This is a genomic window from Sediminibacterium sp. C3 (assembly GCF_000508085.1).
Lineage (GTDB): Bacteria > Bacteroidota > Bacteroidia > Chitinophagales > Chitinophagaceae > Sediminibacterium.
On the sequence record NZ_KI669560.1, the window covers coordinates 1 to 57,671 of the forward strand.

The window sequence follows — 57,671 nt, forward strand, 5'->3', positions numbered from 1 at the left end:
GAGTCACGCAAGGGATTTTCACCCTTACGTTCTCACGGAACCGTGCTTGATAGTCTCCCATCACACGGCTCTTCTTGTTTATAAATCACAAGTTAATTATAACTTACGGATGTGCCACTTGCCAGTGTGGGAATAATTAAGGGTTGAGTTTGTATTGTATTTGCAACCATTTAATTGCTGCTCTTACCCCCAAACCCTTTTCCCATTTAACCCATTTTAATAGTCTCGCATTTAATTGTTTCCAGACATAGTTCATATGACCACTTGAGAACTTATGAAAGTAATTCATGATTCCCCGTATTTGTGGTGTTAAATATTGGGCTAAAGTTACAAGTGGTTTTCGCCGCTTGTGTATATTCCAATCTTTAAACTTTTCCAGTAAACTAGTCCTGGATTTAGTACTTATGAAGATGCTTGGAACAATCAAAACCTTTTCTTTAAACTTTACACAATTGGGGCGTATAGTGAATCCTAAAAAGTCAAAGCTTTTGGGGTATTTCTTTTCTGAATACCCTCTCAGATTGACTATTCTTGTTTTGGTAGGGTGTAAGGTTAGTTTACACTTCTCCATTCTCTGCTTGATTTTGTTAAGCACATATATTGCTTGTTTCTCCGTCTTGCAATGAACTACTATATCGTCTGCATATCGTTCAAATGGCTTTTCTGGATGTTCCTTTGTCATCCACCCATCAAATACTACATGTAGAAAAATATTTGCTAATAACGGACTAATTACTCCACCTTGTGGTGTACCCAACACAGTTCTTGTGGCCTTGCCATCCTGCTCTATTATTCCCGCTTCTAACCATCGCTCTACATACAATTGTACCCATTTGTCTTTGCAGTAATGTGCAACCGCAGTCATTAATAGTTCATGATTAATGGTATCGAAGAAGCCTTGTATGTCGATGTCTATCACAAAATCGTGATTAAAACAATTACTGTTGGCTTTTGCAACAGCATCGTGACAGCTTCGATTGGGTCGATATCCGAATGACCCCTCATGAAAAACGGGTTCCACCTGCATTTCTAAATGTTGCTTGACAACTTGTTGTGCTATGCGGTCCATGATAGTCGGAATGCCTAAACTTCTTATTCCACCATCTTTCTTTGCAATAGCAACTTGGCGAACAGGTGCTGGAAAATATGATCCTGAAGAAAGTCTGTTCCATAGCTTGTATAATAATCTATATGCATTTTTGTCTACATACTCCCATGTCATACCATCTAAGCCAGCACTCCCTTGATTGGCTCTTACTCTCTTGTAAGCCTGCCACACCATTAACTTGGTAATTGGTTGTGATTTTGTCTCAAAATAATCTGTCATCCCATTCCTGGTTGTAAATTGGTTTTGATAACTAAACAAGCTTAATCCTTCGCTCCACTTAGTTTCTTAAGTTTCCTCACTACTATGATTAAGTCTGCCGCCATTGCTTCGCCTCATCCAAAAGCGTTTGTTCCTCTTTCGATTTTACAAAACAACAATGACTTCACTTGTTCCATAAAACAGCCTATAATACAGTCCTGCCAACTTAACCCCGGATGCCGTGTAACCTATAATCTGGTATCCATTACACTCTATTCGTAAACACAAACGTAACTGCTTACTTTCGACATCGCTATTGCCCTTACGAGGCTTCATCATTGGTTCACTTGCGTTCAGCTCTTGTATTACGCACCTACAGAAATCATCGTTCCTGTTTTTCTTTATCGCTCACTACAAAATCGTTTCCAATTATTGCAGCATAAAGTGGTTTGAAAACTACTCCAGAAAGTCGTCTTCGGAAGACCATAATTTCTCGCTATTATCAGAGAAATTCTTCCATCTGTTTTACAGCATTTAAACATTAATCTCAATAATGTTTAATTCAAGTCACACACGTCCGAGGCTTTACGCAGGGTGGGGAATGATAATTCCCGCTGTTGGCTTGGCCACTACTGACGCGATTAGTTAAAGCCAAATTACTGAAGTTGATTAGTATTACCAAAGCTGATGGGCCATTGCTGAAAGCCCAACTTGCGTAAAGCCTTTTGTTAGGCGAGGTCTTTTTGCTTTACGGTTTGTTTCTTTGATGGCTTTGTTCCTTTTCTGATTTTATCCTTCTTAATCCACTCACTTATGCGAGTAAAATCTCGCTCTGTAGGTTGTTTGCCGGTAGTATAAAAGTCAATATTTTTTGGCTCTTTTATCATACATTAAAGTTACATTTATTTAGGGAAATAAAGTTCTATAAGTTTTGCTGCAGATTTAGAATCAATTGCCATAAAATTTCCGAAAAGCAAGTGCGCCTTAAGCTCTTTTTTATAGTGCGCTATTAAATTAGTCTTACTCTCAAATGAAACATAGCCGCTATAACCTTTGTCAAAAGAAATCTTACATGCAAAAGCTACAAGATTGCCTGGAACACCTAAGTAAATCTTTTTATTTCCACGATTGAATTTATTGCTTTCGATAAGTGTCATAAAAATGTGGTCTTTACGATCCTGCAAACTTATGAGCCCTTGAATAATAGTAGGATTATCGATAATTACAAGCTTGTATACCTTTCGGTCTTTCAACTTGGCTTCTGACTCCCAATTAAATAACCAATCTTTCTTTCTTAATTTTTTAAAATCTGCTGAAGTCAGTTCTAGCACTTCCGTTTTAAAACTGTCACCAGAAATAGCATTTTCTATTGAGCGAGTAAGCTTGTCAATTTCTATCGTGAATGGTCGGTGTTTGGTCATAATTAGGTACTAAAATTGTTCATTCCAAAAATCGGATCGCCAGAATAAATCTCGCCTAACGGCCGAGGCTTTACGCAGGGTGGGGAAGGATAATTCCCGCTGCTGGCTTGGCCACTACTGACGCGATTAGTTAAAGCCAAATTACTGAAGCTCATTTGAAATACCAAAGCTGATGGGCTATTGCTGAAAGCCCAACTTGCGCAAAGCCTATTGTTGTACGCATACCTATTTGTCATGATGCATCTAATAAATCATTTAGACCTACATTCTCAAACAGAAGTTGTCCAACTTTTAGGTCTGACCATCCTTCTTTGACTTGATAATTAAATAGGGGTGTGCTATTTTCAATTACACAGTCAACATAATAAGTTTCAACCTCTTTTCTTTGCACTTCTTCAATCTGCTTTATTTGATGTAGATGTGAAGAGATAAAGAAAAATGATTTCTTGAATTTTGTTAGTCCCTTAATAGTGGTAGAACTAATTTGAACTGCATCATCAATACTTGTACCCTTAAATAGTTCATCAAAAATGGCAAAACAGCTTTTATTCTCCGAAGCGTCAACAACAACCTGTTTTAGTCTGATTATTTCATTCATAAATTGGCTATATCCATTTGAAATGTCATCATTATGATTAATAGAGATGGATACACGCTCAAAAAAAGGTAATTCCATTTTCTTTGCTGGTACAGCTACACCGAGTAGAGCAAGGTGAATGCAAAGACCAATAGATTTTAAAAGTGTTGACTTTCCTGACATGTTTGGTCCTGTGAGAAGAATCACATTTTTGTCTATTGTAAAGCTATTTTTTACTGGGTTCTTTATTAGAGGGTGGTAAACGTTTTCAAATAAAAGATGGAATTTGGAAAAGGATGGAAAACAAAAATGATATTTTATGATACATTTGCTAATTGAAATATATGCTTCAAATTGGAAAAACATTTTATAAAATACATCAAATTCTCCCTTTAACTTTTTGCCAGTAATAATTTTTGCAATTTCTAATAAATGCTTTATCTTAAATTTGCCTTCTCTTACCAACTCATCGTAGTACCTTAGGTTTAAAGATGTAACAAAGTTGTCTAATGAAACAAGTTCCTTTTTATAGTCATCTGGAAAGGAACTGACATTGATTCTTTTTAAATAGGTGAAATGGAGCTTATGAAAAAGTAAAATAAATTGAATAAATCTTGCTCTAGTCTGATGTCTTTCGTTTTCTAAAAATAGAAGCCTCATTTTTGAAGCTTGTATAATTTTTTGATATGAAGTGTCATTTAAAAAATTATATACTTCGTGAAAGTCCAATCTGGAATAAGAATAATTAGTGAATATTTCAGCGTTAGCAATAAAGCCTTTAAATATCTCTTGTCTTTTCTCGATATCGGCTAGTGTAGAAAGTGGCTCTTGGAATATTTGATAAAGTGTTTCTTTAGCAAAGTCATTAAGAGTGTAGTCGAACAATGGTAATATTTCTGTCTGTAGGTTTAAATCATTAATGTTGTTCATTCGGTCACTCTTTGCATTGTTGGAATAATCATGTGAGTTGCGTACAACGAGCAGGGCTTTATGCAGGTTGGGAATTAGTATTCCGTCCGCCGACAACCGCTGCTCATTAAAAATATAAAGTTGAATTTAAGAACTAAAGTTGAGATTTATTCGTCCAGCCCGAACCACAGCTTGGATTTGCAATTTGCTGATGTTTGCTGGTCATGCCCAACTTGCATAAAACCCAATGTTACCAGCTGCCCTTACCTGTTTAAATACTTGTCAATGTGGCTAAATATTACCTTAACGTCGTCGAAGTCATAATGTTTATAATCGTTGATGTGTAAGCAAATCCTGAGAGTTTTACAGAATGTCTGCTGCTTTGAAATTAGAAAAAAACTATGAGCAATTTCTCTAAGTATAAAATCTCTTGTATATGAAGCAGGAAGCCTATTTATGCCAGTGCCGATTACTGGGATATTAACTGTGTCATAATAAACACCATGATTTGGTATAAAGTTCCATAAAGCTGACAGGAATTGATTTATAAAATGTGGCTGGATGTCAACATTGCCAGTGTCCTTCATAAATGTAAGGGCAGATAGATAGAAATATTTGTTGTGGGTTTGAACAGGGCAAGTTGTTCCAATATCGTATCTGTCTTTCTTCCCTTTGAGTGTTGGTTCGTTAGAAATTGGTTGAACTCCAATACTTGAAAGTGTGTGAGTGATTTCTAGATTTAACGCAGGAATGTTGTTTGGGTAATATTTACTTAAGAATTGGCCATGAACTGTTCTTGGATTTACAAGATTGTTTGTAGTGTCCATGTCAAAAGTGTCCATTACTGGTATTACGATAGCTCCTTTTTGGTTGAACAGGTCACAAAATTCCACAGTTAAAGTAAGGTCAGTGTTCGTAAAAGTTTGGCTTAACTTAATACGCTTCCGCTTCATGTAAATGCTTACCAATAGAATTAAGGTGCCGATTAGTTTCAAGTGGTCATTAATAAAATCTCTTAACTGGTCAGGTAATGAGGGCTTAGTGTTTTGGAAGAGCCAGGAAAAGCACTCAATCAATGTCCAAAGGAAACCGACAATGCCAAAAAAAATAAAGAGAATGCTGAATATCCTTTCTTTGTTGTATCCATGAAAGAATGCGTATCGTAGTCTTGTCCAAAATCTTTTTAGTGGTTCAAAGTCCATAACGTTTATAAGTTTCGTCATTATAATATCTGGCTGACTTTTCGTTGTTCTGTTTTAGTTTTTCATATTCTGACGGCCAGTTGTCAATTGCATGTTGAATTATTTTATGATTAAAGGAAACATGAACCACTAATTCGTCTCTCAATACATTCGGGCATCTGAAATTATCTCTATCTCTTTTTCCGTTTAAGTTAACTGCTATGATTGGCATATTGTTTCGTAAAGCGTAGTCTATCTCCCATGGAACAAACTTTCTCAAGTATTTCGTGTTTTCTCCAATCAAAAGAATAAAAACCTTTGAACTCTGAAGTCGAACCCTTAACTGAGCCTTTATACTCTGTTCTTGACTTGTGTCTCTGGAATAATTAATGTCGTGTGCATCATTTATTTCAAAGTCAAATTTCTCGTTATTAGTCCATGCCTTCATTAAATAATAATAATGAATATCAGTGTCGCCGTCAAACGCAACATATATTTTTGTTCTGTAGGCCATATTTAAAAGTTTGTTTTAGTAGTCGTGAGCTGTCAATAGGGTTGCTGGTAACGTTTATGAAAGTATCCGACTAGCCCTTTAAAATTAGCCCTTTGATATTGATCATTGGGCTTGTCGGTATACTTTGTGTTGACCGACATTGTTCTATTAGGTGTAAAGTATTTCTTTTGTTTACTTTTTTACAGTGATCTGGATACTTTTTTTAAGTTGTTTTATTTTATCATAATCAATTTAGCTAATTTCTGTTGTTTTTGGTTGAGTTAACTCATAGAACTGCTTTGCCAACATATTTTTATTAGCTAAAAGGTATTATCCATAAGCATTTAAACCTTATCCATAATGTCCATGCTTATAATACGACGCTATTTGAATGAGCGTTTCTTTATGACAATTCGGACAACAATTAATTGATTTACCAACTTCCAATAGCAGTCTAGTTTGCCAACTAATTTTCACTCTTATTGGATGAGCAGGGATGTTCATCATTTTCGTAATCTCTTTAATTCTCTCCGTCCTGCCTCTATTGGCTAAATAACCATAGCTCCGTATTCTGGTAAATCTTTTTGGTAAAATATGCTGTTTAAATCTCGTAACAAAGTCACTTGCATTTACCTCCATCAATTTCTCATTACTATTATCCGCATAATCTTTGTACTTAAATTGAACGCGATTATTATCAGAATCAAATTTTACAATTCTGCTATTGGTAATAGCTGTTTTGTGAGTGTACCTACCTAAATAACTAATAACTTGTTGTGGGCCACCAAATGGTCTTTTGGCATAAACAACCCATTCTTTTTTGTAAAGCTCTTTCAGTAAAACATTTAAATCTGATTTAGGGCTTACCCTTAAATGATTATTTTCTAAAAGTACTTTTATTCCCATCAAATATTTAGCTCTAAATACTTTGGCTAATGCTTTAACTGGAAAAAATAAATTGGTTACTGTTTCGAACAGCATTTCTCCAGCATTGTTTCCCTCCAGTAATATCAATACCCCCACTGCTTATAATACAGTGAACATGTGGATGAAAACTTAACTGCTGACCCCACGTGTGTAATAAACTTAAAATACCGGGCGTAGCTCCCAAGTAATTCTTGTCTTTACTAAAAGTTAATAATGTTTGAGCAGAACTATCAAAAAGTAATTTCAACAATAATTTCCTATTGCCAAGAATACAACCATTTAATTCATGTGGTAATGTGAAAACAACATGAAAATAATTGGTAGGTAGTAACTCATTCATCCTATCTTCTATCCATTGCTGCTTTTGAAAACCACCGCATTGAGGACAATGACGATTACGACAACTATGATATCGATAATGATATTTCCTACATTGACTATCAGTGCATTGGTATAAATGATACCCTAACGAAGCTGTTCTACACTGTTTTATCTGCTCAATTACATTATTTACATGTAAGTTGATTTCAGGTTTATGCCAATGCTGTAATATGTTTTGCAGCGTATTAGCATTTTTCATTGGTTGACTTTTGCATGATTACATCATATGGATTAACTATACTCTGTAACCGTTTTGTCGAGAGATGCAAATACTGAACTGTTTGATTGATACTGTTATGACCCATCAATTGTTGTATTGCTTGCAAATCAGCACCATGGTCTAGTAAATGTGTTGCAAAACTGTGCCTTATACTATGTATACTGTAATTTTTATTGGATAGTCCTGCCTTGGCTAAGGCCGTTTGCATGATATGTTGAATGGTTCTAGCTGCATATCTTTTTCCTTTGCCAGCGACCATTAAACAAATAAATTTCTGGTCTATACTCAATAAAATAATAGCGTAATTCTTCAAGCAGTAGTGGGGATAATAAAACATACCTATCTTTTTTACCCTTGCCAGATGTTATTTTAATACGCATTTGATTACTTTCAATATCGGTTATCTTAATTCTGGCAATCTCCATTAATCGTATCCCAGTACTATACATAAGAGAAAGTAACATCCTGTGCTTATTATTAATTATACTGTTTAATACGCTCCGCATTTCTTCCTGTGATAATACAGCAGGTAATTTATGCTCATGTGCAGGAAATAATACAGCTGGAGTTGAATATGGCTTGTTCAAAGCATGTTTGAAAAAGAAGGCAAAGCTTTGTGCCGCCATTTTACATTTAACCCTACTACAACCCATTGTCTTGACCAAATAAACTAAATAGTTTACAGTCATTTCATAAGTAATCTCTGATGGTCTGATGTCAGAATAATACTGAAATAAAAATCGCAACTCTTTTAGATAATTGATACGAGTTGAATCACTGTAGTGACCTAGAGCCATTAAATCTGAACACTTTTGAAGTGCATTAATGGCATACTGTGTTACTGTTTTTTTTCCATAATTTATGATTTAGTAACACAAGGTAGAAAATCTCAAAAAACTCATTGCTGAAAGCAATGTTGGTTCAACGTTGAAGCATTGATCCTGTCGGCTAAAGTTAGTTAATTGTTTACTGTAGGCTTCGCCGATAGTATCAATGCAATGTTGGGCGAAGGTCTAACAGGTCTTTGAATTTAATCCATCTAAACTGACGACCGGAGTTCGTCAGCTGAATTACTGTTCTATATCTGCTAGTACTACTAAAGCAATGACATAAAAGAAATTTATGTTGTTGCTTTAGTAGATAGGTTACATTGAATAGCATTGGGTGATAAAACATTTATGTTACGTAGTTTCCGACACCCAACATCAGCGATTTGAGAAAATTTATTCTTTAGCTTCATGCAAGCCTTTTGCCTTCGGCGTTTCACAAGCAAGCTTGAGGCGCCTTCGCCTAAAGGCTTGCTAGTATAGGTCTTCTAAAATCATTCTTTAAAAATTAACCAATAAAAAGCAACTATTATTCGTTACAATTTTAATCAGCTGACGAATTTCGCCTCAACACTTAAATATACGCTACTCCCAAAAGAGAACAAAGGAAATAAGCCTTAAGTGTCATTGTTTTAATGTTATAGTTTTTGTATTGTTATTACGTAAATACACTAATACATTTATTATTGTCGGCAAATTCGCAATTAATTATACAAAAGCAATTGTCAGTAAATCTGAAGACTACCATTCTATCTGCCGCTTCTTAAATAAGTCATCTAAAGGGCTTCCAATATTTACCAATTGCTTTTTGCTAACATGCAAATAACGCTCTGTGGTTCTTATGTCAAAATGCCCTAGCAAATCTTTTATAAATCGAATATCTGTCCCTTTATCCAACAAATGTGTGGCAAAACTATGTCTCAAGCTATGAATACCCACCTCTTTGCTAATACCTGCAGCCCGCTTTGCATTACTGAAAATCTGTTGAACCGTTCTTGTTGAGTAAGCATCTCCTGTCTGTTCTGATTCAAAGAGATATAATTTAGGTCTGGGTGTGTATTGTTTAAAATATTCCCTTAGTATATCTAGAAGCACCGGACTTAAATTCACATAGCGATCTTTCTTTCCCTTTGCATTTTCAATAAAAATCTGCATCCGCTCACTATCGATATCTTTTAATTTCAATTGAACAATTTCGCTTACCCTCAAACCTGCACTATAAGCCGTAAAAAGCATGGCTTTGTGCTTTTTATTAGAAAGTGCATTAAACAATCTGCAAAGTTCTTCTTCGTTTAATAGTTTAGGCAGCTGTAAAGGTTTTTTGGGCCTTGGAATTTCCCAGAAAAACCGATCCCGCCGCAAAACTTGCTCATAATAGAATTTCAATGCATTAATTCTACTATGCAAGGTATTCTCTGAAAGCCTTAATTTCTCAAAACAAAAGACCAGGTATTTTTTCAGATGCTGTGGCTGCAAGTCATCAGCTGGAATAGTACCAAGTCTAAATAAGAACTGGTGCATTTCATTTAAATAGGTCTTAATAGTGCTTTTACTATAAGCCTTTAGTATTAAATGATCTCTCATCAATTCAATTACGTGTAGATTGATTGGATCAACCCTAGGAATACCTTCAATTGCGGTTTCCACTTGCCCTAAATGCTTTAGGGGCTTTAAATGTAATTCTTGCATAACAACAGTTGAATTAATGGAACTAATATTTTTAAGCAACAAATTGGGATACCTGAATATATTAATTATAAATAACATAAAAATATAGTTGATAAAATATTTTCAAATTTTACTGAATTAGTAATCTGTATTCTTGATTTCAACTCCATTTATATAATTAGAAATTCGTTTAACTGTATAACTACCATCTCGCAATTGCTTAAAAAAAATATAAAATCCTTGGATTAGCATCCTCCCGCTAATAGTGTACCAGCCCTTTAATTATTAGAGAAAAAGGAAAATTGAAAATCTACCTCACACTAACAAAAAATACTTCAAAGTTGATTTAGAGATGTCAATTGAATGTGGTAAAGCAACGAATGATTAAGTACACTACTTTATCAAAGAAGAATTTATTGGATTCTGGTTTTTGTAGAACGATAACGCATGTTATTTTTGCGAGAATACTTTGGTGTAATTAAACTATTTGAATTCAAACTTATTAAACCTTCATTGTGAAATTGATAATATCTAATAAATTGCCTAGGATAACCATAAACTGACTTATCAAATCTAGTTATAATAATTAATGTGTCATTTTGAACTTTAAGCTCAGAATTCACAAAGTTACTATCATTTCTTTTGCCAGAAGATTGATATGCAAAAGCAACTAATTTTGTTTTATGAAAACAAACAGTATTGAATGTTGTTAAGAGATTTTGTTCATCTAAGTACTCATCATCTTTATATACATCATATTTTTTATTCCAAATAGTAATGACTTCATGCGGAGAATAACAGCCTTCAGTTACTAATAGAATAATAGAAATTACTACCATATATTTTAATCGAGTTCCCATATTTCAATTTTTTCAATTAATGATAAATCTGCAGGAATATTATACCCTCCAACACATATGCCATGCAATAATAAATCAACATGCCCTGTATAACTTCCTCCTTTTGTAACCAAAGAAAATATTCCATGTATATTATTTGTTCGTAAATTTTTAAGAAAGGTATTTAATATTACTCTATTCGAATTTATATCAGTACCTAGTATTTGTTTAGTAGGAGCACCAAATTTTGTATTCATATAAGAATTAAATGCTTTAGCAGATAAAATATAAGATAAGTCATTAGCGCCCTTCTCAGTGTTACCGACTCCATTTGGAATTCGAAATGGATATTGATTGAATATTTTTATTTGGTTAAATGCCCAAGAAGCACGTATTGCACATGCATTTTTATAATTAGGTTGACCATATTTATCGCCAAGTACTCCTCCGACTAAAGCATAAACGGAATCACTTCTCATTGGCTCAATATTTCCAGTAGAATTAATTATTTTAGGAAAATATTCGAGGAACTGATGTAATGTTGGCAAAGGAATTTTCTGAAAAATTAGATTTGGGTCATTCCAATAGAATGAATCAAATAATCCATCTTCGGGTTCAGGAATTGTAAGAAAATATTTTAAATCATCCGGTGTTGCAGAAGGGTCAGAAATAATCCATTCAATAAGTTCATTAATTAAAGAGTAACTATTTAAATTTCCATTCTCAATAATGAAGTCATAAACTACATTTACTAAATCATCGGAATTATCTAAATAGAACTGTTTTGTGTAATTAAGATTTAAAACTTGTATTAAATAATCTTTTTTTTGTTGCAAATTAACTTGTAATCCATTTTGATTTGAAGGATAAGACACTGCACCTCCTCCACCCAGATATGCATCCCAATTCATACTTAAATCAGGAATTGGGTTTGGAATATAGGAGCCTGGTGGATTAAGTATTAAGAACCAACTAGTCCAATCAATACCACCGCCACCTCCATCTAAATCGTTACTTGGAATATCTACTTCTTCAGGGTCAGAACTACCCCCACCAAGCCCGTAACATTGCCATTCTCCAAGAATATTACGTCTAGGAATTGCAAAAATATGGCTAACTAAACATCGAAGAAAAGCACCAAGCCAAGTCTCAGTTGATTTAACTGTAGATGTATTTTGTATTAAATCAACATTTGCATTCTCCTTTTTTACTTCTGCTTGCCTTACACCCTGCTTAAATATGACTTTTTTATACGTATACAAATTCATATCAATAAACTCATAATAACCCGTAAACGGTTTATTAACCTGATCTTCATAAGAAACTATGCGAATGAACTGAACATAAAGTTTATCTGTTTTTGTAAAGTATAAATTACCACCACCACTACTCAGTGGCATTTTAAGAATCATTTGACCTTTATAATATGTTTTAAGGGCTTGCTCCAGAATTGGTTTAGGCCCATCTGGCATTAACTTTTGGTATTTGTTAATCCAAAGCAGTAATTCTTGTTTTGAAATATTTTCGGGTAAATCTTTCTTTATTAAATCTCCAGTTTTTTTACAACCAGTGAAAATAAAACTAGTAACTAAAAACAATAGTAAAGTGTGAAAATATGAGGGGGGGGGGGGGAGAATTTAAATAGATGCATAAATGATTGCTGGTTTAAATAATATTAACCAATACTAATCATTAAATTGATAGAGAATTCATACTACAAAAAATACCGTGAAAACACGGTGTTGATTAGGACCGAAATAACTCCAACGACTTCCCCTCCCACTTGGGAAACAAAACGCCGTTATTATTAATGCCTAAATGTTTGTTTGCCACCCCACTAAATACAGATCTGAAATCGGTGGTTACGGGCAGGTCGCGTTGGTCTTCTAACTGGTCTTTTGCCAGTGATCCTATTTGATGATATACTTTTCCGCCTTGTACTGCATTGCCTAAAATAAATGAACAGCTGGCTCTTCCGTGGTCGGTTCCTCCGGTTCCGTTCTGGGCTACGGTTCTGCCAAACTCTGTCATGGTCATCAGCGTTACATCGTCCTGGTAAGCGCTCATATCATTCCAGAATGCCGCGATGCTATCACTAAAGTCACGAACATTGCGAGCGAACACTCCATTCAGGGTGCCCTGATTAAAATGCGTATCCCATCCCCCGTTCTCTGCAAATGCTACTTCTAATCCAATATTCATTTTGATCAGCATGGCAATCTGTTTTAAAGAATTGCCCAAGGGACTATTGGGATATGCAACACCTGCAAGAGGCTTGTAATTTTTAATATCGTTCGGGTTCAGCATTTTCATGGCTTCAAAACTTTCCTTGCCCGCCCGGTTCAACAAACGATTGCTGGTCTGTTCATATAGTTCTTCAAATGAACCTGCAGTCAAATTCGCTGTCATCGGATTCCCCTTGGTTTGCAAGGCAAAATCTTGCAGGTTGCTAATGGCTAATGCTTCCTCGTTTCCATACAAGCTTCTTGGCAATGCACCCGTAATACTAACCGCTCTGAAAGGACTGGCGTCATGCCCCATCAATCCAACCGCTCTGTTAAGCCATCCACTGTAAGTGCTTTTACTGAATGGAGTTCCCGATTCCATATAGTCCTGCGCATCAAAATGACTGCGGGTATTATTCGGACTGCCTACCCCATGAGCGATGGCCAATCTTTTATCTGCAAAAAAAGGCTGCATAGATGCAAAGCCTGGATGCAAACCAAATTGTCCGTCTAAATCAAATAATTTTCCAGCACCATTCGTAGGATCCATGAACAATGTAGGCCTTGCTTTTTTCAATTCCATATCGGTAAACGGTGTAACTGCCATCAGGCCATCCATCGCTCCTCTTTGAAAAATACAGACCAGCACTTTATTTCTTTTGTAAGTTGCAGGAGGAAGGGCTGCTGCAGCAGCACGGGTAATAAAGGCAGGAATCCCTCCCGCAATGCCAGTGGCAAATAGGGCCATGGCTCCTGATCGCATAAATGCTCTTCTACTGCTCATATTATTTTCTTTGAAATTCTGGTGAACCAATAATAATACCTACTACTTGCGACAATGAATTTTGCGAACCCTGAATGGAGGGCGTAATTCTCTTAATATTCGCACTATGATCGCGTTGCGGCAATAATAGATTGCTATATACTGTTAATGCTTCCATAGCACTCTCCGGTTCATGATAATTATTCAACGCTGCTAAATCCATTCGCACACCAGGAATTTTCTGTGCGGCAAAAGCCAATCCAAAATTCATCCGGTTCAACAAGGATCCGGTATTAATCCAATAAGAAGCCCTATCTGGAAATCCGGTGGGTGCTTGGTAATAATAAAAACGTTGTCCCATTTTAGTGCACCAGGTAAACAATTGAAAAGGCTGAACAATCTGTGCATTGGTGGTTCTAACTGCACTAATCACCAACTCAAAAGGCGATTTTACTTTTTCATGTGGTGCCGATTTTTTCCAAAAAGAAGGATCATGCACCATGGTGCGCAATACCTCCTTTATATTTCCGCCAGTTGACTGAAAAGTTTTTACCATATTCTTAATCAAAGAAGCGGAAGGTGTATCACTCACAAATCGGGTGGCCAGTTTGGTACAAATGAATTGCGCCGTGGAGGGATGTTCTGCCAACATCGTTAACACATCTATCCCTTCCTGGTAGCCACCATTCGCAGGAAAAATTCTATTTAAAATAGTCTTGGCTTCATTGTCGTGCATGCGGGGCCGGAAAAGAAAATTGCCCTGCATTACACTCCAACCCGTCAACGCCCTTGCAATTGCGGTAACATCCGCCTGTGTATATCCACCATCTACCCCAAGGGTATGTAATTCCATTACTTCACGGGCATAGTTTTCATTCAGTCCTCTGGCATTTCTCGGTGCATTGTTATTCATCCTGGGTGCATTGCGTACACTCACACTGCTGGCATTGTCTAAATATTCCAGCATAGCCGGATGCTTGGCCGTTGCCAATAACAAGTCTTTGAAACTGCCCAATACATTGGGTCTTATCGCATCTCTTTCGTAAGTATAAATAAATTGCTGACACTGGTTCTTGGTAGCAGATACATTAAAATGATTAAACCAGAAATCGGTTAATACTTCCTGCAATTGATTGTTGCTGTATGCCGCTCTCAATACTTTTTGTACTACCAGTTCGCGATGCAATTCCTGTATGGGCAAATAACCTTGTTGCTCCATTAACTGTCTTACCTGCGCACGGTAAGCGGCCTGATCGGCCTGTATGGAATCTCTGTTAAGCAATCCGTTGCGTGTAGCCAATCGGATTACCTGTCCTGCATTTAAATAGCGATTCACAATAGAATCATTATTCAATTGCAGGGATTTAAAATTAGCCAATCGCTTGTCCAGAGCTGCATTGGGTTGGTTGCCTTCGAGTTGCTGTTCAAACCAGTTGTCTATACCCATTGCCACCACAGCCGCTACCTGCCCGGGTTTGGCGCCAAAACTAAATCGGTCTAATAGTCGGGCTGCTGCCTGCGCAGGGGTATAGCCATATTTTTTGTAGGGGATTGAATCCGTCGCTTTTGCAGAGATTGCCAACAGAAAAAACAAACCCAACCAACCACAGAACGACTTCGCAAATTTCATAGCCTGAATTTGCAGTAAGATAGAAAATCAAACCAAAGGTTTAATGCCGGTTCTGTTATTTTTTGGTAGCTACTTTGTATAGAATGCCCGCCATTGCCGTAAAGAATATTGTTCCTAAAACGAAATAGCCGCCCTCTGAAAGCATTTGTACCAGATTGTGCTCCTGACTTACGGCAGCAAGGAATTTTTCTCCTCCGGAAGAACCCGCAATAAAGGCAATTACCACACCAGCTACTGCACCGCCTGCCACTAACCCTGTTGCAAACAAATTGCCCTTGCCCAGTTCCTCTTCTTCTGCACTTATCTGAACATTTTCTTTCTTCTGTTTCATTTCCACAATGCCTCTGATAGCACCTCCCAAAAAGATAGGCAAAGTAGTGGCCAGCGGCAGGTATGCTCCCACCGCAAAACTCAAGGACTTAATGCCACAGAGTTCCATGGTTACGGCAAGAAATACACCTGCAAAAACATATTGCCAATCCAAGTTCTGAGAGAGAATACCTTTAATTAAAGTAGCCATTAGTGTAGCTTGTGGCGCTGGATATTTTTCTGTTCCAATAGCATGATTAATGCCCTGGCTCAGCATTTCCGTGCTGGGTTTATCTAAAAACTTAACGGTTAATCCTATCACAATAGAAGATACAATGGCCCCAACAAACAAAGCAATCTGCTGATTGCGTGGAGTAGCACCTACAATGTATCCGCTTTTTAAATCCTGCGAAGTGGCTCCTGCATTGGCTGCTGCAATACAAATCATACCGCCAACCACCAATACCAGTGGTTCAAAACTTTGACCAGTCCAGCCTACGCTTAAGAAAATCAAACTGGTTCCCATCACCGTTGCAATGGTCATACCACTAATAGGGTTATTGGAAGAACCAATCAATCCAACAATTCTGGAAGATACGGTTACGAAAAGCGCACCAAATAAAATCACCAACACGCCAATCAATAATTTCTGTAAAATACTATCGCCCGGCACTTGTGGCAATACAGTAATTAACAAGATTAATCCTACTGCTCCCAATCCTACTATTTTCAAACTCAAATCTCTTTCGGTTCTTGCAATTGTGCCTGCGTTGCCGCCGCTCTCTGCTTTTAAAGATGCTACAGAACCTTTCACCGATTTTACAATCGTAGGAATCGTTTTTATTAAGGTAATGATACCACCTGCTGCCACCGTACCGGCTCCAATCTGTCTGATATAAGCATAATAAATGGCAGAAGAATAATCGGCAAATGTATGTGCTACCGGATCCCATCCCCCTTTACCACCTGCTACTGCCATATCTGCTAGATAGCCCAGTTTTACCAACTGTGCGGCAATCACATCTGGTGGAACCAAAGTAGAAAACAAAGGAATAAATACCAGCCAGCTCAACACGCCACCTGCTACCAATACGCCCCCGATTTTTGGACCAATGATATAACCCACCCCTAAGTACTCAGGAGTAATTTCACCACTCACTTTAGCAGAAGGAAAAAATTTATTGATCTGCTGCGTAGCATAATAAGGGGTCTCTGCAATTACATGCAATACTTTTTGCAAAAGCGCATATACAAATGCAACTCCCAGTCCCCAGAAAGCGGTCTTGGCAAAATCACCTCCCTTCTCTCCTGCTTTCAATACATCGCCGCAAGCCGTTCCTTCAGGGTAAGGCAGGTTATCGTGTTCGTTTACTATTAAAGCTTTGCGTAAAGGCACCATCAATAAGGTTCCCAATAATCCCCCTACAATCGAAAGAATCAGAATAGTGAGATAATTAAAATAAGAAGCACTATCCGGTGCGGATAAAAATAAAAATCCAGGTAGGGTAAATGCCACACCCGCTGCAATGCTTTCCCCTGCAGAGCCTGTAGTCTGAATGATATTATTTTCTAAAATGGTAGTTTTAAAAACTTCTTCCCAGGGTGATTGCAATCACCGCTATAGGTATAGACGCCGATACGGTTAAGCCTGCTTTCAAAGCCAGGTACACCGTGGCTGCACCAAAAATTACACCAAATAAACTACCTACTAATATGGACTTAACGGTTAGCTCCGGCATATTGGATTCAGGAGCCACAAAGGGTTTGAATTGCTTGGTTGGTTGCGACATAATTGGGGGTATTTAAAATTAATCCATCATTTTTTTCAACTTGCTGGCAATGATAAACAGGATCAACGAAGCCGTTCCTGCCATTACCACAAACATCATGAAGTAGTCGTATAAATTGGTGATGGCAAAGCCTAATACATAAGTTGTCTTTCCATCCGGATACAAGGCACTCAATACACCGGCCAGTTTATTGGCAAATGCATTGGCCGTAAACCAAACCGCCATTAACAGTGAAGCAAACTTGATAGGAGCCAGCTTATTTACCAATGACAATCCTATGGGTGACAAACAAAGCTCACCGCTGGTATGCATAAAGTACATGCCTGTCAGCCACATCATACTCACTTTCACTCCTGGCTGCACATCCTTCACACCAAAAGCAATCCACAAATAGCCAACTGCCAGTAAAAACAGACCCAACGCCATTTTCATAGGAGAAGAAGGTTCTTTCTTACCCATTTTTAACCACAGGAAGGCAAAAACAGGAGCGAGAATCACTACAAACGTGGAGTTCAATGATTGAAAGAAACTGGCCGGAATTACAAAGAATCCCAGGTCACGGTTGGTTTGCTCTTCTGCAAAAAAAGTAAGGGATGCACCTGCCTGCTCAAAAGCACTCCAGAAGAAAATCACAAAGAAGGAAACAGTAAAAATTACCGCTACTTTTTTCTTTTCCAGTGCCGTCAGGGTTTTATCGGAGAATACAATAAAAGCAATCAGCAGAATACTCACAATTAACAGATAGAATAAGTAACTGAATATTTTTACGTCGGCATAAATCAAGCCAATACAAATCAATGAAAAGACCAGGAGGGAACCCACAATAAATGCAGGTTTCAAAAACTTAGCAGGAGCATTTTCAGGGGTCAATCCTAAAATTTTTCCCTGCGGATCCAATACGTATTTATTGTGCAGAAACTGCAGGGTGGCTACTCCCAAGAGCATTCCAATCCCCCCGGCTAAAAATGCCCATTTAAAATCGGCGGGATTGCCCGTATCGCCTACCAGTCCACAGACAAAAGGCCCCAATGCCCCACCCACATTGATTCCCATGTAGAATATGGTATAGGCTGAATCGGTTCTGCTATCTCCTTTTGCATACAACTGACCTACCAGTGAAGAAATATTGGGTTTAAAAAATCCATTTCCCGCAATCATGAAACCCAGGCCCGAAAAGAAAAGCCAGGCAGATGCATCCGGATTGGAATTGTATAGTGCACCACAAAAAAACAAGATGAATTCTCCAATCGCCATTAAAATACCCCCCATTAAAATGGAGCGCTTATTGCCCCAGTAACGATCGGCCACATAACCTCCCACCAAAGGTGTCAGGTAAATCAGTCCGGTATAACTGCCATATAAATTAGAGGCAAATACTTTATCGAACATCAGCGCCTTGGTCATGAACAATACCAGGATGGCGCGCATGCCATAGTAGTTAAACCGTTCCCACATTTCAGTAGCGAACAAAACATAGAGTCCTTTCGGATGGCCAATGGATTTGGTCTTCTCAGTCATAGCAAACATTTTCGTTATTGGCTCAAAATAGTAATAAAAATGAAAGGGATAGGTTATTTTCGCAACCAATTTAGTCTACATGAATATTCTTTTATTAGGGAGCGGAGGACGCGAACATGCATTGGCCTGGAAAATGGCCCAGAGTCATCACTGTGATCAATTGTATATAGCGCCCGGAAATGCTGGCACGGCAGGGTTTGGAACGAATCTCAATATTTCGGTTACCGATTTTGAGGCCATCAAAAAAACCTGCATAGAAAAAGAAATTCATATGCTGGTGGTTGGGCCAGAAGAACCACTGGTAAAAGGCATCTACGACTTCTGCAAGAACGATGAAGCCTTACAACATATCATTGTAGTTGGCCCCTCCAAAGCCGCTGCGCAATTAGAGGGCAGCAAAGCTTTCAGTAAGAAATTCATGGAAAGACAGGGCATCCCTACGGCCAGTTATGCGGAGTTTACGGCTGATAATTTTGAAGCAGGGAAAGCCTATATTCAGCAGCATTCCCTACCCGTGGTGTTAAAAGCAGACGGACTGGCTGCAGGAAAAGGGGTAGTAATTGCCAATTCTACCCAGGAAGCACTGGACTGTTTCAGCGAAATGATTTTGCAGAAACAATTCGGGGCTGCCAGCGAAAAAGTGGTGATTGAATCCTTCCTGAAAGGAATTGAAGTAAGTGTTTTTGTATTAACCAACGGCTCGGCTTACCATATTATCGGACATGCCAAAGATTATAAGCGCATTGGCGAAGGCGATACCGGATTAAATACCGGTGGCATGGGCTGTGTTAGCCCGGTGCCCTTTATGGACGCGGCTTTCATGCAAAAAACCGAAGACAGAATCATACGTCCAACCGTGGAAGGCCTTGCCAAAGAAGGACTGGAATACCATGGCTTTATCTTCTTTGGCTTAATGAATGTAGGCGGAGAGCCCTTTGTAATTGAGTACAATTGCCGCCTGGGCGATCCTGAAACCGAAGTGGTATTGCCCAGACTGCAGACCGACCTGGTGGCTTTATTCGCGGCCATGGACAATGGCACCCTGGAAGATGCCAATATCAGTTTTGATCCACGCAGTGCCGCCACTATTATGGCCGTTAGCGGGGGGTATCCGGGTAATTATGCAAAGGGAAAAACCATTGAACTGCCCGCTACTGCTGAGATTCCGAAAGATACCCTTGTATTTCATGCAGGAACTATTTCCAGCGGAGATCAGGTTTTAACAAATGGTGGCAGGGTTTTAGCTGTTACTGCCTATGGAGAAAATATCGGAGATGCCGTTGCCAAATCTAAGCAGACCCTTGAAAAAATCAGTTTCGAGGGAATGTACTACAGAAATGATATTGGCTTTGAATTCCCTTGTTAATTCCACTATTTTCAAGCACCTTTGTACACATTGCAATTCTAATTTTTAAGAACCGAACCATACAATGGGATTATTTAATTTTTTTACACAGGAAATAGCCATGGATCTGGGTACTGCCAATACCCTGATTATTCATAACGACGATGTGGTGGTGAACGAGCCCTCTATTGTGGCATTGAACCGAAACAACATGAAAGAAGTGTTGGCGGTGGGCAAGAAGGCATTGATGATGCACGAAAAAACACACGAAAGTATTCGTACCATTCGTCCATTAAAAGACGGCGTTATTGCCGACTTCAACGCAGCGGAGTTAATGATCCGCGAGTTGATGAAAATGATTTATCCAAAGAAACCATTGTTTCCTCCAAGCTGGAGAATGGTAATTTGTATTCCATCTTCTATCACCGAAGTAGAAAAGCGTGCCGTTAGAGACAGTGCTGAACAGGCGGGTGCAAAAGAAGTATACATGATTCACGAACCCATGGCTGCTGCCTTGGGTATTGGTATTGACGTAGAAGAGCCGGTTGGTAATATGATTATTGATATTGGTGGTGGTACAACGGGTATAACGGTAATTGCCTTGGCAGGTATTGTATGCGATCAGAGTATTCGTATTGCAGGAGATGAATTTACTGCAGACATCATGGAAGCATTAAGAAGATACCATAGCTTATTAATTGGTGAGCGTACTGCAGAGCAAATTAAAATTAATGTGGGCGCTGCAATGAAAGATTTAGATAATCCGCCGGATGATATGCCGGTAAATGGTCGTGACCTTGTAACCGGTATTCCTAAGCAAATCATGGTAAGCTACCAGGAAATTGCTGAAGCATTGGATAAAAGTATTTTCAAAATAGAAGAAGCCATTTTAAAAGCATTGGAAACAACGCCTCCTGAGTTGGCTGCAGATATTTACCGTAGGGGATTATACCTGACGGGTGGCGGAGCTCTCTTACGTGGTCTGGACAAGCGTTTGAGCGCGAAAATCAAATTGCCTGTTCATGTTGCCGACGATCCATTGAAAAGTGTGGTGAGAGGTACAGGACTGGCTTTGAAAAATTACCAGCGTTTTCCATTTATCATGAGATAGAACTGCGAATAGGCATTGAAAAATATTTACCTGTTCATACGGCAATACTTTAATTTCCTCAGCTTTCTGCTGCTGCAAATTCTTTGTATTGTGATGCTGAGCAATTCCAGCAAAACGCACGAGACTTATTTCTCCGGAATTACTTTTGAAGTAACGGGTTATTTCAATAAGCATTATGCCAACCTGCAACAATACTTTCAATTAAAAGAAACCAATCAGCGACTGGCTGCCGAAAATTCCCGATTAAGAAATGCATTAACGAGCAATTTCGTTTCACCCGATACTACTGCGCTTCAGATTACTGATACTTCTTACCGGGATACATTGGGCAGAAACAGAAAATTCATTTATCTGCCTGCCAAAGTAATTGGCAACTCTTACACTTTACAGAACAATTATCTGATGCTCGAGAGAGGAGAAAACCAGGGCATTAAAAAAGGAATGGCCGTTGTAGGACCAGATGGAATTGTGGGTGTGGTAGTAGATGTGTCGGCCAATCTGAGTAAAGTAATGAGTCTGTTGCACAGAAACAGCAAGGTTTCAGCCATGTTGAAAAAAGACAATACCACCGGTAGCATAGAGTGGGACGGAGCAGATCCTTCCTTGCTGATTTTAAGAAACGTATCTAAAAGTGCCAAAGTGGTAAAAGGAGATACGGTTTTAACCAGCACCTATTCTGCCAACTTCCCTTCGCATTTAATGATTGGAAGAGTGGCTTCCATAACCGAAGATCCGGCTACCAATTACTATACACTGAAAATTAAAACCGCTACGAATTTCTTTACCGTTCAAGACGTAGATGTTATTTACAATACCCGATACAACGAACAAATAGAACTGGAAAATCGCAATAAGAATCAATGAGTAATTTGTTAACCAATATATTCAGATTTGCCTTTTTTATTCTGTTACAGGAATTTGTACTGAATAAGATTCCTGCATTGCATCAGTTCATTGTGCCTTCCTTGTATTTTTTATTCATTCTTTGGCTGCCTTTTAAAATGGGCAGATGGGGTGTATTGGTACTATCATTCCTGTTTGGTCTTACCATGGATTTTTTTACAGGAACCATGGGTTTACATGCCGCTGCCTGTACTTTAATTGGCTATATCCGTCCCTTTCTGTTGAGCTTATTGATTCCTCAGGAAACAACCGAACAGAGCTATGTAGAACCCAGCATCAAAAGCATGGGTTGGGCGCCTTTCGGCCTTTATGTAGGCCTGCTTACTTTTGTACACCACTTTTACCTGGTGCTTTTAGAATGGCTGCAGTTCGGCAGTTTTGGGTATTTCCTGGGAAAAGTAGCAGGAACTACCGGCATCAGTTTGCTGCTGATTTTTTTAACAGAGCTTTTATTTAACAGAAAAGCCAAGTACAGAACCAATAGCTAAAATTATTCCCGCAAACAACCCTGCAGATTGCTTAATTTCACGCTGTCAAAACCATTGACAGTTTCCTGCATATGTCCGTATTTAATCAAAGCCGTGGAAGGGTTATCCAAATTATTATCGGGGCTGTATTTATAGTTATTACCGCTCAGCTCATTAACCTGCAGATTTTTTCTTCTCAATACAAACTGGCTGCAGAAAACAATGCCATTTATCGGAAAATTATTTACCCCGACAGAGGCATTATTTTCGATCGTAAAAAAAGAGCATTACTCGAAAACACGATTAGCTTTGATTTAGTAGTTACCCCAGCTGAATCTAAAGGCACTGACACAGCTACGCTCTGCGCCATTCTGGGTATTGATACTGCAGAATACAAAAAGAGAATGCTCGACGCCATCTTTAAAAACACAAGGGTACGTCCCAGTATTTTCGAGCCCTTGTTAACGCCGGATCTCTATGCAAAGCTTACAGAAAACATGTATAAGTTTCCGGGCTTTGTGTTGAGTGAACGTTCTGTAAGAACTTATCCCTTTAATACAGCTGCACAACTGCTGGGCTATATTGCGGAAGTAGATACCGCTTACTTAAGAAAGAATAAACACCTGGGATACGAAATGGGCGACTATGCAGGAATGAGTGGACTGGAGAAAACCTATGAGTCGGTACTGATGGGGCAAAGAGGAATTAAAAGATTTATCAGAGACAATAAAAGCCGCATACAGGGCCCTTATGAAAATGGCATTTTTGATACCATACCTGTTGCTGGCAGAAACCTGTACACCAGCATTGATGTAGAAGTACAACAACTGGCAGAACAATTATTACAGAATAAAATTGGAAGTGCAGTGGCCATCAATCCGCAAACAGGAGGCATTATCAGCATGGTTTCGAGCCCTACTTATAATCCGAATGTGCTTACTGGAAATGCCCGAAGAAAGAACTGGGGAAGAATGGTAATGGATACCGCCAAACCCATGTACAATCGCGCCATCAAAGGACAGTATCCTCCGGGTTCAACTTTTAAACCACTGGGCGCCTTGGTGGCACTAGATCAAGGATTAATTACTTCTGATTATGGTATTGGTTGCTCGGGCGGTTATGGGGCATGTGGTGGCGTATACGTAAGATGTGAACATAGCAATGCAGGGCATGCTGCCAATTTAAGACTGGCATTGGCCAATTCCTGCAACTCTTATTTTTCTGATGTTTTTAGAAAAGCATTGGATAATAAAAAATGGGGCAACCCCAATCAGGGCTATTTAAAATGGAAAGAATACATGAATGCTTTTGGTTTGGGTAGAAGACTAGAAGTAGACTTGCCTAGTGAAGACAAAGCCAATATTCCAGATACCAGTGTGTACAATCGCTTTTTTGGCGGAGCCAGAAGATGGAACAGTTGCAGTGTGCTTACCCTTGGTATTGGACAGGATAAAATGACGGCTACTCCCTTACAAATGGCCAACCTGATGTGCATCATTGCCAACAAGGGATATTATTATCCTCCCCATTTTGTGGACAGCATTGAAAATGAAAGAATAGAAGATACTTCCTTTTTAAATAAATACCGAACCAAACATACCGTAACCAATATTTCCGATAGAGACTATCAGGCGGTAAACGATGGCATGCATGATGTAACCGTATATGGTACGGCATCTCATATTAAAATTCCAGGGGTTGAATACTGTGCCAAAACAGGAACAGCCCAAAACCCACACGGAAAAAACCACTCTTTGTTCGTAGCATTTGCGCCCAAAGACAATCCTAAAATTGCTGTAGCTGTAGTAGTGGAAAATGGAGGGTATGGATCAGTAGCTGCAGGACCCATTGCGGGATTAATCATGGAGAAATTCCTGAATGACACTTTAAGTACAGCAGGTAAAGCAACTGCGGAAAGAATCACCAATATGGATCTGGTTCCACAGGCTATTAAAAACTGGTACACACGAAAAGATGCAGAGAGAGCAGCCCGCCTGGCTAAACTGGCATTGGAAGAAGCTGCTGAAAAAGAAGAAGCAGAGCCCAACAGGGAAGCGCCTAAAAACAATACGGAAGCAATTCTGGAACAAGGAAGTAAGCCGGTTGGTAACAAAAAAGACAGTACGGAAAAATATAAAATCAAAGCTGCTCTGTTGATTTCTGAATCTAAAAAGAAAAAAATGGAGGGCAGAAGACAATGACAAAGAATAAAAGCATTTCACAGGGGATAGACTATCCGGTTATCTGGCTTTATGCTTCATTGGTAGCCATTGGCATCCTCTGCATTTTCATGGTAGAATACAGAGAAGGGGTAAATGTTTTTAGTTCCTTTATTGGAGGTAAAACCAATTACAGCAAGCAATTGTTTTTTGCAGGCTTCTGCGTGCTGGTTGCAACTTTCATCCTCTTAACAGACAGTAAACTCTTTACCGCTTTTGCCAATCTGATGTATGTATTTGGCTTGTTGCTAATGGTGGCCACTTTTGTGATTGGTAAAAATATCAATGGATCTAAAAGCTGGATTCCTTTGGCAGGAGGCTTTAACCTACAGCCTGCAGAACTCTGTAAAATATTTACTGCCCTGGCTTTGGCCAAATTTTTATCGAGACAGGAAATTGATTTCAGCAAACTGAAATACCAGTTAATCGGCGGTGCCATTACTTTGGCGCCCGCAGTGCTTTCTATTTTACAACACGAATTAGGACTTGCCCTGGTATATACTTCTTTCTTAATTGCCATGTACAGGGAGGGATTGCCTGCTCAAATTCTGATTATCGGATCTTCTTTTGGCGCACTGGTGATTGCCTCTTTAATCATTGAACCCAATACCCTGTTGATTGCTTTAAGTGTAATTGCCGTTTTTCTTATTTACATCGCCAGAAGACAGGCAAAAAGAAATAAAGGAGTCATCACTATCATTTTCATCGCCTGGTTAATCAGTGCAGGGACTCAAAGATTTGTTATCCCCTATATTTTCAACAATGTGCTGGAGTGCTACCAGAGTACCCGGATCTACAGCATGGTGGGCAAGGATTACAATTGCGCAGACAATGTAAAGTCGATGAAGAAACAACAGACGGGAAATGAAAAAGCACCCAGAAAACCAGACGACTATAATGTTCGCCAAAGTAAAATTGCCATTGGCTCCGGAGGCTTTACCGGGAAGGGTTTCCTGAAAGGCACTCAAACCCGTGGAAAATATGTACCCGAACAACATACCGATTTTATCTTCACTTCACTGGGAGAAGCATTCGGATTTTTAGGTTGCTTCTTCTTCCTGATTTTATACATCGCACTCTTATTCAGAATTGTACGAATTGCTGAAAGACAGCGAAGTACTTTCAGCAGGGTTTATGCATACAGTGTAGTTAGTATTTTCTTTTTCCATATAGCAGTAAATGTGAGTATGACCATTGGGTTGTTTCCGATTGTAGGTATTCCCTTGCCGTTGATTAGTTACGGAGGTTCTTCCTTACTCACTTTTACCATTTTGATTTTTATTTTATTAAGACTGGATGCAGACCGCCAGATGGTGCTGCGCTAATTGAATATTATGACCATAATCCCCTTATCTGAAGGAAGTTTTACCATTGATAAAACCAAGGTTTTTGTTCCTTTCGACACTACGAAAGAAGAATTGAACAGCAGACCCATTGGAAGTTTGCTGGTGGAGATACAACCCTTTTTAATCATCACTGCTAAAGACGTAATATTAATTGATACAGGTCTGGGATACAATATGTCCAACGGTGTTCCTCAGATTTATTATAACCTGGAAAAGGCTGGATACAATCCTTCACAGATTACGAAAGTATTGATGAGTCATTTGCACAAAGACCATGCAGGGGGAATTACTACCAGAAACTATAATACCGGAGAACAATTCATTGCTTTCCCCTATGCCAGTTATTATGTACAGAGAAGAGAATTTGAATTTGCCATGGGAATTGGTTCTGCCTCTTATGTACAGGAAGACATTGCCATTCTGGAGGAATTTAGTAAAGTGGTTTGGCTAAATGAAGACCAGGGTATTATTGATGGCTATATTCAATACCAGTTAACAGGTGCACACTCCAAATACCACCAGGTATTTACCATTACAGAAGGAAATGAAACCGTATTCTTTGGCGGAGATGACGCACCGCAATTACAGCAAATGAAAAGCAGGTTTGTAGCCAAGTACGATTTCGATGGAAAGAAATGCATGGAGCTTCGCAAACAATGGTGGGAAGAGGGAAAAGAAAAAGGCTGGAAATACCTGTTTTACCATGATATCTCCAGCCCTGTGTTTAATCATTCAACGTAAATAGTCTAAAGACTTACAATATACTTTCCGCCTAATTTTTCCTTAGGGTTGTATCCCGCTGATTGCGCTCCATGATTCTCTTACGCATGGCAGGTCTGTCTGGTTTTTGATCCGGACCTTGTGGGGGCATTCCACGACGCATCATTTCCTGGCGCATCATGTCGTTGAAGTTTCGGTCTAACTTAAAAACAGTATTTACTCTTTCTTCGCTGTTCAATACTTTTTTGAAGTCGTTATTGTACTTCTTTCTAATAGAAAGCGCTTGTTCTTCAAAAGCCAGTTCTGCATCCTTATTAGCTTCTCTGGCTTTTTTGAGTTCCGCCATATAGCTATTATGAACGGGCCAGAATTTCTGTGCTTCTTCGGCTGTTAAATTGAGTTTCTGGGTTATAAAAGCCACTTTCAAGGCTTCTACATGCGGTGGTCTGGGTCCTCTGGGTTCACCAGGTGCACCTGGCATTCTATCCATTTTACCAGGAGGAGGGGGTTCCTGTGCATGTGCAGCAACGGCCACACTCATTACCATCAAGAAAAGAATCTTTTTCATTTTACTTTTTTTTAAAATTTTCATTTAATCATTCAGATAAAGCTGCAGTTCCTCATCTGATATCTCATCCACAGTTGTTCCGGTTACCCCATCTACCGTGTAGTGGTGTAAACTATTCTCCGACCCTGCCAATGCATTGGCAGATTGCAGGTATTCATCTATTGATTCATTGGGCATTTGTTGCACCCAGTCTGTAACATTCAGAGAAGTCAATTCCGCATAATTCATACCCACTTCGCTTTCCAGTGGCTTTTGTGATGCGTTCATCAGTTGCAATCCCCCAAAACCAAAATAGCGGTAACAACAGCTGCTGCTGCCCAACGATACCAGCTTGTCGCTTTTTTCATGCTCACCACAGGTGCTGCGGTTAAAGGCTTTTGAAAATTCAACTGCTCAAAATAGCCCGCAGGTACTGTTTGAACAGGCTTCTTATTGATCCTGTTCAAGAGAGGAGCAATCTCCTCCAGTTCATGTGCTATGTCTTTTTTATTTTCCATGTTCTTTATATATGACCAATTGCCGGGCAACTGGTTTAATTTGTTTTAATAAATTCTTCAATTTTTTTAGCCGCATGATGATAACTGGCTTTTAGCGCTCCTTCACTTGTATCAAGGATCTTACTCATTTGCTCATAGCTCATTTCATCGAAATATCTTAGTCCGAATACCAGTTTTTGTTTCTCTGGAAGTTGCTGAATGGCCAGTTGCAATTTCCACTCTAACTGATTGGCATCAAAGTTGGGATCCGCTTTAACCTGGTTACTATAGGTTTCTGAAATATCATCAAAAGAGTCTGCCTGTTTTCTATTTTTTTGTGCCAGAAAGCTAAGGCTTTCGTTGGTTGCAATTCTATATAACCAGGTATACAACTGACTGTCTTCTCTGAAATTATCAAGGGCATTCCACACCTTAATAAAACTGTTCTGCAATACATCGTTCACATCATCATGATCTACCACAATGCGGCGGATATGCCAATATAATTTTTCCTGGTATTTCTTTACCAACTCCGTGAATGCCGAATCTTTTTCAGAAGGGATTTTTAACCGCTTCACCAACGCTGTATCCTGGTTCAAACTTTTACAATTGTATTTTAAGTTAGATAAAAATTGGCGGCATGGGTTTAATGGGCTGAAAAAAATTTGTATATTCAGTTGAATCAATATGAACTCAAAAAAAGCCATACAGTCTTTCAGACAGAATGTTACAGACAAATACACTATCTATAATAGCTTGTTTGCAGCCCTTCCCTTTTCAGGAATCGCCAATGTAGGGGCCTTACTTCCCATTTTATTGCAAGCCTGTGTAGATGGTTACCAGCAAGGGAAAAGCCCCATGGCTATTATAGATCAGTTCTTTGAACGGCATGCTATGGCAGACGATGAAAAGGATAAAATAGGGCGACTTTTTAAATTTGTTCAATACATAGAAAGGCAGGTGGTACTTTTTGACGCAATTGAAGATGCAGCATTCGATTCAGTGAATCAGCTGAACGGAACAGGCAGCCTGAAAGCATTGTACAATGAAGCCTATTTTAAAGGAAAGTTGCCGCTCTTAAAAGAAAAACTACGATCATTTAAGGTTAGGGTTGTTTTAACTGCCCATCCCACACAGTTTTATCCGGGCAATGTACTGGGTATTATTCATGATTTAGGGGAAGCCATTGCCAGGAATGATTTTGAAACCATTAATCTGTATATACAACAGCTGGGGATCACTCCTTTTTTCAATAAGAAACAACCCACTCCATTTGATGAAGCCGTCAACCTGATGTGGTATCTGGAGAATATTCTTTACAAGTCTATCGGGAATATCTACAATTTTATTCATGAAGAAATTCTGAACGAAGAAAACAATAACCCATTTATTGAATTGGGATTCTGGCCGGGTGGCGACAGAGACGGAAATCCGTTTGTGAATGCGGCCACTACTTTACAGGTAGCTGAATCTCTTAGAAGTGCCATCATCGTTTGTTATTACAGAGATATCCGATTACTCAAAAGAAGATTAACATTTGCCGGAGTTGATCAACTGGTAGCACAGCTGGAAGCTCAACTCTACGAAAATGTATTTCGCCCGGAAGAAAGCAGAAGAGTGCAGCAGAAAGAATTACTGGAAAAACTGAATGCCATTAAAGCAATGGTAATTGCTGATCACCACGGACTTTACCTGAACAGAATCAACAGCCTGATTAACAAAGTCACCATTTTCGGAACCTGGTTTGCTTCACTGGATATAAGACAGGACAGCAGAATTCATACAGCTGTTATTGCAGATATTGATGAATCCCTGAAGAAGCAACAGAAAAAGGGAATTCTTCCTGATGATTATACTTTACTAAGCGAAGAAGAAAAAATCAAGGCACTTTTGTCTATTGACAAAGTGATTGAAACAACAGATACCACCAGCACCATTGCAAAGGACACTATTGAAAGCATATTTGCCATTCACTCCATCCAGCAACTGAATGGTGAACAGGGCTGTCATCGATATATTATCAGCAATTGCCAGTCGGCACTGAATATGATAGAAGTGTATACGCTATTCAAATTATGCGGATGGAATATACAACAGCTATCTATAGATATTGTTCCTTTATTTGAGACCATCGACGATTTAAAAAATGCCGAAGGTATCATGACCTGGCTTTATGAACTGCCCGTTTATCAATCGCATTTAAAAGCAAGAAACCAGGCACAGACCATTATGCTGGGTTTTAGTGACGGCACCAAAGACGGAGGTTATTTACAGGCCAACTGGAGTATTTATCAGGCTAAGGAGAACTTAACCGGCATCTCCCGTAAATATGGCATTAAGGTTAAATTCTTTGATGGCAGAGGTGGCCCCCCTTCCAGAGGGGGTGGCAAAACCAATAAGTTCTATGCATCCCTAGGGAATGCCATTGAAAACGAAGAAATACAACTCACCATTCAGGGACAAACCATCACTTCCAATTTCGGAACATTGAAATCTGCCCAATACAATCTGGAACAATTACTGAGTGCGGGCATCAGCAATACGGTCTTCTCGGAAAACAGAAAAGATATCAGGGCAGAAAACAAAAGCTTACTGGAAGAGCTTGGAAAAATTAGTCATGAAGTTTACCAGTCCTTCAAAAAACACCCTCAGTTTTTACCCTATATGCAACAATTCAGTCCACTGAATTATTACAGTAAATCCAATATTGCCAGCAGGCCAGGTAAAAGGGGAAGCTCCAATCAGTTGGTTTTTGAAGATCTCCGGGCCATCCCTTTTGTGGGAAGCTGGAGTCAGTTAAAACAAAATGTTCCCGGATATTTTGGCGTTGGTACGGCAATGCAAAAAATGAAGGATACAGGAAGATGGGAAGAAGTGAAAACCCTTTTTAATGAAGTAGCTTTTTTCAGAACCCTGATAGACAACAGCATGATGAGTATGTTAAAATCATTCTTCCCGTTAACAGCCTATATTCAGGAAGATGAAACCTATGGACCAATCTGGAAGCTGATTAAAGAAGAGTATGATTTAACCCAGGCATTGGTGCTTGAATTATCCGGCAGTCAAATGCTGATGGAAGAAGATGCAACTGGCAGGGCTTCTATTTTAATGCGTGATAAAATTGTACTCCCATTGCTAACCATACAACAATATGCGCTGAATCAATTAAAAAAGGAATCCATTTCTGAAGAAGAAAAAAGCAACTACGAAAAATTGGTGACCCGATCCATGTTCGGCATTATCAATGCAGCCAGAAATTCTGCCTGATCAACTGTCTTTCCATCTCCACAAATGCATACAGGCATAGGTTTGGTAAGGAGCCCATTTCTCTGAAATGTTCTTCATGGTTGTTTTCATGGTCTTTTTATCTGCCGGGTCTATCTGATAGATATTGCACATAGCCTGCTGAATGCCCAAATCATCCACAGCAAAAACATCTTCACGGCCCAAAGTAAACATCAATAACATTTCTACCGTCCATCTACCTACCCCCTTAATCTGTACCAGCAAATCAATAATGGCTTCGTTTTCCATTTTGGCCAATGTTTTATCTGTAATACCATGTTCCAGACAAAAGGCAGCTACATTTTTTACATAACTCACTTTCGCGTTACTTAAACCAATGGCACGTAATTTTTCATCCGGCGTCTTCAGCACTTTTGATAATTCCGGATCGGTTCCATTGTACAAATCCAGAAATCGCTGATAAATAACAGCCGCCACTTTAGTGCTCAATTGCTGACTCATGATGCTGGCCATCAACCGAACGGGGACATTTTTTCGTTTCGATATTTTTAATGGCCCCGATTGTAAAAGCGGCTTCAGTTTTTTATCCTTTTGTAAATGTTTCAGATACTCCATTCAAGAAAGTTACTTAATTTACTACTGACTAAATTAGCAAAATGATAAAGAAACTGCTCTTGCTCAATCTTCTTCTATTGAGTATATCTATTGTTTGTTTTTCACAGACAGGTCCGGAAAAACAAATCAGAAAAATCCTGACAGAGCAGACTGCCGCATGGAACCGCGGAGACATTGAAGCTTTCATGAAAGGATACTGGAAAAGCGACAGTCTATTATTTGTTGGCAAAAACGGACCTACTTATGGATTTGCCAATACCCTAAACAATTATAAAAAAAGCTATCCCAACAAAGACTATATGGGTACGCTCCAATTTACTTTACTCGAAGTAAAGCCATTGGCCAAACAACTATGGATGGTTTTAGGAAAATGGGAATTAACACGCAATGCAGGTAATGTAAGCGGCCACTATACCATCTTATTTAAAAAGATAAACGGAGAATGGGTGATCATTATGGATCATAGCAGTTAGAACAAAGTATATAGAATCAAAGTGCTCAAATTTTTATTCCGCCATACTTTTAGTATATCAACTTCGTCTACCGCTCAAAATGAATGGGCTTACTCCAAAGTTTGATTAACCAACGCATCAGGAAGAAAAAGCTGATCAAAAACCAGCAATAGAAAACAATATTACCTGTAGTGATCTTATCGTGAAAAAAAGCATGGTCATACATAATGCCAGCTGTAGAATTGATAGCCAGCCATAGCAGCCCTACAGAAATGGTATTTACAATGCGTAACAGATATTCTCTTACCCCTGGTTCCAAAATGTTTTTATTGTATTACAACTGATTAAGGATTTTGTTCTTCCTAGTCAAAGGTTTGGTTGCTGGCAGCAGCTAATTTCAGAATGCGATCAAATTGAGCTGGTGTTAAATCGTTATAGAAGAAGTAAATAGGGTCTAATTGTGTACCATTTTTATGTACTTCATAGTGTAAGTGCGGTCCCGTACTCTTTCCGGTTGAACCCACATATCCAATTACTTCCCCTCTTTTTACCCGGGCTCCTACTCTGGCTTTAATGCGGACCATATGCGCATACAGGGTCTCATAGCCAAAGCCATGATTTACCACAACCCTGTTTCCGTAACCGCCGGTATTAAACCCGGCATCTTTAATCACCCCGTCCGCTGCTGCATAAATGGGCGTACCGATTGGTGCCGTAAAGTCGAGACCTGCATGGAGTCTTCTGTCTTTATAAATCGGGTCAATACGGTAACCAAAACCAGAAGCTACCCTATTTAAGTTTCGGTTACTGATTGGCTGAATAGAAGGAATGGCTGCAATTAATTTTTCCTTGTTCTTTACCATATTTTCTATGGCATTGAACGATTTTAACTGATACGCCATTCGTAAACTCAGATTGTTCAGCTGGGCCGCCATACTGGTTACCAATTCTGTTTCACCCATGCTCTGCACCAATTGCACTTCTTTCTTTTTCTCCATCTCCTTTACCCTGGCACTGTCTGGTATCGGGTTGGATTCAAATATGGAGCGGTAGACATAATTATCCCGGTTGGCAATTTCATCCATCTGCAACTGCAATTGCTTGATTCTCTCCTCCATTACCTTGTAATTCTGCCTTAAGTCGTCGTTTTGCTGCCTTAATAGCTTCTCTTTTGGAGAATCAATGTAGCGGAAAGTGATGGCGAAAATGAGAATTCCGGTAACAATAGATGCTGCTATATATCCAAATACCTGAAGCAACCTGACCCTGAGTGGGGTGGTTAGCTTCTCAAAGCGCATATTATGCGTATTATAGTAGTATTTTACCTTTTTCATGATCGGTTTTCAGCCCCTTAAATCCGTACCTTTGCCCCTTTAAATAATAACAAATATAGTTTCTACAGCCTGAATGGCATATAAAAAGTAATTCAACATGACGAGTGCCGAAATTCGCCAGCAATTCCTGGATTTTTTTGCTTCCAAACAGCATCAGATTGTACCCTCTGCTCCTATTGTGGTAAAGAACGACCCTACCCTCTTGTTTACCAATGCGGGAATGAATCAGTTTAAGGATTATTTTCTGGGAAACAGCCAACCCAGCAGTCCCAGAATTGCAGACACACAAAAATGTTTGCGGGTAAGCGGCAAGCACAACGATCTGGAAGAAGTGGGGGTGGATACCTATCACCATACCATGTTCGAAATGCTGGGCAACTGGAGTTTTGGAGATTATTTTAAAGCAGAAGCCATTGCCTGGAGCTGGGAACTATTAACTGAAGTATATAAACTACCCAAAGACCGTTTATATGTTACCGTTTTTGAGGGAGATGCTGCAGAAGGAATTCCTGCATCTACTATCGCATTGGCAGAGTGGCAGAAATTAGTGGCACCTGATCATATTGTTTACGGAAATAAAAAAGACAATTTCTGGGAAATGGGTGATACAGGTCCCTGTGGCCCTTGTTCTGAAATACATGTAGACTGCAGATCAGAAGAAGAGATTGCTAAAATCCCGGGCAGAGAACTGGTAAATAAGGACCATCCTCAGGTGATTGAAATCTGGAACAATGTATTTATTCAGTACAACCGTCTAAAAGATGGTTCTCTTATTGAACTACCTGCCAAACACGTAGATACAGGCATGGGCTTTGAAAGATTGGTAAGAGTGATTCAGGGCAAACAGAGCAACTACGATACTGATGTTTTCACCGGAACATTCAGAGCCATTGAAAAAATAACCGGAAATACTTACGACCAGTCCGATTCTAAGGAAGCCATTGCTTTCAGGGTGATTGCCGATCATATTCGTGCCATTGGTTTTACCATTGCCGATGGACAGCTGCCTTCTAACACCGGAGCTGGTTATGTAATCAGAAGAATTTTAAGAAGAGCTGTAAGGTATTATTATTCTTATCTGAATTACAAACAGCCCTTATTATTTCAATTGATTCCAGTTATTGCAGAACAGTTTAAAAATGTATTCCCGGAATTGCATCAGCAACTTGACTTTGTTTGCAAAGTAGTGAAGGAAGAAGAAGATGCTTTTCTTAAGACACTAGATAAAGGGCTGAAGAGAATGGATGATATTATAAAAAACAGCGGATCCGTAATTGACGGCAAAGCTGCTTTTGAATTGTTTGATACATTTGGTTTCCCGATTGACCTTACCCGATTGATTGCTACAGAAAACAATAAGTCAATTGACGAGCAAGGTTTTGAAAAAGAAATGCAGGAGCAAAAAAACAGAAGCCGTGCAGCAACAACTTTGGATACAGAAGATTGGATTGAAATAGCAACCGAAAAAGGACAAGGCTTTGTTGGATACAATGAATTGAGCACAAGCAGCAAAATAACCCGATACAGAAAGATCAGTGCTAAAGGGAAAACTCAATTCCAATTGGTTTTAAATACCACTCCTTTTTATGCAGAAAGTGGTGGTCAGGTAGGTGATACAGGAAAACTGATTTTCAGTAATGATACCATCGCTGTAACCAATACTAAAAAAGAGAATGACCTGATTGTACACTTTGTAGATCAATTGCCTTCTAATCCTGCTGCAGAATTTACTGCTGAAGTAGATGCAGAGAAAAGATTGTTTACCTGCTATAACCACACAGCTACCCACCTGTTACATGCTGCATTAAGACAGGTATTGGGAACACATGTGGCTCAGAAAGGTTCTTTGGTAAATCAGGACAATCTTCGCTTCGACTTTTCTCATTTTGCCAGATTAACAGAGGAAGAAATCATCGCAGTTGAAAACATAGTAAATGTCAAAATCAGAGAAAATATTCCTGTAGTAATAAAAGAAATGTCTAAGGACGAAGCTTTGCAATTGGGCGCTATGGCATTGTTTGGAGAAAAATATGGTGATAGAGTAAGAGTAGTGATTGCAGACCCATCTTATTCAGTAGAGCTTTGCGGAGGCACACACGTAGCTTCTACCGGCATGATTGGACTCATGAAGATAACAGCAGAATCTGCAGTGGCGGCTGGTGTTAGAAGAATTGAGGCATTAACCGGAAAAGCTGCTTTTGATTATTTGTCTAATCAAAACGAAACAATCAAACAGATTGGCAACGTGCTGAAGTCGCAGGATGTATTGAAGTCAATTGAAAAACTGGCAGCAGAAAAACAGGAACTTGAAAAAAAGATAGAGAGCCTGGAAGCAAAACAGTTGCAATCCCTCAGAACCGAATTAATACATAAGATAAAAATCTATCCTTCTGGTAATGGTCAGTTTATTGGAGAAGTATTACAAGTAAGCAGCCCTGATCATCTAAAGAAAATCTGCTTCGATTTAAAAGCTGAACTGGGGGATGATTATGTAGTTGTATTGTGCGCCAATATTGCGGGTAAAGCAGCTGTTTGTATTTTATTAAGTGATAGTGTTGTTGCACAAAAAGGATTAGAAGCACCTCAGTTAATAAAACAATACGCAACCCCTTTAATTAAAGGCGGTGGCGGTGGTCAGAAAACCCTGGCAACTGCTGGTGGTCAGGATGCATCTAATCTGTCAACATTGATACAACAAATCTATTCTCTGCTATAATGGATTACCAAGAGAAATACCAGGCAGTCATCGGACTTGAGATTCATGCACAACTGGCAACTAAATCCAAGTTGTTCAGCGGAGACAGCACTGCGTTTGGCAATACACCCAATACCCAGGTGAGTCCTATTTCACTTGCATTTCCAGGTAGCCTACCCAAATTGAACAAGGAAGCAGTTGAAATGGCAGTCAAAATGGGATTAGCTTGTAACTGTACTATTGCAGAAGAAAGTTTTTTTGCAAGGAAAAATTATTTTTATCCGGATCTTCCTAAAGGCTATCAAATTTCACAACATACACATCCCATCTGCATCGGGGGAAAAGTTCTCATCAAAACAAGTGAAGGGCAAAGAAACGTACAATTGAATCGTATTCATCTGGAAGAAGATGCAGGCAAAAGTATTCATGATATACTGGCTTCCCATTCCTGTATCGATTTAAACCGTGCCGGCACACCTTTAATTGAAATTGTTACAGAGCCGGATTTATATTCTGCAGAAGAAGCCTGGCAATACGTAACAGAAATCAGAAAACTGGTCAGATGGATTGGCGTTTGTGACGGGAATATGGAAGAAGGAAGCTTAAGATGCGATGCCAATATTTCCGTAAAACTAAAAGGTGCCGAACAACTGGGAACTAAAGTAGAAGTCAAGAACCTGAATTCTATTCGAAATATAAAAAAAGCTATTGAATTCGAAATTACCAGAATCATTCAGGAACTAGAAGCAGGTAATAAAATTGTACAGGAGACAAGAAGCTACGATGCAGACAAGGATATCACTTTCAGCATGCGGGAAAAGGAAGAAGCCAACGACTACAGGTATTTTCCAGATCCGGATTTACCCCCTATAATACTAACGAAAGAAAAGATTTTATCCATTAAAAACAGCTTGCCTTTATTTCCCAATGAATGGTTTGAGATTTTTCAGAATAAATACCAACTAAACGAGTACGACGCTACTCAGTTATGCGAAGAAAAATCAATAGCTGAATTTTTTGAAGTAACTGCCCTGTATTGTCAGCAATACAAAATGATTGCAAACTGGATATTAGGACCTGTAAAGCAATTGGTAAACGAACAACAGAAAAGTATTAATGAATTAGGATTGAGCGCAAAAAGTTTGGCTGATACCATTCAATTAATAGAATCAGGGAAAATTAATTTCTCCGCTGCAGCATCCAAACTATTGCCAGCATTGTTGAATAACGAAAAAGACCCAGTGGAACTGGCCACAACACTGAATATTCTTCAAACCAGCGATAGCGGAGAATTAGAAGAATGGGTAAACAAAGCCATTGAAATGATGCCAGATAAAGTACAGGCTTATCAAAAAGGCAAAAAAGGATTGATCGGTTTGTTTGTTGGTGAGGTAAAAAAAATGAGCAAAGGAAAAGCTGATCCGAAAATCGTTACAGAACTACTCGAACAAAAATTAAACGCATAAAATACCATCATGAAAAAATCTATTTACCTCTTTTTGGGGGCCGGACTACTGCTGAATGCCTGTAGCCAGGAAAAAAAATACGGTGAATTTACCGTTAAGGGCACTATTAAAAACGCCATTACGCCTAAAGTGTATTTACAAGAACTTCCCTATGGAGGTGATCAACCTGTAATTCTGGATTCCGCCAGCCTGCCTGCAAATGGCAAATTCAGTTTAAAAGGAATGGCTAAAGAAGAAGGTTTGTACAGACTGGTATTGGAGAATGGCCCCGATGTATTGATAGTAAACGACAACAATGAAATTGAAGTAGACCTGGATGTAACCAGATACAGAGTTTATGAAGTAAAGAATTCCCCTGCTTCAGCGGCTATGCATACTTTATTTGAAGATTACAGAAAGAAAGATTCAGCATTGTATGCTGTATTCATGGAACTGGATTCCCTGCAAGCTCAACCCAATTCAGATTCACTGGTAAAAGTGTTGCAAACCAACAGAGATGGCAAAGTGAAGGAAATGAACGGTATGGTAAGAAAGTTCATCAATGAAAGTGAAAGTCCTGCGGCCAGATATTATGCATTGGGAATGGCTTCCAGAACCATGACACCGGATGAATTAAAAGCATTGGTTAATGAATCAGCTGAAAAGTATAAATCGCATTCAGGCTTGAATAAAATCAAAGCGCTGCTAGATGCAAGTACCAAACAGCAACCAGCAGCACCTCCTGCTTATGCTTTATTGGGCAAACAAGCACCAGAAATCACTTTGCCAGATCTAGATGGAAAACCTTTTTCATTAAGTAGTCTGAAAGGTAAATACGTACTGGTTGATTTCTGGGCCAGCTGGTGTGGCCCTTGCAGAAAGGAAAACCCAAATGTAGTAGCCGCTTATAATCAGTTTAAGAATAAAAACTTTACCATACTCGGCGTTTCACTGGACAATGATAAACAGGCCTGGTTGGATGCCATTAAAATGGACAAGTTGAACTGGAAGCACATAAGTGACCTGAAACAATGGGAAAGCGAGATGCCCAATCTCTATCAGTTTAATGCGATTCCATTTAATGTATTAATTAATCCTGAAGGAAAAATCATCGCATCAGATTTAAGAGGCAACCAGTTGTTTAAAACTTTGGAGGAGTTATTAAAATAATCAGCATATTAGACTTAAAACAAAGAGGCCCCGAAAATTTCGGGGCCTCTTTTATCATAACTAATTAAGAATTAGTTGGTATATCCTGGATTTTGCTGAATCAAAGGATTCGCGTTGATCTCAGGATTTGGAATTGGTAACAAGAAACGGAAATTACCAGCTGGTAAAGTCTGTGCATTTGCATTTGGCGCATCAGCTAATAAACGAGAAACTGGTAAGTTTCTTCTCTTTAAATCCCAGAAACGATGTCCCTCAAATGGCAATTCTTTAAAACGCTCTTCCAAAATCGCAGTGATAGCCGCATCTTTGGTAGCAAGCGTAACATTGGTATAACCATTGATACGGGCAGCACGCAATGTATTTAAATCGTTGGTTGCTGCTACTAAATTGTTCAATTCAGCATTTGCTTCTGCACGAATCAAATACATTTCTCCAGTTCTGAACACTTTTGCATCTGCTACGTGTTCACCTGGAGTTCCATAAGTGGTACCGCGGTACTTTCCAACCAACTGAGAAGGACGACCAGCAGCAGCCAATAATGGCTCGGTTCTGAAATAAGAAGTAAAACGTACATCATTAGCTTGATCGTATGAATTCCAAAGTTTGCTGGAAGGAACCCAGGCAGTCTGAGAAATCGCACCTGAGTTTGCAGAAGTACCTTGGAACAAGGAACCGATTCTTCCACCCAATGAAGGAGTACGGCTCAATTTAAATGCCAACTCGCTATTGTTTGCATCAGTCCAGATTGCAGGGAAGTTTGCTCTTGTAGCCAAAGGAAGTGCTGTAATGTATTCTGTTGAGAATGTAACCGCATCACTATACTCTTTTAGATACAAAGCAATTCTAGCTTGTAATGCAGAAGCAGCTGGGCGAGTAGCACGATAAATATCAGTAACACCGGCTGGCAATAATGGCTTTGCAGCGGTAATATCTGCCTTTAATTTAGCAAAATAAGGAGCTACCTGAATTCTGGCAGTAGAAGCCAAAGAAGGGGTTTCCATATAAGCCATTGCTAAATCAGTACCTACAGCTGAATTACTATAGTATCTGTACAATTCAAAATGGCAAAATGCGCGCAAAAACAATGCTTCACCGCGTAAACGATCTTTTAAAGCCGCTTCAGTTGCATTCGCAGCTACCGCATTTGGCAAAGCCACCAACACACGGTTCACACGGTCGATGATCCTGTAATACAAATTAAATGCAGTGTAGTTATCACGCAATCCCACGTCCTGAGAGCCATATTGCCACTCATGGGTTGTAGCTGCATTGTAGAATTCACCTGGTTTTACTTCATCCGTAAAAGTTGCATTCAAAAGAATGCCCATTTCTACGTTCATAGCCGAATAAGCACCAATAATTCCTGATTCATTGTTGGCTACCGTTTTTAAAGCAATATCTCCACCAATGAAATCGGTTTCTTTTACATCAATCACTTTCTGGCAAGCTCCTAAAGAAGCTGCCATAAAAGCAAGGATGACTAATTTATTTTTTTTCATTTGATTCTTTTTTTCTTTCAAGAAAATTCAATTGTATCTATTAGAAGTTGATGTCTAAACCAACAACGAAAGCTCTTGGATTTGGATATTCGTTCAAGCTGATGTTGTTGTTATCTTCTGGATCAACACCTTTCCAAGGGCTCCAGATAGCAAGGTTTTGACCTTGAACATACAATCTTGCACTCTTAACAATTGTTGTACCGCTTGCAGTTTTGATTGTAGGGATTGCATATGACACAATCAAATTTCTGAAACGTAAAAATTTAGCATCCTTAACATCAGATGAGTTAAATCCTCTGTCATATGCAGAGCTTTGGTAAAGTTTAACATCACCTGGTTTTTGCCACTGATTGTCAATCAACTCTCTGGAAGCTCTAACCGCCTGATGGTAACCCAAAGTACCTCTGGTAATCCAGTTACCAGTATTGTCGTAACGGGTAACGTCAAACTGATAAGAGAATAATGCAGAAACAGTGATGGCTTTGAAACGTACATCTAAATTGAAACCACCCTGGTGCTTTGGCAAGTATGTACCGAATTTAGCAAAACGACCAGCTTGTGCTTCAGAATAAACAGTGGCTCCTGTTGGACCTTCGTACATTGGACGACCAGTTGCAGGATCTGCACCTAAATAGTTAGTCGTGTAATGAGAACCGTATGGTAAACCTCTTCTAATGATGAAAGTACCTACTACATATTCATTTACAAGACCCAAATCTTCAATGTTGTTTTTATTAATAGAGTGGTTAACACCTAAAGTGAAACCGAAATCTCTTTTCTTAATAACGTCAACATTCGCTGTTGCTTCAATACCCTGGTTGGTCATAACACCTGCATTGATAGCTAATGTTCCAAAACCGGTTGTACCAGACAAAGGTTGGTTAACGAACAAGTCAATGGTTTTGTTTTTGTAAACATCAACAGTAAATCTTGCACGGTTTTGCCAAACTGCAAAGTCGATACCAATATTTGTCTTTTGAATTTTCTCAATCTTCAAGTCTGGATTACCTGGGTTATTAGGGACTATACCTACAACAGCAGAACCTGCGTAAGCAGCTGTACCGAAAGTAGGCACCTGAGGACCCTGATAGTTAGGTACTCCATTCAATGGAACTCCATAAGAACCAGTTGTGATGGATCCAATGTTAGGAATGATACCATAGCTTGCACGAACTTTCAAATCAGTGAAAATTCTTTGGTTAGCTAAAAATTTCTCTTTTAGCGCATTCCATGTAAAACCGGCAGACCAGGTTGTGATTTCACGGTTGGAAACGTTTACAATTCTGGAAGTACCGTCTCTTCTGATATTTGCATTGATAGAATATTTACCATCATAGGTATATCTGGCGGTTGCAAAATAAGAACGGATACCAAATCCGGATTTCGCAGAAGAAGAGTTCTGGGGATATGTCGCAGCACCGTTAGTAGGCAATGCACCAGCACCCTGACCAGTTTCCGTTAAACGAGGATCTAAGTTAAATAGAGTAAGACCCATCGCTTTAGACCAGCTGCGAACTACTTCAAAATAAGCTCCTGCTTCTACTTCATGAACATTGGCAATACGCTTAGCAAATACCAAGCTGCTGGTGTTGATGATTTGAGAGGTTAATCTGTAACCTTCCTGAGCTAAACCGCTCTGGAACTGTTGTAAAGAACCGATATAAGAAGCTGGGTTGATATAGCGAGAGTTTTGGTCGCTTGATACATCAATACCAAATGTATTCTGAATAGTCAAACTTGGCAATAATTTATAAGCTACAGTTAAACCAGAATTGATTTTTATTTGGTTAGTAGTTCTTCTAGAGTTTTGAATACCTTCTAATAAGTTACCTACCTGACGCAATGCCAATGGAGTCGACGCCCCAAAAATGATTGAACCATCTGCTCTAAAAGGATTCTCATAAGTCTTAGCACGGTAAGTCATCTGGAAAGGGTTTCTTGGGCTATTTCCCAATTGCTCCCCTTCAGAGAATCTAGAGATTGAGTAACCTACCTGATTATTGAAACGTACACTTAACTTGTCAGCAGTATGATCTACATTCAGACGTACTGTATAACGAGTCAAGCTAGAGCCTAAGTCTATACCCTGCTGATCAAAAATACCAGCTGACATAAAGAACTTGGTTTTTTCATTACCTCCAGACATATTCAATTCGTGTGTTTTGGAAACACCGGTTCTGTATAAAATGTCTGGCCAGTAAGAATCAATTGCTTTTATACTATCATACAGAAACTGCTTTCTCGCTGCAGTCATACCAGCAGGAATAGCTGGGTTATTTGGAGAGTAAGTCCAACCTGGTGTATTTACAAAACGCTGTCTTTCTTCATAAGCGAACATTTCAGCAGTGTTCATCAAATTCAAACGGCTGAAATCTGGTGCCTGAGTAAAACCGTACTGATTTCTGAAAGTAAAATTGGTTGGACCACTTTTACCTTTTTTAGTTGTGATTACAATTACACCTGTACCACCTCTTGCACCATACAAAGCTGCAGAGTTTGCATCTTTCAATACCGTAATAGATTCGAAATCGTTAGGGTTGATTGACTGCATGTCAAACGCAGGCAAAGGAACCCCATCAATTACATACAATGGCTGTGCACCCGCACCTGCAATAGACTGAATACCACGGATGGTAACTGATGCAGATGAACCTGGTTGACCAGATCCTGAGTTAACCAACATACCGGGAACACGTCCCTGTAATGCCTGGTCAAACGCACCAACTGGGACAGTTTCAACTACTTTACCGCTTAATACAGCGGCAGCACCAGCAAACTGGGTTTTCTTTTCTCTGGAATAACCAGTTACAACCACTTCGTCTAAGTTTTCAACCGTAGAACTAAGTGATACATTTACTGTATTACCCTTACCCAATTTAATTTCTTTGGGAGAAAGGTTTAAACCAGAAACTACCAAAGCGGTAGCGGTAGAAGGAACAGAAATAGAATACGTTCCATTCTCTTTTGTTAGTGTACCTGTACTAGTGCCTTTCACCAATACAGAAGCCCCTGAAACAGGCTTTCCACTCTCGTCTGTTACTGTTCCTGTGATGGTTCTGTTTTGAGCCTGCAATTGAAACAAGCTGATCAACAGACACAGGAATACTGTGACTAGTTTTCTCATGATTAAGTGTTTAAGTTTTGGACAGCTAATATAGTTAAAGAAAGCTTAAAAGCCAAGGTTTGTTGAAGTTAGAATTGATAAACGGCTTTGAAATTTATAATAAATTTTTTTTAATTTTAATAAATTGATAAACATATAATTAAATTGAATTAAAATATTAATTAATATAAAATTTTCAACCTGAATACTGAAATTTTAAAACATTTTTGATTGTTCTTCGTAACATTTAGGAAACTTTCAAAAAAAGGGCCCGACAATTGTCGAGCCCTTTAAAAAAATGGGATCAATTAATTAGCTATATAACCCAATTAGTTGTCTACACAAAGTGGATTTAATAACAATTCACTTGAAGAAATAGGCCAGATGTATTGCTGAGCATTTGCTGCAATAGATCCAACCCCTGGTTTAGCTGGTAATGGTAAACCCAATCTAGTTAAATCGGTACCGGCCAAACCTTCTCCTAAAAGTTCAATTCTTCTTTCAGTTAAAATAGCATCAGCAAGTGCATCAGCGTTGGCAAAATCACCAGCAGCAAATACGGTTGAAGCGTCTGAACGGCCGCGAACTGCATTTAACAAAGCAATCGCTTGTGCGTCAACAGTATTAGTAGAACGTGCCCTAGCTTCTGCAAGATTTAACAAAACCTCAGCATAACGGATTACAGGAGCATAATCGGTAAAGATAGAAGGTACACTATACTTGGTTAAATAGCTCTTGCCACCAAATACACCCACCATTGCCCTTCTTCTGTCAGTAGATTTCCATCCTGGATTTGAAACAATCCCTGTTGATAAAAGTGAGTATTCACCATTTCCTCCATTAAACGCAGCAGGTCCATAGTAATATCCTAACTGATTTTGACCACCTGGTGTTTCATTGGAAGCGAATGGCATCGACATAATGGATTCAGTTGTAGTATAAGGTGCTTTGAATACATTGGTAATATCTGCCTGTAAAGCATGTGCCACGCCAGAAGTTGCAGTGAAAGGTGCTGTTGCACTTACAATCTTATTAGCCTCTGTAATTACATCAGCATAACGACGCATACTCAAATAAACTCTTGTCTTCAATGCAATAGCAGTGTTTCTGTGTGCACGAATCGTATTATTTAATGCACTACCATTATTGGATGGCAGATTGGTTTCAGCAAAATTTAAATCAGCTAAAATCTGTGTATACACTTCTGCAACCGTTGCTCTTGCCAGTGCATAGTTATCAGAACCTGTGTTTCCTTTTAAACGCAAAGGAACACCCGGCTTAGAGCCATTCCCATCCCAGAAAGGACGAGCATATAATTGCAGCAAAGAATAATAACTCATCGCTCTTAATAAACGAGCTTCTGCTTGAAAATTGTTTGAAAGTGTAGCACCTACTACTGAAGTCCCTTTAGCAGCCATTCCATCCAGAAATACGTTAGTAAGGTTAATTACATAGTAAGCTCTGGACCAATGGTTTTGAACAGAGTTGGTAGAACTGTTGGAAGGCGTATAGTTCCACACATCAAAACCCGTTACTACGTTGGTTCTGTCGTTCTGAAAATCTCCACCCCGGATATCGTTAAAAATCTGGTAACGACCACCGTACATGCCGGCATTTTTAATAGATGTGTATATGGCTCTTACCTGCCCTTCAATTCTGTCCTTGCTGTCAAATGCAGTAAGATCAGAAATGACATTGGTAGGAACCGGATTCACAAAATTATCTTTGGCGCAAGAAGTCAGTTGAACCAACCCTGCAGCCATTACAATATATAATAGGTTCTTTTTCATTTTTCTGAATTAATAGTTTAACAATTAGAATCCAACATTTAAGCCAATAGTAATCGTACGTTGGTTAGCTACTGTATTTCTGTCAATACCAAAGTTGGTAGTACCGTTACCGTTTGAAGAAACTTCAGGATCCGGACCAGGATACTTGGTAATGATTAACAAGTTGTTTCCAGATACATAGAAACGGGCATTAGAAATTTTAGCTTTGTCTAATAAAGACTTAGGGATATTATATCCAATGGTTAAAGTTCTTAACTTAATGAAATCACCTTTGAATACGTTGATATCAAGTGGGAAAGATGAACCATTTGAAACGTTGTCTCCAAATACTGGCTTAGGAAACTCAGTTACATCACCAGGTTTTTGCCATCTGTTCAAAACCCCTACTTCATTGTTCCAGAAACGCTGATCTCTCAAGCCAGCCTGGGTACCATAATACAGGTAGTTACCCATCTGATAGGTAAACAATGCATTCAATTCAAAATTCTTAAAACGAATATTGTTTTCCCAACCGCCGAAAATTTTGGCATGTGTATTCTTGTAAACAATTGCATCAGCACTACTTACTGTTGGTGCAACAGAACCGTCAGCGTACATAAAGCGAGACTGACCTGCAGGAGCTACGTGTTGAAAAAAGACCTGACGACCTTGATTATTAATGAAAATTCTGCGACCAGTAGCCGGATCAACTCCTGCAGTTCTGGTAACAAATAACATACCAATTGGATAACCAGGTAATGTAATACTAGGATTTTCCAATCCACTTGTTGATGCTACAATATTATTAATTCCTGGTGCAAGAGATAAGACTTTGTTATCATTAGTAGAAAGATTAAATGAAGTAGTCCAGCTGAAATCTTTCTTCTGAATTACATTGTATTTAACATCAAATTCGAATCCTCTGTTATACATAGAACCAATATTGGTTGGAATGCTGGAAGGTAACCCTGCAGAAGGAGGTTGAGGAACAAATAACAATAACCCGTCGTTATTACTATTGTAGTAACCAATTTCAGCAGTCAAACGATCGTTAAACAAACCAAAGTTTAAACCAATATCTGTTTTCTTACTGGTTTCCCATGTTAAGTTAGGGTTACCTGCCTGGCTATACGCAACAGTTGCACCACCACCATATAAACCAGAACCATAAGTAGATAAAGATGCAAAGTTTCCTAGTCCACCAATATTGCCCACTTTACCATAGCTGGCTCTCAATCTCAAGCTGCTGAAGACCTGATCTAGCTTCATGTTTTGGATGAACTTTTCAGTCAAGACATCCCAGCTTGCAGAAACGCCCCAGAAAGTACCATACTTACTATTGGCACCTAATTGAGATGCACCATCTCTACGAATATTTGCTGTTACAAAATACTTTCTGTTATAGTTGTATTGTGCACGGGCAAATTCAGAATACAAATAATTTTCTCCGATTCCCAACCCAGTGATATTAGGCGTTGCCCAACCACCCTGAATATTGGTAAATGCGGGATCAGAAACAGTTACACGATTTAGACCATAGCTATTGTTGTCTGACTTTTGGTGTTCAATACCTGCTAATAATCCAACAGTATGTTTTTCAGCAAATACTTTATCAAATTGAGCGGTAGTAGTCCAAACCCATCGCTTATTTTTATTAAAAATAGCACTAACAGATCCATTAGTAGAAAAACCTTCTCCAGATATAGGATGCGAAAAAAAGTCATTATCTACCATCAGATAATCAATACCATATTGTGTTCTCAAAGCCAACCAATTAACAGGTTTAAATTGCGCATATACATTACTAATTAAATGCTCTCCGTAACTGTTTGACCTGTTTAGGTCTAATGAGATCTGAGGATTATAAAACCCTACTTGACCTAATTTGTTACCCATGACACCTATTAAATTGTTTACTCTGTTGTAGCTTCCATCCGCCAAATAAGGACCAACATTTGGGGCAGTAATTAAAGCTACACGACCCAACCCAGCTGTATTAAAAGCCTCTCCAGCTAAAGATCCTGAACTAGCAGCAGCAGTATTCTTATCACTGGTGTATTGAATTTTACCACCCATGGTAAAGAACTTACCAGCTTTGTGATCAACATTCATCAACAAGCTTAGTCGCTTGAAATCATTTCTTCTGATAATACCCTCTTGTTCAGTATAACCTGCAGAAAAATAATAGCTTGTATTTTCATTCGCACCAGAAAGACTTATCGTATTGCTGTGCTGAATACCCTGGCGATAAATAATATCAGCCCAATTGGTATTAATGATATTACCATCAGGTCCAACAGTTGTAGCAAAGGCATTGGTAGCTGCATTAAATGTTCCTGCGTTTCTAAGCGCTTCATTCTTGTAATCGGTATACTGCTGAGCGTCTAATACTTTTTGCAAACGCTGTGGATTACTAATACCTACCCAACTATCAATTGTAACTTTGGAACGACCAGGCTTGCCTTTTTTAGTAGTTATGAACAACACCCCATTGGCAGCACGGCTACCATAAATAGCTGTTGCAGCAGCGTCTTTGGCAACGTCTACACTTTCAATGTCATTCGGGTTGATGGAAGACAATACGTTACCAGCAGCGTTTGTAGAGCTACCATCACCAGTGAATACGGCCACTCCGTCAACTACAATCAATGGATAAGAAGAAAGAGAGATCGAGTTGGCACCTCTGATTCTTAAGACTGGAGGCGCGTTTAATACACCATTTGGTATTACCACTTGAACACCCGCAGCTCTACCACCCAAAGCCTGTTCAAAGCTCTGAGTTGGCTTGTTCGCTAAAGCTTCGCCTTTAACACTGGCAATACTTCCTGTTAAATCTTTTTTCTTTTGTGTACCATAACCAACTACAACCACTTCACTTAGTGATTTGTCTTCTTGATCAAGTTTTACACTAACAGAAGAAAGTCCATTGATATTAACATCTTTGGAATCATAACCCACATAACTAATGCGAAGGGTTCTAACTTTCTCAGTTACTTGAATGGAAAAATTTCCGGCATTATCCGTTAGTGCATTTTTATTTGCACCAACAGCACTTACAGTGACACCACCTAACGGTGCACCTTTTTCATCAGTTACTTTACCGGTAACTGTTCGAGCAGTTTGAGCGTATGCATTGGCTATAAATAGCAAAGCACACGTCAAAAAAACGGCTAGTTTTCTCATGCGAATTTAGTTTTAGTTTAAGATTTGTTAAATTTAGGCAGTTTTTAAATACAAAACGCTGCAACAAAACCAAACTTTTATCCGCTTATCCTAGAAATTTGCCTTTTATACTGATTTTGGGGCCTGAAATTGTTAAAATTATAACGGGTAATAATACCAGATTCGTTATAGTGCCCACCACCAAAGTCAGTGAAGTCAGCCATCCTAGCGCCTTGGTTCCTCCAAAATCGCTAAAACTAAAAATGATAAATCCGGCAATCAAAACCAAGGAAGTATAAATAATACTAATGCCAGTGTGGCGGATAGTGGCAATTAAAGTAGGATTAACTTGGTTTTTGTGAGCGGGTAGTTCCTGTTTATAATTAATTAAAAAACGAATGGTAACATCAATAACAATACCTAGCGCTACGCTGAAAACAAGCACAGTAGAAGGTTTTAGCGCAATCCCCATCCAGCCCATTACACCGGCTGTTACAATCAGAGGAATTAAATTGGGTATCAGGGAGCTGATTAAAATCCGGAAAGATTTAAACAGGTAAAGCATGCAGAGGGCTATTAATAAAAACGCCCAGAAGATACTCTCTTTCAAGCCATTGATAATAAAGCTGGACCCTTCTAAAAAGCTTACACTACTTCCCGTAAAACTTACTTTATATGCAGTAGTATCAAAAATTTCATTAGCACGGGATTCAAAATTTGATAACAATGCAGGCAATTTCGCACTGCCAACATCTTTCATGTTCACACTAATTCTGGCTTTCTGTTTATTGGTGTCAATAAAATTATTGACCAATTTGTTAAAAGCATTGGGCGATTCCGTTTTAACAGTGTCTTTTTTGCTTTTTAAATAAGGACCTATAAAAGCCAAATCACTTTCATAGGGAATGGCATAGCTCATGGTATCGCCATCATAAAATGCTTGTTTTGCAAATTTCAGGCCTTCCACAAAAGACAATGGCCTTGCTGTGTACTCAGAAGAATCCAGATAGGCTGAAAATTCGTCAATAGCTGCAATGGGTTTAACCGAACGAACCAGGCCATTTTTCTTTTTGGTGTCTATTATAATTTCCAGTGGCATAACCCCACCAAAATTTTCTTCGAACCACTTCAGATCTGTATAAATTTTATCTGCTTTGGGTAAATCATCCACAATAAAACCCTCGCTCTTGATTCTGAATATTCCGATAATCGAAACAATAGTAACTAAAGCAGTAATTAGGTAAACCATTTTTGCGTGATGGAAAGTCCATCTTTCAATACGCACCAAAATAGCTGCCAAAAATGCATTGTCCAGGTATTTGGTATGCTTGGCTTTGGGAGGGGGTAAAAAGCTAAGCACAGGCGGAATGAAAAACAAAGAGATAAAAAACAATAGCAAAATATTAATGCCTGCCACTGCCCCAAATTCTTTCAGAAGCTGACTCTTGGTAAGCGCGAATACTGCAAATCCAATGGCCGCAGCAATATTGCAGAACAATGTTACAATACCCATTCTGCCAACCATGGTAATCAATGCTTCTTCCTTATTTAACTTTTCTCTGTAAGCAGTATGGTATTTGTTTAAAAAGTAAATACAATTAGGAATACCAATCACTACCACCAACGGTGGGATCAAAGCTGTTAGCAAAGTGATCTTGTAGCCAAAAAGCACCAGCGTTCCTACGCTCCAGATAACGCCCATGCCAACAACCAGCAAACTCATAATGGTAGCACTTATCGATCGGAAAAACAGAAATAGCGTAACGGCCGACAACAGCAATGACCCAATCAGAAACCAGTTCATTTCATCCTTGATACGATCACCTATAATGGTTCTAATAAACGGAAGTCCACTGATGCGCAATTCCGTTTTGGTATTCGATTCAAAAATTTTGGTTTCCTTTAAAATATCATTGATTAGTACCGATCTGTACTTACTATTGATAGAATCTTTGCTTACCGTTACGCCCAACAAATAAGCATTTTTCTCCGGCACATGTAACAAGGTTTTATAAAAAGGAAGACTATTGAACAGCAAACGTGCTGAATCTAGCTCTAATTGATTGGAATAGGGTGGATTAAAAATTCGGGAAGGAACCAGCTGCTGATTAACTTCGTCGTTCAAAAGATTCATGGCATCCGGAACGCTAAGCACTCCATTAACCCCGGCCACTTTTTTCAGCCTTTGACTCAATGCAAAAACTTCATTGAAATATTCTTTTTGAAAAAACTGATCGGCTTGCAAACCAATGACTACAGTATTTCCATCGGTACCAAACTCTTTTAAAAAAGCCTGGTATTCTACAAACTTTTTATTGTCGGTTGGGAGAGCCCTGGTAAAGTCATAACTCAATTGAACTTTAGAAGCCTGCCAGGCCATGAATCCTGTAACTATTAATAATACAAAAAGTAGGCTAACCCTGAACCGTAGAATTGCTTTTCCTGCCTTATACCACATGAAATTAAGTTGGATAAGCTGCAAAGAAACAAAAAATCGCCCAATGCCTTGATATTACATCACGAAGTAGTATGCCAGCAGTTGACTCAGTACACCGGCAGCCAATCCTGTATAGATTTCTTTTGCATTGTGCTCATTCAATAAAAGTCTGGCAGTTGTAACACAGCCAGCTATTAGCAATGAAGCAGCAATCGCAATACCATCCATATTCTGATAATAAAGGGTCGTTAACACAACGGCAGTTACCAATCCCCCGGCACCCATGGCATGCATACTTATTTTAAATTGGTTATTGGCCAGCAGCCCCATTACAGAACAGATAAAAATTCCGGTATAGAAAAACTGAAGAACAATGGGCTGATCCGGAAAATTGCGGCTTAAATAATGCATCCACCAGTAAAAAAACATAGTGATGATATAAGGTACAATTCTTTCTTTCTGTGTTCTTAAATAAATACCATCACTGAACTTTAGTCGCCACAATAGGAAAACGGCAAAGGCAGGAAAAAATGCGGTCATCCAGAAAACACCAAATACACGCAATTTCAATTGCCAATCGGTAATGCCTGCAAACTCATAAGGGTAGGCCTGCATTAAGTATAAAAAGAAATAAGTAGGTACAAATAAAGGATGAAACAGAAACGACAAAGTTTTAGCCATTACCTGTAAAGGCCATGGTCTTTTCACAACAGCTTCAACGGGAATGGAATTAGTTTCTGTTAAATTAGACATGATAGATAATTAAAGTTCTTTGCGCAACCTCGCCACCGGCACATTCAACTGCTCTCTGTATTTTGCTACCGTTCTTCTGGCAATATTATATCCTTTTTCCTGCAACATCTCGGTTAATACTTCATCGCTGAAAGGTCTGTGCTTGTCTTCGGAGGCAATCATATCACTCAGAATTTTTTTCACTTCTCTCGTACTCACTTCCTCTCCGCTTTCTGTACTTAATGATTCACTGAAGAAAAACTTTAAGCGATAAGTACCGAATTCAGTCTGAACAAATTTGCTATTGGCAACCCGGCTGACTGTTGAAATATCCAACCCTGTTACTTCAGCAATATCTTTTAAAATCATTGGACGCAAGGTGGTTTCGTCTCCTGTCAGGAAAAAATCCTGCTGGTATTTCATAATTGCCCCCATTGTTCCAATCAGTGTATCCTGTCGCTGCTTGATCATGTCTATAAACCACTTGGCTGCATCAATTTTTTGTTTGATAAAGAGTACAGCTTCTTTTTGACGTTTGTCTTTTTTACTACCTTTCTCATACTCTTTCAACATGTCTCTGTATCCTTCACTTACTCTTAAATCAGGTGCGTTTTTGGCATTCAAAGAAAGTTCCAGGGAACCATTATTATTGATGACAAAAAAATCGGGCACAATATAGGTTTCCGCCTTATTCATTTCACCCACATTCCCGCCAGGTTTGGGATTCAGTTTAATGATCTGGGCAATCACTTCTTTAAGCTGATCATCTGATAGTCCCAGACTTTTCTGGATTTTCTCGTAGTGCTTTTTAGTAAACTCATCAAAATATTTGGTAAGAATCTGAACGGCCAGTTCCACACTTTTACCTTCGTCCGTTTTTCTTTTCAGCTGCAGCAATAAACATTCTCTCAGATCTCTTGCAGCAATACCTGCCGGATCAAACTGCTGTATTTGTGAAATAATTTCTTCTATTTCTTTTTCTTCAGCAACCAAACTTTGCCTGAATGCAAGGTCATCTGCAATAGAAGACAATTCCCTCCTGAGGTACCCATCATCATCCAGACTACCCACAATCTGTTCAGCAATTTTATACCTTCTTTCATCTAGCTCCAGCATACCGAGCTGATTCAGGACCATTTCATGAAAACTGGTTTCTACTTTTATGGGGATCACTTTCTGATCATCCATTTCCGGATAATTATCATCCTTTGTTTTATAGTCAGCAATCTCACCATCATCATCCAATACATACTCGCTGATATCTACATTGTCATATTCTTCCAGACTTCCATCCGGATCCATATCTTCTTCCCCTGAATTATCAAACTCATCCTTTAGTTCGTCATGATATTCTTCTTCATGCCCTTCTTCTCCCTGTTCCAACGCAGGATTTTCTTCCAACTCCTCTTTAATCCTTTCCTCTAAATTGGCAGTAGGCACCTGCAATAGTTTCATTAACTGTATCTGCTGTGGAGACAGTTTTTGAAGTAACTTTTGCTGTAGTGATTGACTGAGTGACATCTATTAATAATTACGCTGTAAATTTACACAGAATTACACCGAGACAATGCGTAAAAGGATTTGTTTGTTTGTGAATTTATTCCTAATAAGTGCGGCAATAAAAGCACAGGTGCAATTAATGAACCCGCATCAGAAAAATATTACTGCCAATTACTTTGCGCAGAAAATGGATAGTCTTAAACAACAACCTGTTAAAATATTGCCTCCGGACCATTACGTGAAAGGCTTAGGTTTCTTCTGTAAAAAAGAAATACAACTAGAAAAAGCAACTAAAATACCTTTTCGTTTCAGATTAGGATCCCTGGATTATGTAAACAAAATGGAAGGGAAAAATCAATAACTATTTTCCCAGAACCTTATTGATAATGGCAGCCATTTTTGCCCCTTTTTCCTGAATCTGTTCTTCTGTCCAAACCAAACTGATAGCAGTAGAAATGCATCGGTTCATAATGGCATCACTTTGCGGGAAACTTGTCTGCGCTAGTTGCAATAATGCATTTGTTTGTTCTGTACTCAAACGGTTTAAGGTTTGTGCATTCTTTAGGTGATCCCATTTGCTGATGTAATGCCAGTTATTGGCAAACCAGTAGAAGTTTCCTGCCAGCACACCCTGTTCTTTCATTTCCTGCACAACAGCCTGGGTTAGTTCTTTGCTGGGCAAGAACCAGCTTAAAAAACTACAACTATCATCCCCACCTTCTGGTACAACTCTGAAACTCACTTCTGGTATGGCTTCCAGGTGTTTGCGCAAAGCCGCATTGTTCTTCTTTTGCAGCTCCAGAAAACGACTCAGTTTTCTGATCTGAGCAAGTCCAACGGCTGCATGCAGTTCACTTATTCTATAATTGTATCCAATAAAAGGATGAAGGTCTGCTCCTCTGTCTACTCCTAAATGATCGTGGCCATGATCGGTATACCCATCCGATTTGGTAAAGATTTCTTCGTTATTAGTCATGACCACTCCTCCCTCTGCACAGGTAATCATCTTAACAAAATCAAAACTAAACGTACCGGCATCTCCAATGGTACCTAATGATTTACCCTTGTATGTTCCTCCAATACTTTGACAGGCATCTTCCAGTAATAATAAATTATGGGCTTTACAAATAGCTTGTAATGCATCCAGATCGGCCATACTACCACACATATGTACTGGCATTACACATTTGGTTCTGGGCGTAATAGCGTTTTTTACCGCAGCCGGATCCAATGTTAAGGTTTCGTCTACTTCAACCAATACAGGAATTGCTCCAACACTCAATACGGCTTCAAAACTAGCCACGAATGTAAAGCTGGGCATAATCACTTCATCTCCGGCACCAATACCCAATGCGGCCATCGCCGTAGTGAGCGCAGCAGTACCAGAAGAAGTTAACTGCGCATATTTACAACCAAAAGTTTCCGTTATAGCCAGTTCCAGCTCCTTGGCTTTCCATATGCCCTTTCTGGGTCCGTCAAATCCATAACGCATTAAAATGCCTGTTTCCAGCACATCATTTACTTCTTTTCTTTCTTCGGCACCAAAAAGTTCAAAACCTGGCATAACCTGATATTTTCATGTTAAAACAATGCGCAAAGCTATAGAATCCCTGCCTATTTTTGCAAAATGAAACCAATACTATTCTATTGTTACGACGCTTATTGTGGATGGTGCTATGGCTTTAGTCCTGTCATGAAACAAATTGCAGACGCTTTTCCTGATTTGCAAATTGAAGTTTTATCAGGCGGCATGGTTTTGCCTGAAAGTCCTGTACATATTAGCGCAACATCCTCTTATATTCAATCGGCGTACAAAACCGTGGAAGAGTACAGTGGCGTTACATTTGGCCCGGACTATCTATGGCATATTAACAACCCGGATTTGAGTGATTGGTTCCCGCATTCTGAAAAACCAGCCATTGCGCTTTGCGTTTTCAAAGAAATATACCCCGATAAACAAGTGGCATTTGCGGCAGATTTACAATATGCCCTTCATTTTGAAGGCAGGGACTTAACGGACAACGAAACTTACAGGCATTTACTTGAAAAATATTCCATTGATGCCGATTCGTTTTATGAAAAACTAAACAGCGAGGAATACCAGGAAAAAGCCAAATATGAATTTGCATTGGTAAAACAATTACAGGTTACTGGCTTCCCCTGCGTACTTCTTCAGGAGTCTGCAACCAAATTCCATCTGCTGGCAAGAGGATACACTCCTTATGCAGATTTAAAATCAAGACTGGAAAGGGCATTGGAAACAATTGGGCAATCCTAACCATCGGGAGAACAAAATCCTTTACTTTGCATCTCAATTTTAAATATATGGAATACAACAAACTGATATCGGTTACAGGCATGAGTGGATTGTTTGAAATGGTCAGCAGCAAAAATGACGGCGCAATTGTGAAATCACTGGAAGACAATAGCACCAAATTTGTGAGCAGCAGAGTACACAATTTTTCACATTTAGAAAGCATTGAAGTATACACCATCAGAGAAAACGTAAACCTTGCTGATGTATTCAAGGCAATGGAAGCAAGTACCGAGGCTTTACCCGCCGAAAAAGATCCCGCAGCTACAAAAGCTTATTTCCAGAAGGTATTCCCTGATATGGATTTTGACAGAGTGTATGCGAGCGACATGAAGAAAATGGTGAAATGGTTCCGTATACTGAAAGCCAATAATGTAAAAATCGAATTGACAGAAGCGCCTGAAGAAGCCGAATAATCCCTTGCATTTCATACCTTGTGCCATCAATTGCACACTGTATGAAAAGATGGATCTGCTTCTTATTGTTACTGGTATTGGCAAATACCAATATGATGGCACAAAAGTTTTATGAAGAAACTCCGGAAGCTATCAAATGGGTCAATAAAAAATTTAAAAAGCTCAATAAGAACGAAAAAATAGCACAGCTGATGATTATTCGCGCCCATAGCAATCTGGGCGAAGATCATGTAGCCAAAGTAACTGAGACTATCCGCAAATACAACGTGGGTGGTCTTTGTTTTTTTCAGGGAGGACCAGTAAGACAAGCTGTATTAACCAATAAATATCAATCTTTAGCTAAAACCCCGTTGATGATAAGTATTGACGGAGAATGGGGATTGGGTATGCGATTAGACAGTGTCATTAATTTTCCAAGACAATTGATGATGGGTGCCGTAAGCAATGCTGATCTGATTTATCAGTTTGGCAAAGCGGTAGGCGAACAGTGTAAAAGGCTGGGAATTCATGTTAATTATGCGCCGGATATTGATATCAACAACAACCCAATGAATCCGGTAATCAACGACAGAAGCTTTGGTGAAGATAAATTCAAAGTTGCCTTGTTTGGAACAGCTTATATGCGTGGCATGCAGGATGTGGGTGTAATGGCAACAGGCAAACATTTCCCCGGACACGGAGATGTAGCAGTAGACAGCCATTACGACCTTCCTGTCATTAATAAAACCAAAGCACAACTGGATGAATTGGAATTATATCCATTCCGTGAATTGATCAAAGCCGGACTGGGCAGCATGATGACTGCTCATATCTTTATTCCCTCATTGGATAGCAGCGCTAACAGAGCAGCAACCCTCTCAAAGAATAGCATAAATGGACTTCTCAGAAACGAACTTGGTTTTAAAGGATTAAGTTTTACAGATGCCCTGGAAATGAAAGGAATTACCAAATTTTTCCCTTCAGGCGAGGCTTCCGTTGAAGCATTGATTGCAGGTAATGATATGTTGTGTTTGCCTGAAGATATTCCGGGAACCATTGCTAAAATCAGACAGGCCATTGACGAAGGAAGACTGAATTGGGAATCCATTGATGCCAGTGTTAAAAAAATCTTATTGGCAAAATATCATCTTGGCCTCAACAAGGTTACAAAAATTGATACCGCCAATCTGGTTAACGATTTAAATGTTCAGACCAATCTGATAAAAACCCAGCTAAGCAAAAATGCCATCACACTATTAAGAAAAGAAAACAACCTTTCCTACCCTCTAAAAAAGGGGCAGAAAATAGCCTATGTGGCCATTGGGGCGCCTGGTGAAAATTCCATCTCCGTAGAACTGAGTAAAGCCTATAATGCAACCGTATATTTGTTTGGAACCAGGGCTAGTATTGGCAAGCAATTGATGGATGATGCTGCTGCCAATCAGATTCCTGCCGACAAGGCAGACAGTAGTTCAGCAAAGCAGTTGATTGAAAAAATAAAAAACAAGGTTACGATCTTGTAATTGTAGGTATGCATAACTACAGCAGAAGACCTGCCAAAAACTTTGGACTGAGCAATGCAGCCATTTACCTCTTAAACGGCTTGCAATCATTCAACACCCTTACATTGTATTTTGGAAATCCATATGCCATTTCCAATTCAA

General features: G+C 39.1%; 50 protein-coding genes (1 of these 50 running past the window's edge). 17 read left to right on the plus strand and 33 right to left on the minus strand.

What is annotated here, in order from left to right:
• Positions 1-136: 136 nt before the first annotated feature.
• From ltrA to F777_RS0100115, 18 genes are all read right to left on the minus strand, one after another.
• On the minus strand, positions 137-1,327 hold the full coding sequence (gene ltrA, locus F777_RS0100040) for a group II intron reverse transcriptase/maturase (protein WP_026750247.1): 1,191 nt from the start codon (positions 1,325-1,327) through the stop codon (positions 137-139).
• A 707-nt stretch (positions 1,328-2,034) separates the two neighbouring features.
• Entirely contained in the window at positions 2,035-2,193 is a 159-nt protein-coding gene (locus F777_RS17940; protein ID WP_161631456.1) for a hypothetical protein, read from the minus strand.
• Between the two features lie 15 nt (positions 2,194-2,208).
• Entirely contained in the window at positions 2,209-2,727 is a 519-nt protein-coding gene (locus tag F777_RS0100050; RefSeq protein ID WP_026750248.1) for a hypothetical protein, read from the minus strand.
• A gap of 232 nt (positions 2,728-2,959) precedes the next feature.
• Positions 2,960-4,234: a MutS-related protein gene (locus tag F777_RS0100055; protein WP_026765192.1), complete on the minus strand. Its 1,275-nt coding sequence runs from the start codon at positions 4,232-4,234 to the stop codon at positions 2,960-2,962.
• Between the two features lie 242 nt (positions 4,235-4,476).
• Positions 4,477-5,415 (minus strand): macro domain-containing protein, encoded by a 939-nt coding sequence (locus F777_RS0100060; RefSeq protein WP_026750250.1) that lies wholly within the window; start codon positions 5,413-5,415, stop codon positions 4,477-4,479.
• On the minus strand, positions 5,405-5,908 hold the full coding sequence (locus tag F777_RS0100065; RefSeq protein WP_026750251.1) for a TIR domain-containing protein: 504 nt from the start codon (positions 5,906-5,908) through the stop codon (positions 5,405-5,407). The genes F777_RS0100060 and F777_RS0100065 overlap by 11 nt, the downstream gene beginning before the upstream one ends.
• A 330-nt stretch (positions 5,909-6,238) precedes the next feature.
• Positions 6,239-6,868 (minus strand): IS91 family transposase, encoded by a 630-nt coding sequence (locus tag F777_RS17040; RefSeq protein ID WP_051408318.1) that lies wholly within the window; start codon positions 6,866-6,868, stop codon positions 6,239-6,241.
• Entirely contained in the window at positions 6,828-7,394 is a 567-nt protein-coding gene (locus F777_RS17510) for an IS91 family transposase (protein ID WP_071790287.1), read from the minus strand. Before F777_RS17510 ends, F777_RS17040 begins: the two co-directional genes overlap by 41 nt.
• On the minus strand, positions 7,381-7,752 hold the full coding sequence (locus tag F777_RS18455; protein WP_081720426.1) for a tyrosine-type recombinase/integrase: 372 nt from the start codon (positions 7,750-7,752) through the stop codon (positions 7,381-7,383). Before F777_RS18455 ends, F777_RS17510 begins: the two co-directional genes overlap by 14 nt.
• A complete protein-coding gene (locus tag F777_RS18460; RefSeq protein WP_369791991.1) occupies positions 7,640-8,281 on the minus strand; it encodes a tyrosine-type recombinase/integrase in 642 nt (213 codons plus the stop codon). The genes F777_RS18455 and F777_RS18460 overlap by 113 nt, the downstream gene beginning before the upstream one ends.
• 702 nt (positions 8,282-8,983) lie before the next feature.
• Positions 8,984-9,931, minus strand: a complete 948-nt coding sequence (locus F777_RS15110) for a tyrosine-type recombinase/integrase (protein WP_235785869.1) — start codon at positions 9,929-9,931, stop codon at positions 8,984-8,986.
• A 392-nt stretch (positions 9,932-10,323) separates the two neighbouring features.
• Positions 10,324-10,749, minus strand: coding sequence for a hypothetical protein (locus F777_RS0100090; RefSeq protein ID WP_235785870.1), 426 nt, complete (start codon positions 10,747-10,749; stop codon positions 10,324-10,326).
• A gap of 5 nt (positions 10,750-10,754) precedes the next feature.
• The gene (locus tag F777_RS0100095) at positions 10,755-12,347 is read right to left on the minus strand and encodes a T6SS effector amidase Tae4 family protein (RefSeq protein WP_026750255.1); all 1,593 of its coding nucleotides are present in this window, start codon (positions 12,345-12,347) and stop codon (positions 10,755-10,757) included.
• Positions 12,348-12,495: 148 nt separating this feature from the next.
• The gene (locus tag F777_RS0100100) at positions 12,496-13,758 is read right to left on the minus strand and encodes a DUF1501 domain-containing protein (RefSeq protein WP_026750256.1); all 1,263 of its coding nucleotides are present in this window, start codon (positions 13,756-13,758) and stop codon (positions 12,496-12,498) included.
• A gap of 1 nt (position 13,759) precedes the next feature.
• The gene (locus F777_RS15115; protein ID WP_051408322.1) at positions 13,760-15,367 is read right to left on the minus strand and encodes a DUF1800 domain-containing protein; all 1,608 of its coding nucleotides are present in this window, start codon (positions 15,365-15,367) and stop codon (positions 13,760-13,762) included.
• Between the two features lie 55 nt (positions 15,368-15,422).
• Positions 15,423-17,288: an OPT family oligopeptide transporter gene (locus tag F777_RS15120; RefSeq protein WP_255326211.1), complete on the minus strand. Its 1,866-nt coding sequence runs from the start codon at positions 17,286-17,288 to the stop codon at positions 15,423-15,425.
• The gene (locus F777_RS18465) at positions 17,260-17,466 is read right to left on the minus strand and encodes an OPT/YSL family transporter (RefSeq protein WP_255326212.1); all 207 of its coding nucleotides are present in this window, start codon (positions 17,464-17,466) and stop codon (positions 17,260-17,262) included. The genes F777_RS15120 and F777_RS18465 overlap by 29 nt, the downstream gene beginning before the upstream one ends.
• 18 nt (positions 17,467-17,484) lie before the next feature.
• Positions 17,485-18,984 (minus strand): peptide MFS transporter, encoded by a 1,500-nt coding sequence (locus tag F777_RS0100115; protein WP_026750257.1) that lies wholly within the window; start codon positions 18,982-18,984, stop codon positions 17,485-17,487.
• 79 nt (positions 18,985-19,063) lie between these two features.
• Between F777_RS0100115 and purD the strand changes: the two genes are divergently transcribed.
• The 7 genes from purD to F777_RS0100150 all read left to right on the plus strand — a co-directional run bounded on the left by purD (position 19,064) and on the right by F777_RS0100150 (position 27,116).
• Entirely contained in the window at positions 19,064-20,350 is a 1,287-nt protein-coding gene (gene purD / locus F777_RS0100120) for a phosphoribosylamine--glycine ligase (RefSeq protein WP_026750258.1), read from the plus strand.
• Between the two features lie 64 nt (positions 20,351-20,414).
• On the plus strand, positions 20,415-21,440 hold the full coding sequence (locus tag F777_RS0100125) for a rod shape-determining protein (RefSeq protein WP_026750259.1): 1,026 nt from the start codon (positions 20,415-20,417) through the stop codon (positions 21,438-21,440).
• A 15-nt stretch (positions 21,441-21,455) separates the two neighbouring features.
• Positions 21,456-22,304 (plus strand): rod shape-determining protein MreC, encoded by an 849-nt coding sequence (gene mreC, locus F777_RS0100130; protein WP_026750260.1) that lies wholly within the window; start codon positions 21,456-21,458, stop codon positions 22,302-22,304.
• Complete coding sequence (gene mreD, locus F777_RS0100135) at positions 22,301-22,831, plus strand: rod shape-determining protein MreD (protein ID WP_026750261.1); 531 nt, start codon at positions 22,301-22,303, stop codon at positions 22,829-22,831. The genes mreC and mreD overlap by 4 nt, the downstream gene beginning before the upstream one ends.
• A gap of 71 nt (positions 22,832-22,902) precedes the next feature.
• The gene (gene mrdA, locus F777_RS0100140) at positions 22,903-25,011 is read left to right on the plus strand and encodes a penicillin-binding protein 2 (protein WP_026750262.1); all 2,109 of its coding nucleotides are present in this window, start codon (positions 22,903-22,905) and stop codon (positions 25,009-25,011) included.
• Positions 25,008-26,354 (plus strand): rod shape-determining protein RodA, encoded by a 1,347-nt coding sequence (rodA, locus tag F777_RS0100145; protein ID WP_026750263.1) that lies wholly within the window; start codon positions 25,008-25,010, stop codon positions 26,352-26,354. The genes mrdA and rodA overlap by 4 nt, the downstream gene beginning before the upstream one ends.
• 9 nt (positions 26,355-26,363) lie before the next feature.
• Positions 26,364-27,116, plus strand: a complete 753-nt coding sequence (locus F777_RS0100150) for an MBL fold metallo-hydrolase (protein WP_026750264.1) — start codon at positions 26,364-26,366, stop codon at positions 27,114-27,116.
• Positions 27,117-27,147: 31 nt separating this feature from the next.
• On the opposite strand, the gene F777_RS0100155 is transcribed toward F777_RS0100150, so the two are convergent.
• Genes F777_RS0100155 through F777_RS0100170 form a run of 4 tightly spaced genes read right to left on the minus strand, consistent with a single transcriptional unit; the run spans position 27,148 to position 28,738 of the window.
• Positions 27,148-27,663, minus strand: coding sequence for a hypothetical protein (locus F777_RS0100155; protein WP_152530816.1), 516 nt, complete (start codon positions 27,661-27,663; stop codon positions 27,148-27,150).
• 24 nt (positions 27,664-27,687) lie between these two features.
• Complete coding sequence (locus F777_RS0100160) at positions 27,688-27,930, minus strand: hypothetical protein (RefSeq protein ID WP_026750266.1); 243 nt, start codon at positions 27,928-27,930, stop codon at positions 27,688-27,690.
• The gene (locus tag F777_RS0100165; RefSeq protein ID WP_026750267.1) at positions 27,930-28,160 is read right to left on the minus strand and encodes a hypothetical protein; all 231 of its coding nucleotides are present in this window, start codon (positions 28,158-28,160) and stop codon (positions 27,930-27,932) included. Before F777_RS0100165 ends, F777_RS0100160 begins: the two co-directional genes overlap by 1 nt.
• Positions 28,161-28,195: 35 nt before the next feature.
• Positions 28,196-28,738 carry an RNA polymerase sigma factor gene (locus F777_RS0100170; RefSeq protein ID WP_037369605.1) on the minus strand — a complete coding sequence of 181 codons (543 nt, stop codon included), beginning with the start codon at positions 28,736-28,738 and terminating at the stop codon, positions 28,196-28,198.
• Positions 28,739-28,826: 88 nt separating this feature from the next.
• Between F777_RS0100170 and F777_RS0100175 the strand changes: the two genes are divergently transcribed.
• Positions 28,827-31,406, plus strand: coding sequence for a phosphoenolpyruvate carboxylase (locus tag F777_RS0100175; RefSeq protein ID WP_026750269.1), 2,580 nt, complete (start codon positions 28,827-28,829; stop codon positions 31,404-31,406).
• Here the strand turns inward: F777_RS0100175 and F777_RS0100180 are convergent, their stop codons facing one another.
• The gene (locus F777_RS0100180; protein ID WP_026750270.1) at positions 31,407-32,000 is read right to left on the minus strand and encodes a DNA-3-methyladenine glycosylase family protein; all 594 of its coding nucleotides are present in this window, start codon (positions 31,998-32,000) and stop codon (positions 31,407-31,409) included. It abuts the gene before it with no gap.
• Between the two features lie 41 nt (positions 32,001-32,041).
• Between F777_RS0100180 and F777_RS0100185 the strand changes: the two genes are divergently transcribed.
• Positions 32,042-32,473, plus strand: a complete 432-nt coding sequence (locus tag F777_RS0100185; RefSeq protein WP_037368960.1) for a YybH family protein — start codon at positions 32,042-32,044, stop codon at positions 32,471-32,473.
• 67 nt (positions 32,474-32,540) lie between these two features.
• Here the strand turns inward: F777_RS0100185 and F777_RS0100190 are convergent, their stop codons facing one another.
• Both F777_RS0100190 and F777_RS0100195 read right to left on the minus strand, forming a co-directional pair.
• A complete protein-coding gene (locus F777_RS0100190; RefSeq protein ID WP_026750272.1) occupies positions 32,541-32,771 on the minus strand; it encodes a hypothetical protein in 231 nt (76 codons plus the stop codon).
• Positions 32,772-32,814: 43 nt separating this feature from the next.
• Positions 32,815-33,786, minus strand: a complete 972-nt coding sequence (locus F777_RS0100195; protein ID WP_026750273.1) for a M23 family metallopeptidase — start codon at positions 33,784-33,786, stop codon at positions 32,815-32,817.
• A gap of 97 nt (positions 33,787-33,883) precedes the next feature.
• Here F777_RS0100195 and alaS point away from each other — a divergent pair, with 97 nt between their 5' ends.
• Genes alaS through F777_RS15125 form a run of 3 tightly spaced genes read left to right on the plus strand, consistent with a single transcriptional unit; the run spans position 33,884 to position 39,096 of the window.
• Positions 33,884-36,502, plus strand: a complete 2,619-nt coding sequence (gene alaS, locus F777_RS0100200) for an alanine--tRNA ligase (RefSeq protein ID WP_026750274.1) — start codon at positions 33,884-33,886, stop codon at positions 36,500-36,502.
• A complete protein-coding gene (gene gatB / locus F777_RS0100205; protein WP_026750275.1) occupies positions 36,502-37,947 on the plus strand; it encodes an Asp-tRNA(Asn)/Glu-tRNA(Gln) amidotransferase subunit GatB in 1,446 nt (481 codons plus the stop codon). The genes alaS and gatB overlap by 1 nt, the downstream gene beginning before the upstream one ends.
• A gap of 9 nt (positions 37,948-37,956) precedes the next feature.
• Positions 37,957-39,096, plus strand: coding sequence for a TlpA disulfide reductase family protein (locus tag F777_RS15125; RefSeq protein ID WP_051408323.1), 1,140 nt, complete (start codon positions 37,957-37,959; stop codon positions 39,094-39,096).
• Positions 39,097-39,167: 71 nt separating this feature from the next.
• On the opposite strand, the gene F777_RS0100215 is transcribed toward F777_RS15125, so the two are convergent.
• The 7 genes from F777_RS0100215 to rpoN all read right to left on the minus strand — a co-directional run bounded on the left by F777_RS0100215 (position 39,168) and on the right by rpoN (position 53,253).
• Positions 39,168-40,595 (minus strand): RagB/SusD family nutrient uptake outer membrane protein, encoded by a 1,428-nt coding sequence (locus F777_RS0100215; RefSeq protein WP_037368963.1) that lies wholly within the window; start codon positions 40,593-40,595, stop codon positions 39,168-39,170.
• A gap of 40 nt (positions 40,596-40,635) precedes the next feature.
• Positions 40,636-43,719, minus strand: coding sequence for a SusC/RagA family TonB-linked outer membrane protein (locus tag F777_RS0100220; RefSeq protein WP_026750277.1), 3,084 nt, complete (start codon positions 43,717-43,719; stop codon positions 40,636-40,638).
• 308 nt (positions 43,720-44,027) lie between these two features.
• On the minus strand, positions 44,028-45,488 hold the full coding sequence (locus tag F777_RS0100225; protein ID WP_026750278.1) for a RagB/SusD family nutrient uptake outer membrane protein: 1,461 nt from the start codon (positions 45,486-45,488) through the stop codon (positions 44,028-44,030).
• Between the two features lie 24 nt (positions 45,489-45,512).
• Complete coding sequence (locus tag F777_RS0100230; RefSeq protein WP_026750279.1) at positions 45,513-48,650, minus strand: SusC/RagA family TonB-linked outer membrane protein; 3,138 nt, start codon at positions 48,648-48,650, stop codon at positions 45,513-45,515.
• A gap of 85 nt (positions 48,651-48,735) precedes the next feature.
• Complete coding sequence (locus F777_RS0100235; RefSeq protein WP_026750280.1) at positions 48,736-51,087, minus strand: efflux RND transporter permease subunit; 2,352 nt, start codon at positions 51,085-51,087, stop codon at positions 48,736-48,738.
• A 54-nt stretch (positions 51,088-51,141) separates the two neighbouring features.
• Positions 51,142-51,819, minus strand: coding sequence for a hypothetical protein (locus F777_RS0100240; protein WP_026750281.1), 678 nt, complete (start codon positions 51,817-51,819; stop codon positions 51,142-51,144).
• 9 nt (positions 51,820-51,828) lie between these two features.
• The gene (gene rpoN / locus F777_RS0100245; protein ID WP_369791992.1) at positions 51,829-53,253 is read right to left on the minus strand and encodes an RNA polymerase factor sigma-54; all 1,425 of its coding nucleotides are present in this window, start codon (positions 53,251-53,253) and stop codon (positions 51,829-51,831) included.
• 112 nt (positions 53,254-53,365) lie between these two features.
• Between rpoN and F777_RS0100250 the strand changes: the two genes are divergently transcribed.
• Positions 53,366-53,659, plus strand: a complete 294-nt coding sequence (locus tag F777_RS0100250) for a hypothetical protein (RefSeq protein ID WP_026750283.1) — start codon at positions 53,366-53,368, stop codon at positions 53,657-53,659.
• On the opposite strand, the gene F777_RS0100255 is transcribed toward F777_RS0100250, so the two are convergent.
• Positions 53,660-54,862 carry a DegT/DnrJ/EryC1/StrS family aminotransferase gene (locus tag F777_RS0100255; RefSeq protein WP_026750284.1) on the minus strand — a complete coding sequence of 401 codons (1,203 nt, stop codon included), beginning with the start codon at positions 54,860-54,862 and terminating at the stop codon, positions 53,660-53,662.
• A gap of 63 nt (positions 54,863-54,925) precedes the next feature.
• Here F777_RS0100255 and F777_RS0100260 point away from each other — a divergent pair, with 63 nt between their 5' ends.
• The 4 genes in view from F777_RS0100260 to F777_RS17055 are tightly spaced (at most 47 nt apart) and all read left to right on the plus strand, a layout consistent with a single transcriptional unit that may run on beyond the window.
• Positions 54,926-55,576, plus strand: a complete 651-nt coding sequence (locus F777_RS0100260) for a DsbA family protein (RefSeq protein ID WP_026750285.1) — start codon at positions 54,926-54,928, stop codon at positions 55,574-55,576.
• A 47-nt stretch (positions 55,577-55,623) separates the two neighbouring features.
• Positions 55,624-56,028, plus strand: coding sequence for a DUF5606 family protein (locus F777_RS15130; protein WP_037368966.1), 405 nt, complete (start codon positions 55,624-55,626; stop codon positions 56,026-56,028).
• A gap of 41 nt (positions 56,029-56,069) precedes the next feature.
• Positions 56,070-57,530, plus strand: a complete 1,461-nt coding sequence (locus tag F777_RS17050) for a glycoside hydrolase family 3 protein (RefSeq protein WP_051408324.1) — start codon at positions 56,070-56,072, stop codon at positions 57,528-57,530.
• 8 nt (positions 57,531-57,538) lie between these two features.
• Positions 57,539-57,671: the start of a serine hydrolase domain-containing protein gene (locus F777_RS17055; RefSeq protein ID WP_051408325.1), read on the plus strand. The gene runs 1,370 nt beyond the window's last position; 133 of the gene's 1,503 nt are visible here — the first part of the coding sequence; its start codon is at positions 57,539-57,541; the stop codon falls past the right edge of the window.

Coding starts and splice junctions, on each gene's coding strand:
- F777_RS15110 (WP_235785869.1), bottom strand. CDS start 9,931: ATGCAAGAATTACATTTAAAGCCCCTAAAGCATTTAGGGCAAGTGGAA.
- F777_RS0100065 (WP_026750251.1), bottom strand. CDS start 5,908: ATGGCCTACAGAACAAAAATATATGTTGCGTTTGACGGCGACACTGAT.
- F777_RS0100165 (WP_026750267.1), bottom strand. CDS start 28,160: ATGGAAAATAAAAAAGACATAGCACATGAACTGGAGGAGATTGCTCCT.
- F777_RS0100215 (WP_037368963.1), bottom strand. CDS start 40,595: ATGAAAAAAAATAAATTAGTCATCCTTGCTTTTATGGCAGCTTCTTTA.
- ltrA (WP_026750247.1), bottom strand. CDS start 1,327: ATGACAGATTATTTTGAGACAAAATCACAACCAATTACCAAGTTAATG.
- F777_RS17510 (WP_071790287.1), bottom strand. CDS start 7,394: ATGAAAAATGCTAATACGCTGCAAAACATATTACAGCATTGGCATAAA.
- F777_RS0100100 (WP_026750256.1), bottom strand. CDS start 13,758: ATGAGCAGTAGAAGAGCATTTATGCGATCAGGAGCCATGGCCCTATTT.
- F777_RS18465 (WP_255326212.1), bottom strand. CDS start 17,466: ATGTCGCAACCAACCAAGCAATTCAAACCCTTTGTGGCTCCTGAATCC.
- F777_RS15125 (WP_051408323.1), top strand. CDS start 37,957: ATGAAAAAATCTATTTACCTCTTTTTGGGGGCCGGACTACTGCTGAAT.
- F777_RS0100250 (WP_026750283.1), top strand. CDS start 53,366: ATGCGTAAAAGGATTTGTTTGTTTGTGAATTTATTCCTAATAAGTGCG.
- F777_RS0100195 (WP_026750273.1), bottom strand. CDS start 33,786: ATGAAAAAGGTAAAATACTACTATAATACGCATAATATGCGCTTTGAG.
- F777_RS0100055 (WP_026765192.1), bottom strand. CDS start 4,234: ATGAACAACATTAATGATTTAAACCTACAGACAGAAATATTACCATTG.
- F777_RS0100155 (WP_152530816.1), bottom strand. CDS start 27,663: ATGAAAAAGATTCTTTTCTTGATGGTAATGAGTGTGGCCGTTGCTGCA.
- F777_RS0100090 (WP_235785870.1), bottom strand. CDS start 10,749: ATGGTAGTAATTTCTATTATTCTATTAGTAACTGAAGGCTGTTATTCT.
- F777_RS17040 (WP_051408318.1), bottom strand. CDS start 6,868: ATGCTGTTCGAAACAGTAACCAATTTATTTTTTCCAGTTAAAGCATTA.
- purD (WP_026750258.1), top strand. CDS start 19,064: ATGAATATTCTTTTATTAGGGAGCGGAGGACGCGAACATGCATTGGCC.
- F777_RS18455 (WP_081720426.1), bottom strand. CDS start 7,752: ATGTTTTATTATCCCCACTACTGCTTGAAGAATTACGCTATTATTTTA.
- F777_RS17940 (WP_161631456.1), bottom strand. CDS start 2,193: ATGATAAAAGAGCCAAAAAATATTGACTTTTATACTACCGGCAAACAA.
- F777_RS15130 (WP_037368966.1), top strand. CDS start 55,624: ATGGAATACAACAAACTGATATCGGTTACAGGCATGAGTGGATTGTTT.
- F777_RS0100255 (WP_026750284.1), bottom strand. CDS start 54,862: ATGCCAGGTTTTGAACTTTTTGGTGCCGAAGAAAGAAAAGAAGTAAAT.
- F777_RS0100115 (WP_026750257.1), bottom strand. CDS start 18,984: ATGACTGAGAAGACCAAATCCATTGGCCATCCGAAAGGACTCTATGTT.
- F777_RS0100220 (WP_026750277.1), bottom strand. CDS start 43,719: ATGAGAAAACTAGTCACAGTATTCCTGTGTCTGTTGATCAGCTTGTTT.
- F777_RS0100050 (WP_026750248.1), bottom strand. CDS start 2,727: ATGACCAAACACCGACCATTCACGATAGAAATTGACAAGCTTACTCGC.
- F777_RS0100240 (WP_026750281.1), bottom strand. CDS start 51,819: ATGTCTAATTTAACAGAAACTAATTCCATTCCCGTTGAAGCTGTTGTG.
- F777_RS0100260 (WP_026750285.1), top strand. CDS start 54,926: ATGAAACCAATACTATTCTATTGTTACGACGCTTATTGTGGATGGTGC.
- F777_RS0100125 (WP_026750259.1), top strand. CDS start 20,415: ATGGGATTATTTAATTTTTTTACACAGGAAATAGCCATGGATCTGGGT.
- F777_RS0100230 (WP_026750279.1), bottom strand. CDS start 48,650: ATGAGAAAACTAGCCGTTTTTTTGACGTGTGCTTTGCTATTTATAGCC.
- rpoN (WP_369791992.1), bottom strand. CDS start 53,253: ATGAAACTATTGCAGGTGCCTACTGCCAATTTAGAGGAAAGGATTAAA.
- F777_RS0100180 (WP_026750270.1), bottom strand. CDS start 32,000: ATGGAGTATCTGAAACATTTACAAAAGGATAAAAAACTGAAGCCGCTT.
- F777_RS0100225 (WP_026750278.1), bottom strand. CDS start 45,488: ATGAAAAAGAACCTATTATATATTGTAATGGCTGCAGGGTTGGTTCAA.
- F777_RS17050 (WP_051408324.1), top strand. CDS start 56,070: ATGAAAAGATGGATCTGCTTCTTATTGTTACTGGTATTGGCAAATACC.
- rodA (WP_026750263.1), top strand. CDS start 25,008: ATGACAAAGAATAAAAGCATTTCACAGGGGATAGACTATCCGGTTATC.
- F777_RS15115 (WP_051408322.1), bottom strand. CDS start 15,367: ATGAAATTTGCGAAGTCGTTCTGTGGTTGGTTGGGTTTGTTTTTTCTG.
- F777_RS0100060 (WP_026750250.1), bottom strand. CDS start 5,415: ATGGACTTTGAACCACTAAAAAGATTTTGGACAAGACTACGATACGCA.
- F777_RS0100175 (WP_026750269.1), top strand. CDS start 28,827: ATGAACTCAAAAAAAGCCATACAGTCTTTCAGACAGAATGTTACAGAC.
- alaS (WP_026750274.1), top strand. CDS start 33,884: ATGACGAGTGCCGAAATTCGCCAGCAATTCCTGGATTTTTTTGCTTCC.
- F777_RS0100160 (WP_026750266.1), bottom strand. CDS start 27,930: ATGAACGCATCACAAAAGCCACTGGAAAGCGAAGTGGGTATGAATTAT.
- F777_RS0100185 (WP_037368960.1), top strand. CDS start 32,042: ATGATAAAGAAACTGCTCTTGCTCAATCTTCTTCTATTGAGTATATCT.
- F777_RS0100235 (WP_026750280.1), bottom strand. CDS start 51,087: ATGTGGTATAAGGCAGGAAAAGCAATTCTACGGTTCAGGGTTAGCCTA.
- mrdA (WP_026750262.1), top strand. CDS start 22,903: ATGTCCGTATTTAATCAAAGCCGTGGAAGGGTTATCCAAATTATTATC.
- F777_RS0100150 (WP_026750264.1), top strand. CDS start 26,364: ATGACCATAATCCCCTTATCTGAAGGAAGTTTTACCATTGATAAAACC.
- gatB (WP_026750275.1), top strand. CDS start 36,502: ATGGATTACCAAGAGAAATACCAGGCAGTCATCGGACTTGAGATTCAT.
- mreD (WP_026750261.1), top strand. CDS start 22,301: ATGAGTAATTTGTTAACCAATATATTCAGATTTGCCTTTTTTATTCTG.